This is a genomic window from Staphylococcus sp. GDY8P67P, assembly GCF_017892545.1.
GTDB lineage: Bacteria > Bacillota > Bacilli > Staphylococcales > Staphylococcaceae > Staphylococcus > Staphylococcus ureilyticus.
In genome coordinates this window covers 114411-171694 of sequence record NZ_JAESLH010000006.1, presented here as the reverse complement: position 1 = coordinate 171694, position 57284 = coordinate 114411, and the positions used below count along the sequence as shown (strand labels likewise).

The following is a 57284-nucleotide window of genomic DNA, read 5'->3' as shown; positions in this document are numbered from 1 at the left end:
TAAATGCGGCACCGTTCAGTTTTTTTAACGTGGTGAACAGTGCACCACCGATGATTATGATTTCTACAGGACGCTCAGAAGGTAAACGTAAAGACACTTCACTTAATATTGAAGAGACTGAAAATTTTGTAGTACATATCACTGATGAAACAAACGTAGAGCAAATTAACCGTACAGCTGCACCATTGGATCGTACTGAAAATGAATTAGAACGAACAGCGTTAACCCTTGTCGACTCAGAACTGATAACTGTACCTGGTATTGAACAGGCGAAAATACGTATGGAATGTAAATTAGAGCGGATTATATCATTAGGAGATACTGATGAGGGGTCAGATCTAATCATTGGAGAAGTCGTGATGTTTCATATTAATGAAAACGTGTATTTTGAAGACAGTAAGATTAATGCACAGGCACTAGAAGCCGTGTGCCGTTTAGCTGGAAATGATTATGCCACGATCGGTGATACATTTACGATTGTTCGGCCAACGGAATAACCTTTGAAGTAAAATATCATTTCATATTATGATTATATAATTGACGAAGTGGCGTGAATAGTGTACTGTTATAAAATAAATAAAATAGCTTATCTAGAGAAGTGGAGGGACTGGCCCATTGAAACTTCGGCAACATGGTAATGCGTGTGCCAATTCCAGTAGCATAAAGTGTGCTAGAAGATAAGATTAAAGATGTATCGATTTACTCTTTTCTTCTATGAGAAAAGAGTTTTTTATTTTTTATGGTAAGCAAAATGAATGATTGACTAAAAAAGTAATGATAAAGAAAGTTGGTTTTGTATGACGGAAAATAAAAAAGGTAACGCATGGGCGCTTGTGCCATTAATCATTTTTGTAGGTATATTTTTAGGTGTGGGCGTTATTACTGGTGACTTTTCAATAATGCCACTCAATGTTGCAATTATTATCGCATCAATTGTGGGTTTGTTGATAAATAAAAAAGAAACATTTTCTAAAAAAGTAGATGTATTTACTAAAGGCGCTGGACATTCAAATATTATTTTGATGATGTTAATATTTCTACTTGCGGGTGCATTTTCTCAAACTACAGAAGATATGGGGGGAGTCAAGTCGACGGTAAATTTAGGACTATCCTTTATTCCAGAAAACTTAATTATCGTCGGTTTATTTATCATTTGTATGTTTGTATCACTTTCAATGGGTACTTCAGTCGGTACAGTTGCAGCTATAGCGCCGGTTGGTTTTGGTTTGAGTCAGGCGACGGATGTATCTGCAGCGATAACAATGGCTACTGTCGTTGGTGGCGCAATGTTTGGTGATAATTTATCAATGATTTCGGATACTACAATTGCCGCTGTTCGTACTCAAAAGACTAAAATGAGCGATAAGTTTAAGGTGAACATAAAGATTGTATTACCAGGTGCGCTATTTACTGTTATAGTACTTTGGTTTTTAACGCATGGTGCTCAGATAGATACTACGAAATCATATGACTATAACTTTATTAAAGTTATTCCATACTTATTGGTACTGATTTTAGCGCTGGCAGGTATAAATGTAATTATAGTGTTGATTGGTGGTACCGTATTATCTGCGATTATTGGACTGGTTGATGGATCATTCAACTGGTCAGGCTTGCTTAGTTCAATCTCAAAAGGAATTGTTGGTATGGAGGATATTGCGATTATTGCACTATTAATTGGCGGACTTGTAGCATTGATACAACATAATGGTGGTATCACTTGGCTATTAAATTTTGTACGCAATAGGGTTAAATCAAAACGCGGTGCAGAATTAGGTATAGCTGGACTTGTGAGTGCTGCGGATATTTCGACTGCCAATAATACAATTTCTATATTAATGGCAGGCCCCTTAGCTAAAGATATTGCAGATGAATACGAGATTGATCCTAGGAAATCTGCAAGTGTTTTAGATATATTTGCGAGCTGTTTCCAAGGTTTATTACCTTATAGTCCGCAAGTTATAGCAGCAGCAGGCGTTGCGTCTATCTCACCAGTTTCATTAATGCCGTATTCAATTTATCCGATCATTCTAGGTGTTTGTGGCCTAATTGCAATTTTCTTTAGATTACCAAGATTAAAATAAAAAAGTTGATTAAAAGAAAGGGCAACAGTTTATATTATTTGATATAGACTGTTTGTCCTCTTTTTTAAGAAGTAAGATAGTATTAAAAAAGGGAAAATTTTGACGTTTACTGATTAATAACGATAGAATAAATAGGTTATCACTTTTAAAGGGGATATAAAGGAAAGTTGAATTTCATAGTATTATTGTTTAGAAGTCTAGTATAATGAGTTAGAATAGTTATAAGAGTGAAAGTAGGTGAACAATCATGGCTAGATATAATGTGGAAAATGAAAATGTAGAAATTCAGTTGGAAAGACTGTTTAAAGTTGAACCTGAATTAGTATATCAAGCTTGGACTGAGCAACGATTTCTTAAACAATGGTTTATGACAACTGAACGAACGAATAAATCAATAGAGATAGACGCTGTACAAAACGGAAGCTATGAAATTATTGATGTTCGTAAAGGGAAAGAAAATATAGTGAAGGGTTCTTACGTTACTTTGAACCCAAATGAATATATTGTAATGACGATAGGGATGCCTGAATTAAGTGACTCTGAAGATACAATTGAAGTAGAGATGTTTGAAAGAGAACCAGGCATAACCCAAATGATTTTTAATTATACAGCTTATGTACCTAGGGAACGCAGATTGACATCATTAGAGTATAAGCAAAAGAAAAAGGAATATCATGATTCTACTGCGCATGGTTTTGAAATGTTATTTGATAAGCTGCAAACAACACTAGAAGAATATGAAGAGGAACAATAAAAAATCATTACAACCTAACTCAATAAATTAAAAGTGGGACTCAGGCATATTTGGGCAGAAGCTCATGTATCAGTCCCACTTGTGTAATAAATTGAGATGTTGACTAAGAGGCTGAGACAATTAATTTGTCCAGCTTTCTTTTATTTGATATGTTAATTATTTTGTGTGAATTGACCGTATTGTATACGCTCATTAAATTTACGTAGTACCGTTTCAAAAAAAATATGGTAGCTGATAAAGCTGGAATAATCAATGCCGTTTGTTAAATAAAAAGTGTTACTTGATACGTAGATATTATAATTTGCCTTTTGAGCCAAGGTGTTGTCTTGAAGCGTAGTAATAGAAATGAAATACTTTTGACGCAGTTGCAGTAAATTCGTTATATCGGATAAGTGATCGGTCTCGCCGGATAAAGAAATAATAAAAAACAAATCATTATCAGAAGCTTTATTTAACACCATTTTAAATTCATGTACATCATGTAATACAATAATATTTTTATGTATGGTCAATAAAATTCTTTGAGCTTCTTGCGCAACATTCATTTGAGCTAAACCTGTGCCATATAAATATACCGTTTCGGCTTGATATATTTTTTCAGTAACTAGGTCGTAATCGATACGCTCCAAATAAGTGAAGGTATTTTCAATTTCTTGTTTAAAAGCGTTCATAGAGTCAGAAGGTAATTGATGGACTTGTTCAGATTCAAATTTTAAGTATGATTTAAAATCACTGTAGCCATCAAAGCCGAGCTTACGAGTAAAACGATGAATACTTGCATTTGATGCATGTGTATAAGCCGCTAAATCTTGGATTTTCATTGTTTTACAATCTGATATATGTGTGTTTATAAAATGGGCGATTTGTAGGTCATTTTCATTTAATTTATTAAAATTGTTATTTATGCGTTCATCTAAAAGCAACGTTATCACCTCAGAATTTTGAAAATATTTTCAAGTTTTGAAAATATAATCTTATTGTACAAAATTGTTCGTATTGGCGTCAAACTATTGTTCTGATGTAAGCGTTTACTATAAAATCGATGGTAAATTGATCCATAATCATTTGAATAGAGAGATATTCAATTATCATAAGTGAATTATTTTGGAAATTTAGAAAAGGGGAACTTTATATGGATGCTATAAAGCGATTTGGAAGTGCAATGATTGTACCTGTATTGATGTTTGCATTTTTTGGTATTGTACTCGGTTTAGCAACATTATTTAAAAATCCTTCAATAATGGGGAGTATTGCTGAAGAAGGTACAAATTGGTTCAAAATATGGTCAGTGATAGAGTCTGGTGGTTGGACAATATTTAATCACATGGAAGTGGTATTTGTTGTTGGCTTGCCATTATCTTTAGCTAAAAAAGCACCTGGACATGCAGCACTGTCAGCATTAATGGGATACTTAATGTTTAATACCTTTATCAATGCCATATTAACGCAATGGCCGCATACATTCGGAGCAAATTTAGAAAAGGGTGTAGAAAATGTAACGGGATTAAAAGCGATTGCTGGTATAGAAACATTAGACACGAATATCCTAGGCGGTATTATTATTTCAAGCATTGTCACATGGATACATAATAGATATTATAGTAAAAAATTACCTGAAATGCTTGGTGTATTTCAAGGTTTGACATTTGTAGTAACGATTTCATTTTTTGTCATGTTGCCAATTGCTTTAATTACTTGCATCATATGGCCAACGGTACAAAATGGTATTTCTTCACTGCAAGGATTTATTATTGGCTCGGGTTATATAGGTGTGTGGTTGTATCATTTTTTAGAAAGAGTATTGATACCAACTGGATTACATCACTTTATATATGCACCAATAGAAGTAGGTCCTGTTGTTGTGAATCATGGATTGAAAGCAGAATGGTTCGAACATGTAAATGAATTTGCTAAAAGTAAAGAACCATTAAAAGAATTATTCCCATATGGCTTTATGTTACAAGGTAACGGAAAAGTCTTTGGTTCAATTGGTATTGCATTAGCAATGTATGCAACGACGCCAAAAGAAAATAGAAAGAAAATTGCAGCATTACTAATTCCAGCAACATTGACAGCGATTGTTGTAGGCATCACTGAACCATTAGAGTTTACATTTTTATTTATTGCACCTTATTTATTCGTTTTACATGCAATTTTAGCAGCAACGATGGATACGTTAATGTATGGTTTCGGATTAGTAGGTAACTTTGGTGGAGGATTATTAGATTTCTTTGCTACGAATTGGATACCTTTAGCCCAAAATCACTGGTTAACTTATATTATTCAAATTGCAATAGGTTTCGGTTTTACAGCGATTTATTTCTTCTTGTTCAAGTTTTTAATTATAAAATTTAATATTCCACTTCCTGGACGTAAAAAAGACGATAAGGATATGAAATTATATAATAAAGATGACTATAAAAATAAAGACGGTAAAGCACAAGTTGCTAAAAAAACTGAGTCAGCAAACGAGTTTGAAGCTAAAGCAATCTATTATTTAGAAGGTCTAGGTGGCAAAGAAAATATTAAAGACGTTACAAATTGTACGACACGTTTAAGATTGACAGTGAATGATGTCAATAAAGTTGAGGATAGTGATTACTTTACGCATAAACAAATGGCACATGGCTTAGTGAAAAGTGGGAAAAATGTGCAAGTCGTAGTAGGTATGTCTGTACCTCAAGTCAGAGAAGCATTTGAAAATTTAGTATTTGAAGAAAAAAATAAATAATAACGAGATTGCATATAAAACTTATGCACAAAAAAGGACTAATCCATATGATAATCATTAATGGATTAGTCCAATTTTTTATCAATAACGCATCAATTAATTTTTGCATGCTTGTTAGTAGACATGGTATACACGGCGCGAAGATGGGTCTTACATTCTATTTTGTTTATAAGTGTCCATATAAAAAAACGTCATTTCTATACAATTACAATAAGAATAGACGTTTATGATTGGATGCTAGATTCTTGTATACATGATTTATGTTGATTAAATATCGTGAAATGGTAGCTAAATCAATTTTACTGTATATGTGAGTGATGTCGTACATTAATGTTTTTAAGAAATTCTCGTTTTATGCATTAAACGTGGTTGGTAGGTAGCACTGTAAACATCAATGTTGTGTGTTGCGATAGCGTGAATTAATTTAGAGAATACTGTAGGCGAACAAGAAACGTTGATGGTATTTCGATTGAAGGTATAAACAATTGTTTCAGTGTGATTGAGTAAATTCATAATGTCGATAACTTTGTCTTTAATAAATGCATCATGAAGGCCGTCAACAGCGATTTCGAAACGCTTAGATGATAATAGTAAATGATCCAAGTCTAGTAGGTCTTGTGCATGATTATTTTCTAAAATTTGATAGATTAAATAATTGTGGAAGCTAAGAAAACTAATCAAATATGGTAGTTGTTGCTTAGGTAAATTCACTTCTAAAGCATATAAATGATTTTTTTTGAAAATAGTAAATTTGAACGATTTACAAAAGTGGACTTGTTTCAAAAGTTTTAACAAATTTTTGCGGATATGACGTTTATTTAAACCACTGATGTTTAAAACAAACGTTTCAGTTTTATCTAAAAACATATTATACCTCCATATCTATATAAAGTGACATACGTATATTAAAATTAATATTTAGTGCCCTTAAAATTATACATGTTTTAAATTCTATTAAATTGTACCACTCTTTTTAAAAGAAGACACTAGGTCTTTAGAACGAAGTATAAAATTTTTGGAAATTCCTAGGGTTTTAAAGTCAAAATATTTAGAAAATTCTGTTGTTTAGATGTTCAAAATATGATACATTCTTCTTTATTAATACAGAGAGGGAAGTGTTTTAGATGTTATCAAAAGTAAGTAAGTTTGCAACGAATACGTTCTTAGTATGGATGCTTATTGCAGCTGTTATTGGTTTTATATTTCCAATGCAACTTTCTACTTTAAGTAATTGGGTACCTTATTTACTAGGAATTGTTATGCTAGGTATGGGATTAACCATAGACCCCAAAGATTTTAAAATCATATTTCAAGCACCTAGATCTGTAATCATTGGTGTGGTTTTGCAGTATACGATTATGCCTTTAAGTGCATTTTTAATTGTTAAACTGTTTCATTTGCCTCCAGAAATTGCAATTGGTGTGATTTTAGTTGGATGTTGTCCAGGTGGTACATCTAGTAACGTTATGAGTTACTTAGCAAATGCAAATGTTGCATTGTCAGTAGCTATCACAAGTGTTTCAACATTACTAGCACCATTTTTAACACCAGCTTTAATATATTTATTTGCGCATGAATGGTTACAAGTTTCATTTATCAGTATGTTTTGGTCAGTCGTTCAAGTGATTTTAATACCAATAATCATTGGGTTTGTACTGCAAAAACTGTTCAAGACATTTGCTGATAAGACTGCCACTGCATTACCAATCGTTTCCGTTGTAGCTATTTCATTAATACTTGCATCTGTAGTTGGTAGTAGTAAAGCACAAATTTTAGCCACAGGATTGCTTATTTTTGCGGTTGTCATTCTTCATAATTTGATTGGCTATATACTTGGTTATACATTTGCTAAAATCCTAAAATTAGACCGACCGGACAAAAAGGCAGTATCGATAGAGGTAGGTATGCAAAATTCAGGGCTAGCAGTTTCTTTAGCTACAGTACATTTTAACCCATTATCTGCAGTTCCGGGAGCCGTGTTCAGCTTAATACATAATATTACAGGTCCAATACTTGCAAAATACTGGAATAAAAGGTAAGTATCATTGATTTTGAGATAAAATTAATATGAAGTTCTAAACTAAGAGGAAAACATTAATTTTTTCGTGTTTTTCTCTTAGTTTATATTATCTCTGTCTTTGATAGGCTAGAGAAGTATAAAATATGATACACTGACAATAATTTGATTCAATTTTGTTAAATTATAGGAGGGGAAATGTATGTATCGTGCTGTGATATTTGATTTTGATGGTACAATTATAGATACAGAAAAGCACTTGTTTGAAATAATAAATAAACATTTAAATCATTATGGTTTGGAAGAAGTTAGTTTAGATTTTTATCGTCAATCTATTGGGGGATTGGCTTCAGATTTGCATCAGTATCTAGAAGACCAACTAGGACAAGAACGTAAAGAAAAAATATATCAAGAGCATAATGAAACGAGTATACATTTACCGATAGTTACACATATGAAACAACTTATGGATTATTGTAAAGTGCGCCATATACCCATGGCTATTGCGACAAGTAGTTTTAGAAACGATATTCAACCAACGTTTGATCAATTAGGATTAGATGCGTATATTGATGTTGTTGTTGGACGAGAGGATGTAGAAGAAATAAAGCCAAGTCCCGAACTATATTTAACAGCAGTTCAAAGATTAAACTATAATCCTGTTAATTGTTTAGCTATAGAAGACTCAGTCAATGGGGCAACTGCAGTGGTGAATGCTGGTTTAGATGTTATTGTAAATACGAATGATATGACGGAAAAACAAGATTTTAGTAACATACCCTATTTAGGTAAAGACTTATCTGGTACAGCTATCATTGAAAAATATTTTGAAAAAAGTAGAGGCTAACGTATGAATGGTTATTTAATTTTATTTTTTTTAGGAGGCCCTATTGTTTTAGCAATAGGAAATTTAGTTTTAGGACCTATTTTTAATAAAAAAGTCCCCTTAAAAATACAATTTCGGTCATTTATGGTCGGAAGTCTTATTTACTTATTGGGAGCTTTGGCCTTATATTATCTTATTTTACAAAATCAATTTTAATATAAAACCCCTTATTTTGACATTGGAAAATGCTTCAATAAGGGGTTTTATAATATCGAAATGAAAAATGATAGTCTATTTTAAAAATTGAAGTATTAGTGTCACAATAACTAATACGAGTAATATAGAATCAATACCTACCATAATTGCAAAACGTGGATTTTTTTCTCCAGCAGCTTTAGATTTTTTTACAGCTTTTAAATTAGGGATTAAACTTACACTTAGTAAAATGATAACAACAATACCAATGAAAATACTCATGATTTATCACCACCATTTTTATGAGTATCGATATATTCCCAGATATACCCTGCAATGATACCAATAATCAATCCGGTTATGATACCGATTTTTAAAGCAGAAAACATAGCGCTGATTATGATTGCAATTAGTAGTGAAATAGGTAATGTAATACCAAATTTATATTTTCGCTCTGGTGAATTTACAATAGTAAAAATTAAGTAATATAGTATCCCAAATACAACAATCGTTAGTAAACTTTTTAGCATTAAATTTCCGGCAGAAACATCACTATCGCTAAAATAATTGATTAGGAAAAATAATATACCAAATATAATTGAAACTGTGATTGTACGTTTCAATAGATGTTTATTCATATTGAACTCCTTTATAATAAAATCTATTGAGCATTATATCATATAAAATTAGGAACTATAACTTCATGAACGTTAGACTCTAGCTCATCATTACAATAACGCAAGTTGTAGTCATTGTACTTTACTTTTTTGATATTGCTTATGGTCGTTTAAATAAGCATAGAACAAGCCTATTACTAAACCGCCTCCGATATAATTGCCGATACCTGCCCCCAGCAAATTGATTAAAGCAGGCATGGCTGAAAGTACATCACTTTGGTAAACGACTCCACCTGCGAATAATACGGTATTATAAACAACGTGTTCGTAACCCATAAATGCGAAAATGGATACACCAAACATCATGACAAACATTTTTGCCAAAACATCATCAATTTGCATAGCTATGACAAGCGATATATTTATAAAGAAATTAGCAAAAATACCTTTTATAAGAATGGCAACAAAACCTGCCGTTAGTGTTTTATGATCAATTGTAGCTTCTAATTGTTGCATCATCTCAGGTGTCATAATGTCTGAGGAACGAATCAATAAGAAGAACACCAATCCACCTAAGGCATTACCAATAAAACAGAGTACAAATATTTTAAAAACGCGGATTGGCGAAATGACGCGATAATACAGTCCAACTGTAAAATACATAAAGTTACTCGTTAATAATTCGGAATTTGTAAAAAGTATTAACACTAAAGCAAAACTAAATGCAATTGCCCCGACTAAATTTGCAACGCCCATTGGAAGATCAGAGGCTAATGAAGCTTTAATGAGCAATACAAAAACTGTAATCACACCTAAAATAAAACCAGCCATTATGGCACGTAATAGATAACGTTTTAAATAAAAACTTTGTAAAATATCTTTGGCACGAATTGTCTCTACGACATGATGAACCCACGCTTTACCATAAAAAACTTTATCCCATTTAATATTTTTTTCGTTCAAAACTTTATCCTCACTTTCTATTAATTAAAAATAGTATACTATGTTACAGTGTTTTTGTGAAATAATTCACAAAATAATCATAATTAAATAGGACACTCAATTAACTAAATATAGTATTTAATTGCTCTCTATCATATTGAAATGAAAATTTACATTGCGTTTTCTCTAAAAGTAATCTAAAATAAAAACATATGTAAGGGCTTACATAAATGAAAAATAATTGTTTTAATTTTTAGAATTTATAGTATAATAGCGTCATAATAAGTGAATTATTTTCACTTATATTTGAATGAGATGGGGTTTGAATGATGAATGAGAATAACGAATTACAAAGGGGACTAGGTGCACGTCAAATGCGGATGATAGCACTTGGTGGAACGATTGGTGTCGGACTCTTTATGGGGGCGACAAGTACGATTAAATGGACAGGGCCTTCAGTAATATTTGCCTATTTAATAGCTGGGCTGTTTTTATTTTTAGTGATGAGAGCTATGGGGGAAATGGTATATTTACACCCGACTTCAGGTTCTTTTGCAAACTTTGCAAGTGATTACATAAATCCAGTTGCTGGTTATCTGACAGCATGGAGTAATATTTTCCAATGGGTTGTTGTAGGTATGAGTGAGGTTATCGCCGTTGGAGAATATATGAATTATTGGTTTCCTGATTTACCACAATGGATACCAGGTATTATAGTTGTATTATTGTTGGCTGGTGCTAACTTAGTATCAGTTAAAGCTTTTGGTGAATTTGAATTTTGGTTTGCAATGATAAAAGTAGTAACTATTATCTTGATGATTATTGCAGGGTTCGGTTTGATTTTCTTTGGACTTGGTAATGGTGGAGAGGCTATAGGTCTTTCTAATTTATGGTCACATGGTGGCTTTATGCCTAATGGTTGGATTGGTTTCTTCTTCGCACTTTCTATTGTAATTGGTTCTTATCAAGGTGTTGAATTAATCGGTATTACTGCTGGTGAAACGAAAGATCCACAAAAAAATATTAAAAGTGCGGTTAATGGTGTTATATGGCGTATATTAATTTTCTATATCGGAGCCATTTTCGTTATTGTAACTGTTTATCCTTGGGATGAATTAGGAAACATTGGCAGTCCATTTGTTGCAACATTTGCAAAAGTGGGTATTACATTTGCTGCTGGACTCATTAACTTTGTAGTTTTGACTGCAGCGATGTCAGGATGTAATTCTGGTATATTTAGCGCTAGTCGAATGACGTTGAACTTATCTCAAAAGGGCATGTTACCTAAATTTTTCCGTAAAGTTATGAAAAATGGTGTTCCTATTTGGACGGTTACTGCAATAGCAATTGGTATTTTAGTTGGTGCGTTATTAAATGTTATTTTGCCTTTATTTATTAAAGGGGCAGATAGTATTTTTGTTTACGTATACAGTGCCTCGATTTTACCAGGTATGGTACCGTGGTTTATGATATTAATTAGTCATTTAAGATTCAGAAAAAATCACAGCGAAGAACTCAAAAATCATCCTTTTAAAATGCCAGGCGGCGCAATAACAAATTATATTACAATGGCGTTCTTTATCATGGTGTTAATCGGCATGTTATTTAATAAAGAAACAGTTGTTTCAGTTGTTATTGGTATCGTGTTCTTAGGTTTTATGACATTGTTCTATTATCTAAAAGGCTATCATAAATTAAGTGATGATCAGCAACTTTAAAAAATATAATAACACATCAATTTGTCAGCAATATTAAGTAGTCATAAATGATACATTTTTTTGTATCATTTATGACTTTTTTGTATATCCGTCATTACGTTGGTACACTTACATAAATGCTTTTACAAAAATTTAACAATAGAAAAATACTCACTCAAAACTCGTGCTTTAGAATAAAGTTGAGGTCATAATACATATCTAAAGGAGTTATTATATGAAAATACTTAATAAACTAGCTACTGCTACGATTGCAGGAACAATCATTGCCGGTTCATCATTAGGGAGTGTACAAGGGACTTATGCTGCAGGGAAAAAAGATGAGTCTAAAGATTCAAATCAGAATGCTGATGTAGCTTATATGGGTAATACAAAAAATCCTAAAAACGTTATCTTTTTAGTCGGTGACGGTATGGGACCTTCGTATAATTCTGCTTATCGTTATTTTGCAGATAATCCAGATACTAAAGAAATGGATCAGACCGCTTTTGATAAATATCTAATAGGGAGTCAACGTACAAACCCTAATGATCCAAAAGAAAATGTTACTGATTCAGCAGCTGGTGCAACAGCATTTAGTTCAGGACAAAAAACGTATAATGGAGCTATAGGCGTCGATGCTAATAAAAATAATGTTAAAACAGTATTAGAACAAGCTAAAGAAAATGGTAAATCAACTGGTCTCGTATCTACGGCTGAAATTACAGATGCTACGCCTGCTGCATACGCATCACACGTTGATGATCGTGATAAAAAGGATGAAATTGCTAAACAATTTTACAATGATAAAATTAATGGCAAGCATAAAGTCGATGTACTACTAGGTGGTGGTGCTGAGTATTTTGGCAAAGACAATGGCAATTTAAAAAACAAATTTAAAAAAGATGGTTACGATGTGGTTACAAATAAAAATGAACTACAAAATTCCAAAAGTAAACAAGTATTAGGATTATTTGCAGATAATGATATGCCATTACAGATAGACGCACCAGACAAAAATCCAAAATTAGTGGATATGACTGATAGTGCCGTAAATAAATTAAAACAAAACGACAAAGGATTCTTTTTAATGGTTGAGGGCGCTTCTATAGATAAATCAGGGCATCCAAATGATGTAACTGGGGTAATGTCAGAAATGTCTGGATTTGAAAAATCATTTGAATATGCTATGAATTATGCAAAAGAAAATCCAGATACACTTGTGGTAGCTACTGCAGATCATTCTACAGGTGGTATGTCTATTGCGAAAGGTAAAGATTACGTTTGGAACCCAGATGCCATTCACCAAATGAAACATTCAGGTAAATATATGACTGAAGAAATTAGCAAAGGCAAAAATGTGGAGAAAGTCATTAAAGATGGTTACGGTTTTGAAGTTTCAGAAGATCAAATGAATAAAATAAAAGATGAAGCTAAAAAACTTAAAGATCTTAAAAAAGATGAAAAAGCATATGAAAGTCAATTACAAAAGGTTCAAGATGCTGTACAAAAACCAATTAATGACAAATCAAATACTGGTTGGACTACTAATGGTCATACAGGAGAAGATGTAAATACTTATGCATATGGCCCTGGTAGTGATAAATTTAAAGGAAATATTGATAATACTGATAATGCCAAAAATATTTTCGACTTTTTTCAAAACGATGTAAAGTAAGCAACTAGCAAATAAATAGTGTTAGCGATAGATTAAAAACGAGAACGACATAGAAATNNATTTCTATGTCGTTCTCGTTTATGATGTTATTTAAAAAGTGATGGCAGCAATGATTTAGTGTTTAAACTGGATTTTAGACAAATGTTTACGATAATTATCAAGTGCCATTTTAGACTGTGTGATTGAGTCTAATGAACGTTGATAATTTAAAGCAATAAATCGATAATAAAGAATATCTACCGTGAAAAGTTGTGCAAACAATGATGTTGTTGCGGCCATGCGTAGTTCATTCTCATCAGTTTGACCATAAATTAAAGTATAATCAGAAATTTTAGCTACAGGATTATTGTTCGAGCTTGAAATCGTGATGATAGGTATATTATAGTCAGTTGCAACTTTTGCCATAGATTGCATTTCACTATGACTACCTTGGTTGGTTACAAAAATAATACAATCTTGTTCATCATGAGTAGCCATGGTAGTCATTAATAAATGCGTTTCTTGTATTAAGCGCACATTTAAACCAATCCGAGATAATTTTTGATATAAATCTGTAACAATAACGAGTGATGCCCCATAACCAAATAAAAATATGGTACGCGCATGTTTTAATGTGTCACAGATGTCATCGATGTGATGTTGTTCAATTTGTGAAGCAACACAACTCATTGTATCTGTTGCTCGGGCTAACATTTTAGACTTGATAATATCGACGGATTCATTATCAATTAATTCCATATGATTATTGTTGATTGCATCTTCAGGCAAATAACGTGAAATTGTAATTTTAAGTTCTTGAAACCCTTTTTCTGTTATTTTCTTGCTAAAACGTACAATGGATGCTGTACTTGTATTAATTTCATTTGAAAGGTCTTGGACAGACATATTAATGATACGATGAGGTTCGTTTAAAATAAAATCAGCAATTTTTTTTTCACTTTTTGTAAAAGTTTCATATATATTATCAATTTTATAAAGTACGTTGGTCATAGTTTAACCACCTAAGTTATCAGATTCTCTCATTGATTTTGTTGTACCTAAAAAGAAGGTGAAGAGGAAACCACCGATGTAAGCAGCGATTAATCCTGCAATGTATCCTAAGTACATATGATCTGAAATCAAAGGTAACAATGAAATACCACTTGGTCCAATAGCGGTAGCACCGATGTGTCCAATACCACCAATCACTGCACCACCAATACCGCCACCAATACATGCGGTAAAGAATGGTCTACCAAGAGGTAACGTGACCCCATAAATCAAGGGCTCGCCAATACCAAGGAAACCGACAGGCAGTGCACCTTTAATTGCATTTCTCAAAGTAGTATTTTTCTTACATCTTACCCAAAGCGCTAATGCAGCACCAACTTGCCCTGCACCTGCCATAGCAGCAATTGGTAGTAAGTAAGTAGCACCAGATTGATTAATCATCTCAATATGAATAGGCGTAAATATATGATGTAATCCTAACATAACTAATGGTAGGAAGAAAGCACCAATAATAAAGCCACTAAAGACGCCACCAATATTAATAACACCATTCACTACGGATACTAAACCGTCAGAAACAAAACCAGCTAAAGGCATAATGATAAAGATTGTTGATAATCCGATAACAAACAAAGTAATCGTAGGTGTTACGATAATATCAATGGCATTTGGTACAATTTTATGTAATCTCTTTTCTACGAGACTCAATAACCAAACAGCAAAGATAACACCGATAATACCACCTTGTCCTGCTTGTAAAGGTTCGCCTGTAAAAATATTAGTGATCATATTTTCTTCTGTTAAACCTGTTAGTAATGTCGTTCCTCCAATAACACCACCTAAACCTGGTGTCGCACCAAATTCTTTAGCAGCATTGATACCAGTGAAAATGGCTAAATATGCTAACATACCATCTTTAATTACGTTAAAAACAGTAACAAGTTGCGTAATCCATGAGCCAGATATGACCTCTGCAGCTAGTAAGTTGCTTAAAACTGCAGCAATACCACCGATTAAACCTGCACCAATAAATGCTGGAATCAATGGGATGAATATATTAGCGATTGTTTTTAATAATTTATTGAATTTGCCACGTTTTTGTTTACTTTGAAAAGCGGCTTTGTTTTCTTTGGCTCTTGCTTCAGTTTCTGCTTTATAATCTTTAGTTTGGTGAGGGATGGTTTCACCTAAACGCACACCACTCATTTCAGATATATGAGCAGCTACCTTATTAACTGTGCCAGGTCCAACGACTACTTGTACACGGTCGTCTTTGACAACGCCCATTACACCTTCTGTCGATTTTAATTTATCATAGTTAACTTTATTTTCATCGTGCACCTTAATTCTTACACGCGTCATGCAATTTATAACATTTTCCATGTTCTCTAAACCGCCAACTGCATTTACAATACTTTCTGCAAGTTTTTGTTCTTTAGACATCATAAAACCCTCCTATATACATAAATTATTTTAAGTATTTGGTTTAATTTTTGATTGCTTGCTTAACGATGTGATTATTTTTTTCTAAACGCTGTTGTGCATCTGCTTTTGATGTATCACACATATGCATAACGATAGCAACTTTAAGGTTATGATCTGCAGCATGATATAGTTTTTCAGATTGTTGATAAGAAATGTCGCAGATATCTTGTATAATGCGTATGGAACGGTCAATTAATTTTTGATTTGTAGCTTTTACATCAACCATGAGGTTATCATAAACTTTACCGGCGCCAACCATTGTGATTGTTGAAATCATATTAAGCATTAGTTTCTGAGCTGTTCCAGATTTTAATCTTGTAGAACCTGTTAAGACTTCAGGACCTACATTAACTTCAATTGCATTTTTAGCTATGCTACTTATTTTAGTGTTTGAATTGCATGAAATTGAAACAGTATGTGCACCAATGTGATTCGCATACTTTAATCCGCCGATAACATAAGGTGTATTACCACTAGCAGCAATACCGATTAAAACGTCTTTTTCATTAAGGTGAATATGATGTAAATCTTCTTCAGCCAAGGAGGTACTATCTTCAGCACCTTCAACAGCAACAGTCATGGCTCTTTGTCCTCCTGCAATTAATCCAATGACTTCATCTGGAGACGTATTGAATGTGGGCACACATTCAGCAGCATCAAGCACCCCCAACCTTCCACTTGTTCCAGCACCGATATAAATAATTCGACCACCAGCTCTAAATTGTTTTGTAGTGATTTCTATGACTTTAGTCAAGTCTGGTATGACTTTTCTAATTTGTTGTGGGACTTTTTGATCTTCATCATTCATTGTTTTAAGAATTTCTGTTATAGACATCTCATCTAAATGCATTGTCGCTTTATTTCTAGATTCAGTAGTTAAATCACTCATAAATTTCTACTCCCTTGTTTTTATAATAAATTTAAATGTATCATTGGGCTTCATACAACGAATCAATCTGCGCTCAGCTTCACAAATTTCACCTATAACATTAACGTGAGGATGCGCTGGTAAGTCAGTTTTCAAAAGTTGTAATTCTCCTTGATAACGTCCGTTCAGTTTATTATCGATGGTAACTGTACCAGTGTTTCGAACTGTTGTATTATAAGCATTAATTTCACTTGTACAATAGTGTCTAGCTTCTTGTGAGCGAATTACATCTTGCGGGTTGTCTGGTCGTACAGTGTGAGGTTGCTGTAATATCTTAGTTGCTTGAATATCTAATAAATCAATTGTGAGTGTGAAAGTTCTATGGCATAGTACATTCATTAATTGTTCGTCTAGTGGTGCGCTAATTTTAGTATCACCAATCAAAATTTGTGTTGTCAGATGATCTAATAATAGCTGTGCACTTTCAATAGGGTGTTGTGCTCTCGTTGATTCTATGGTTGGTAAACCTTTAAAAAGGGGGCCACGTTTTGTAGTGCCTGGGATAAAACCGAAGATCGTTGCGTTTGGATTATACTTTAAAATTAGTGAGTTTTGAATATGAACAAATTCAGTTGTTAGACCTGTATCTGGCCGTGGATAATAGTTATGGCAATAGCATAAGTGTGTAAAATCATCTAGTTTTTCATAAAGCTGTTGAAGTAGTGATTCAGAAAGTATGCTGGCATTTAAGCAACAGTGAAAACCATGTTGGATAATGTCATTAATAATTTCTATAGAAGTACTGTGATCAATACGAATCATAAATTGCGCATGATGATATGATTGCAAGAATTCATAAAAAGATTGATCCAGCAATGAAGGATTGATATCAATCATATACGTAAGTTGTTCGTCTGATAAATAATTTAAAAGTTCTCCCAAATAGCGATATTTAGATGTTTCGTCTTCCTCTGGAATTTGTACAGATGTGAAAATGGTCGTATATCCCAAAGCAATCATTCGTCTAATATATGATTTATCAATGGGTTGTCCTAAATAAATAGAAAAGCCATGCATTGTTATCACTCCTATATTGCTGTAATCGATTTCATTTTACAACACATGAAAAAGTATTACAATTTTAATTTTAAAAAAATGTCATTTTGAAATATTATTACAAAAACGCTTGCAATAACTTTTGTGTTTCCAATAATTGATTTTGTAAGGTATCGAGGTACTTAATTGTATTTCCAATAGTGAGTTCTTCAATGGGGTTGGTGTCATGGGTTAAAAGGAATTGGTAATAATTATAATGGGGCAAAGAAAATCGTTGTAAGCTGATGTCTGAAAACACGATAAGTTCGTCTTTAATAAACTGTTGGATATCTTGTTTGTACTGTGCTTTCTTTTTATTTTGAGTAACGATAGCAAATTTATAAGTTTCAATTAAGTTTAATAGTTGGTTAATGCGTTGAGCGAGTTGATGAAATTCTAAATTATACATAAAATGCATCCTTTCTTAAAAAAATTTAAAATGATGAATATGATTTTCTGATTTTGTTAAGCATGGTAGGATATACACTATAAAATTAAAAATGAACTTAAAGGGGCTATTAAAAAATGGAAAAAACAAAATATCGTTTTAAAGATATTGTATGGAAAGACTTTTTCCTTATTGCGATTTTAATTGTAAGTATGATTGTTTTTACAGTGATTGGTATTTTATTTAGTTTTGTTTTTGTAGATCATTTAACAGAAAAAATAGTGATCAAAATAAGTGTGGTTGTACAACTGCTATCATACGTAGTTACTGTGTTTAGCTTTTATTTTTTACATACCAAGGATTTTAAAATAAATTTGAAGAGAAATATAGCATTTATAAAGCAGCATTATTTATTTCTTATCATTGTGACGATTGTTATGATGGTTTGTAGTGGAATTTATAACATGGTGATGCAAATGTTACCCAATGGTATTGGGTTTAATGAAACTCAAAATGAATTAGAACTAATGAATTTATTTGATCAGCCGTCATTTTTACCGTTTACATTTTTGTTAATTGTAATTGGTGCACCATTAGTGGAGGAAATATTTTTTAGACATTTACTGATAGGTGAATTAGGGAAAAAATTTAATGCTATTGTTATGGGGGTTATTTCAGCCATTCTATTTTCACTAATGCATGTGATGGGAGCGGAATCTCCATTAGAAATAGGAAGTTATTTAATTTTAGCGATTGCTATGGTCTATGCATACATCAAATCAGGTTTTAAACTCATTGCAAGTGTAAGTATTCATATGCTCAATAATTTAATCTCATTTGTTTTTACGCTAATTACGTTATATACATAATGGACAAGGTTGAAAAAATCCCACTGAGTTTTTTAGGACTCAGTGGGATTTAAAAATTGTTGATAGTTATTGATAGTAATATCTTGTGTTTTTATTTTTTTCTCAAATGAATATGAAATATCATGGATATCAACAATAGGTATTTCATTAGTTTTACCGAGACCAATTTCAAAAATAACTGCTTTCCATAATCCGTCTGTACATAATAAGCCTATAAAAATTACATTTTCAGTCATAATCTCATTATTTTTATTATACTCCATAGCCATCACATTTCTTTCGGTACAATAGATTAAGACTTCTGAAAAAATGGGCGGCAAGTCAACATGTGTTTGTTGATTGAATTTAATATATCGGTCTAGCTTTTTAAGCGCCCGTCTCATTTTCGTATATGGTAAATTTAAACATTTTTTAATAATTGCGTTTATCTCTTCTTTATATGGAAGTGTAGTATATGATTGACTTTCATTCAATACTAAGAATAAAGCGGTGAGTTGTTTATCAGTTAATTCGAGCTCATAACTATTTGGCGTCTCTTGGAGTTGATAACCACCTAATTTTCCATGTTTTGCTAGAATTTTTACTCCCTGATCTTCTAAATCTTGAATATCTCTTAAAATTGTACGTTTCGATACATTTAAGTCTGTCGCGAGTTCTGAAGCGGTAATTTGCTTATTTTGTTGTATGGCTTGTACCAATTTATTTTGCCTTTCGCGTTTATTCATTAGAAAGTCACCTCCCAAATGATTACATATTACATTCATTATAGCATAAAAGTGACAATGACGACATTTATAAAGTTTTAAAAAAAAGTTATAGAAAACGCTTACATTTTTTAGTTGTTTATGTTAGTATAATAATTAGTAACAAGGGGGTAGCGAAAAGATGACAAAGGGGTAGGCTATTACATATAGTTTTGTTAACATCTTTTTCGTACGAGTTACTAAGCAAACATCTTCAATATTTATTACTTACTTTCCTTTCTATAAGAGGCTGGGGCAATTAAATTGTCTCAGCCTCTTATCATTTTATTGAATATCATACTTATCGGTATAGAATAATGAAATCATTTATCGGACGATAGTGAATCGAATAGTTTGTTACCGTAATTATATTTATATGATAAAATAAAACAAATTATACATATGAAATAATTAAAATGAAAAAATTTAGTGATTCGCTTAAAGAGGAGGTCGCAAATGAATAAAGAAACATTATTAGATATAGATAATTTAGTTAGAGATTGGTTAACAACATTAGATGATATTATCCCACAATTAATAAAACAAATGGTTACTTCAACGAAAAAAAATCGATTTGATTTAGTGACTAATGTAGATAAATCTATTCAACAAAATTTTGAGCAATTTTTACAGCAACATTTTCCAAATCACCAACTTTTTGCGGAAGAAAAATCGAATGAAGGTATTCAAGCAAAAAAGGGTCATGTATGGGTCATGGATCCGATTGATGGTACTACAAATTTAGTTAAGCAACAGGAAGATTATTGCATTATATTAGGCTACTTTGTGGATGGTGAACCTACGTTGTCATACATTTATGATTATCCACACGGCAAGCTTTATAAAGCTATCAAGGGCCAAGGCGCATATATGAATGGTAAATTATTGCAACAGCCAGAAGATCTAAAATTAGAAGACGCGATTATTTCATTTAATACTTTGGTAATGAATGATGATACGATTCATGATTTAAATGATGCTTCATTTGGATATCGTTTCATTGGTTCATGTGGCTTAGATTCTGTGCGCGTAATTTTAGGACAATTTGGCGCACATGTAAATACAAATCCTAAACCATGGGATATCGCTGCACAGTTTTTATTCGCTGAAGAATTGGGATTGACAATGACGACGTTAAATAATTCAACTATAGATTTTGCGAAAGCGGGGCCATTTATTATAAGTAACAAAGCTTGTCATAAAGAAATGTTGACGATTCTAAATTCAGGATCTGGGTATCAAAAATAATTATTTTAAAATATTAATTATTTAACAATAGGTCTTAAGCACCATGTTCATTAAATAATTTTACTATATAATCTATAATTAATTGAAATAGAAAATCGAATATAGAATGGAGAATGAAAAAGGTGAATCGTTCTAACGAATATAATAAAAAGAAAATGGGGTTGCCCGCAAAAGTATTTTTGTGGTTTTTGGGTTTATTGTTAATTTTAGCAATTTTAGCCGTTGTGTATTTAGGTTTTAAAATATTTTCTGTCGGTGGTGCAATACATAATCCATTGGATAGGGATAAGTCATCTTTGAGGGAAAAAGAAGCCAACCTTAATAATGGAGATCCATTTACGATTGCTTTATTTGGTGTAGATTCAGATGCCAAAAGAGCTGCTAATGGCGGAGGACAGCGTAGTGATACGATTATGGTATTGTCTATCAACCCAGAGAAGAAATCTACTGAAATTGTGAGTATACCTAGAGATACTCAAGCAGATATCGTAGGTAAAGGTACAACTGAAAAAATAAATCATGCATACGCGTATGGTGGTCCTGACATGGCAGTGAAATCAGTAGAAAAACTATTGAATGTGCCGATAGATCACTATGCAACGATAGACATGGATGGAATGAAAGATATGATAGATACTGTTGGAGGTATTGATGTCACTAGTAACGCTACCTTCTCATATGATGGATTCCAATTTAATGAAGGACAAAAGTCTCGAATGGATGGAAAAGAAGCAATGGCGTTTATAAGAAGTCGTAAAGAAGAAGGTGCTGGTGGCGACTTTGGAAGACAAGAACGTCAACAATTAGTTATACAAGGTCTTGCCAACAAATTGACAAGTATCAGTTCAGTAACGCATTTTAACTCGTTGATGAATCACGTTGAAGATAATGTAAAAACTGATTTGACTTTAGGTGAGTTGAACAAAGTTAGAGGTAATTATAAAGATGCAAATGATAATGTTCACCGCCATCAATTAGAAGGTCAAGGTGGCATACAAGATGATGGTCTATATTATTTTGTACCTAGCCAAAGTTCATTATCTGAAATAGAAAGCGATATAAAAGATAATTTAGGTATCTAATTTAATAAATACACGCAACCACTGTATTGGTTGCGTGTATTTTATTTTTGTCACTAAAATAATAATTTTCAGAGAGAATATTTAACACTATAAATTAAAACTTATATTAAACAGTTAAAAATCAGTGGAAAGCCTTAACATTTTATTGATTTACATATACAATATAAATAACATTACCAAAAAGTGTGGGGCTTTTAAGATGGAATGTTGTCAGACATCTTTGATTCATAAACACGGGCTTTATAAAATTAATAGGGGTGAATAATATGCAAGAACATTTAATTATTACATTAGATGGCAAAGATTATCTTGTGGAACCCGGCACAAATTTACTACAATTTATTAAATCACAAGATACGTTTGTACCTTCTATATGTTATAACGAATCGCTTGGTCCAATTGAAACTTGTGATACGTGTACAGTAGAAATAGACGGTGTGATGCAACGTGCTTGTAGTACGACGATAGATAGACCAATGATTGTAAATACACAAAATGATAATGTACAAACAAGTCAAAAAGAAGCATTAGATCGTATTTTAGAAAAACACATGCTTTATTGTACAGTATGTGATTATAACAATGGTGATTGTGAGATTCATAATACAATGGATCAGTGGGGTCTCGAACATCAAACATATGAATATAAGGAAAAACCATATGAAAAAGACTATGGACCTTTCTATCGTTACGACCCAGACCAATGTATTCTTTGTGGAAGATGTGTGGAAGTGTGTCAAGACGTCCAAGTCAATGAAACTTTAACGATTGATTGGGAACGTCAACAACCACGCGTGATTTGGGATAATGATACAACAATTAACGATTCATCATGTGTTGGTTGTGGTCAATGTGCAACTGTATGTCCTTGTAACGCTATGTTAGAAGTAAACATGGAAGGAAACGCAGGCTATATGACAGATTTAGAGCCAGGTTCACTTGCTGCGATGATTGACTTAACTAAAAAAGCAGAACCAGGCTATGGCCCACTATTTGCAGTATCTGATTCTGAAGCGGCGATGCGTGAAGAACGCATCGAAAAAACTAAGACTGTATGTACATATTGCGGTGTTGGTTGTTCCTTTGACGTATGGACAAAAGGAAGAGAAGTATTGAAAGTTCAACCTCAACACGAATCTCCAGCCAACAAAATTGCAACTTGTGTGAAAGGTAAGTTTGGTTGGGATTACATTGATTCAGAGGAAAGATTAACTAAACCATTAGTACGTAAAAATAATCAATTCGAAGAAGTAGAGTGGGATGAAGCATTACAAGTAATTTCTGAAAACTTTAACAAAGTAAAAGCTTCTCACGGATCTGATGGTCTAGCATTTATTTCTTCTTCAAAAGCAACTAATGAAGAATCATATTTAATGCAAAAGCTTGCGAGACAAGTAATTGGTACGAATAATGTCGATAACTGTTCTCGTTACTGTCAAGCACCTGCGACAAAGGGATTATTTAGAACTGTAGGTCATGGTGGTGATTCAGGTTCAATCAACGATCTTGAAATTGCTGATATGGTTGTTTTAATAGGCACAAATACTGCTGAAGCACATCCAGTCATTGCTTCTCGCATTAAGCGTGGACATAAATTATATAACAACACATTAAATGTTTTTGATATTCGTAAACATGAAATGGCAGAAAGAGCTGACAACTTCTATCAACCTAAACCTGGTACTGACTTAGTTTGGTTATCAGCGGTGACAAAATATATTATAGATAATGACTTGCATGATAAAGCATTTGTAGATGAATGGGTAAATGGCTTCGATGAATATCATAAGTCTTTAGCACCATTTACGATGGAATTTGCCGAAGATACAACAGGTATTTCAAAAGAAGCACTCATAGATTTTGCACATCAAATGGTTAATGCTGAAACAGTGTCAATTGCGTGGGCTATGGGTGTCACACAACAAGATATTGGTAGTGACACGTCTACAGCAATTTCTAACTTATTATTAGCAACAGGCAATTATAGAAAACCAGGTACTGGTGCATATCCGCTTCGTGGTCACAACAACGTACAAGGATGTAGTGACATGGGTAGCATGCCTGATCAATTCCCTGGTTACCAAAAAGTAGCAGACGATGAAATTCGTGCAAAATTTGAAAGAGAATATGGTGAAACATTACCGAGTGTTCCTGGTAAAGATAATCACCAAATGATGGAAGGTATTCACGCAGGTGAAATTGACGCATTGTATTTATATGGTGAAGATACAGGTATTGTTGATTCAAATATCAACTATGTACAAGCTGCACTAGAAAAAGTTGGTTTTTTAGTCGTACAAGATGAGTTTTTCACTTTCACTGCTTCATATGCAGATGTAGTTTTACCAGCATGTCCTTCACTAGAGAAAACAGGTACATTTACGAATACTGAACGCCGTATCCAACGTTTATATCAAGCCCTTGAACCTAAAGGCGAATCTAAACCAGATTGGGTCATTATTCAAGATGTAGCTAGAACACTAGGTTATGATTGGAATTACACGCACCCAAGTCAAATTATGGACGAAATTGCTAAACTGACACCATCATATTCGGGCGTGAACTATGACAGATTAGATGGTTACAATAGTTTACAATGGCCTGTGGCTGAAGATGGCACGGATCAACCAACATTGTATTTAGATGGATTTAACTTTGAAGATGGTAAAGCGAATTTCTATCCTTTAACTTTCGATAATTTCTTTAAAGTGAATGAAAAATATGATTTACATGTAAATAACGGTCGTTTATTAGAGCATTTCCATGAAGGAAACATGACTTATAAAGTACCAGGTCTTGCATATAAAGTCCCTCAACCATTCGTAGAAGTATCTCCAGAACTAGCACAAGAAAGAGATATTCATGAAGGGGCAGAAGTTAAGTTGATTTCAGATAGTGGTGAAGCTGAACTAATTGCACATGTCACTGATAGAGTAAAAGGCAAAGAAATTTATATTCCACTTAATAACAATGCAATGATAAATGGTGATCAAGGTGCGATTAACTTATTGACGAACAGTGATGTGGATAAAGATACAGACACACCTTCTTATAAGCGTACAAGTTGTCGTATGGAAGTTAAAACACGTAGAGGAAAATCACCATTAAACCCTACAAACTTCCGAGTAGATAAACAAAGACAACCACAATATAGCGTACGTGTTGAAGACAAATGGAAACGTGATGATTACACTTTCCCAGGAAGTCAGGTGAATAAATAATGGCTGAGAGAATAACGAAAATTAAGCGCATGCAAAAGTCTGAAGAACAAATCAAACAAGAAAGTTTAGCAGAAGTAACAGATGCAATTGCAGCAAATAAAGATAGTATCATGAAAGCTATTAACATTATTAGCACGTTGGACGATGCTAAGATACTAGATGCAGTATCAGGTATGGTCAATAGTCGAGGTGTTATCGCTAATAAATTCGCAGTTGAATTAAACAAAGAACAATACACAGGATTGATTACAAATATGGCATCACTTGTTTTCCTTTTAGGTGATTTGAATGTCAATGACTTGAGCATTATGTTAAATAAAGTAAATAAAGGATTAAGTGTTGCAAATCAAGCTAGTCCAAACCAAAAAACATCTATCACTGGCTTAATGAGTGTACTGAGAGATGACGAAATGAATCGTAGTTTAACTTATATGTTAAATATGCTCAGAGGCATGTCTAGATCATAAAATGAAGTGTATATATTGATGAAAAAAGCCCTTATTGTGAATTTTTATTCACATGAGGGCTTTTTTGCTATGATAAATGACATATTGAAAATTAAGTAAATATGATACAATTTCAATAAACAGAATGATTTACTTAGAATATGATTACAAGGAGTGGAGTCTTATCAATCCGAAATTAATTAAAATCATGGCTATTATTTCAAATGTATTTTTAGTCATTGGTATTATATTTTTAATCACTTTAAATATTGCGATGGCGATTACAATGTTTGTTGTTTCATTGGCAATTAGCTTAGTGATTTTCAACACATTGTTTAGAAATCGAAAAGGCATGCGTATTGCAATTAATGTTTCCTTTATAATTGTACTTATTGCGATTATTTTTGCCTATTTCACATTGACTCAATAAAATGCAATGCAGGGAGATTTTAAAATATGAACGAGCGTGTTAAGCAACGTATACCGTTGATATTATTAATATTAATTATTGTTATATTTGCTATTTTATTAATAATAAATGAAACATCTTTATTTGAAAAACAAAGAACACATACCTTTAATGAAGCGGTAGATAAGCAAGTAAGTTCAGACGCATTAAATATGAAAGAACAGGAAGGTAAATTCATTAAAGCTACTACTACAGATGTGAAAAAAGCAATGGAGGTTAATAGTGATCAAGATGATTTAAACCATATGGATATTTCTGAAAAGGTATCTATGTCTGAAGCTGAAATAAATAAAATTTTAAAAAATAAAGGTGTATTAAAAGGGAAAGGTAAAACTTTTCTAGAAGCACAAGATAAGTATGAGGTTAATGTTTTATATTTAGTGAGTCATGCCTTAGTTGAAACAGGTAATGGTAAATCGGAATTAGCTAAAGGCATTAAAGATAAAGGTGAAAGGTATTATAATTTTTTTGGTATAGGTGCATTTGATGAAAATGCTGTACATACTGGTAGTAGTTTTGTAAAGAAACAATCGTGGACATCACCTGAAAAAGCAATTATGGGTGGGGCCCAATTTGTAAGAAAAAATTACTTTGATAATAAACAAATCTCACTTTATCAAATGAGATGGAATCCTAAGACACCAGGTGAACATCAATATGCAAGCGATGTGGATTGGGATGATAATATCGCTTGGTTTATGAAACATTTTTATAAAAATTTAGGCATTAAAAAAGATGACATTAACAAAGATTATTACTTGTAGTTGGATTATAGAGTATTGCAATCGCAATTTTTACAAGCTTTATTTAAGTTTTGTTATGTTATGATACAAATGTGAATATAATATTAAAAGATTAGGGAAAGTTGGAGTGAATAAAGATGAAAATAGCCATCGTTGGTGCAGGTATAGGTGGTTTAACTGCAGCAGCTTTATTAATAGAGCAAGGTCATGATGTAAGTGTATTTGAAAAAGAGGATACAGTATCTGAATTAGGTGCTGGTATTGGCATTGGTGGTAATGTCATTGAGAAATTGAATGGTCATGATTTGGCAAAAGGACTTAAAAACATTGGACAAGTCATCGATATGATGGAAGTTCGAGATGATAAAGACAAACTATTATCAAAACTTAAGTTGAAAAAAAATACAGTTAATTTAACGATGTCACGTCAAAGTTTATTAGAAGTGATTAAATCATATGTACCGGATAGTGCAATTTTCACCAATCATAATGTGACAGGAATTGAAAATGGGGATTTGAAAGTAACCTTACAATTTTCCGAGCAAACTTCACAATCATTTGATTTATGTATCAGCGCTGATGGTATCCATTCAAACATAAGGCAAGCAATAGTGCCAAATAGTAAGCCAATTTATCAAGGATACGCAGTATTCAGAGGCTTAGTTGATGATATTGATTTAAAAGATAACAATGTTGCTAAAGAGTTTTGGTCTACAAAAGGTAGAGTGGGCATTGTACCATTATTAAATAACCAAGCTTATTGGTTTATTTCAATTTCTGCCAAAGCCCATGATTCTAAGGTTCATGCTTTTGCGAAGCCACATTTACAGGCAAGATTTAATCATTTTCCTAATGAAGTCAGACAAATATTAGATAAGCAAAGTGAAACAGATATATTATTACATGATATGTATGATTTAAACCCATTGAAATCGTTTGTTTATCAACGTGTTGTACTTCTAGGTGATGCTGCACATGCAATGACGCCAAACATGGGGCAAGGTGCTGGCCAAGCGATGGAAGATGCTATTGTTTTAGCGAATTGTATGCAATCATATGATTTTGATTTAGCCTTAGAACGCTATAATAAATTGCGTGTAAAACATACAAAAAAAATAGTGAAACGTTCTAGAAAAATAGGAAAAACTGCTCAAAGAACAAATAAATTCGTCGTGAAAGCGAGAAATAAAATTGCTAAAATTTTACCTGATCGATTACTTTCAAATCAGACAAAATTTATTTATAAGTCGAAAGCAAAGTAAAACATATACATTGGCCAAAGCCTCAACATCACAAAACGTGTAAATGTAATTCGGAAAAATTATATTTACACGCTTTTTAATATCAAAATGTACTATTATTAGATAACTTTTCTAAGGTAATAATCTAGTTTGTTATTTTCAGTGATTCAATTATGTCAGCTAGAACGATCCGCTAACATAAAAATATTTTAAATTTTTATTGAATCATCAACTTTGCTAATAGAAAAAACACTTTCGTACTGTTCATTTTAAATGAATTCTACGAAAGTGTTTTTATTTTAATCCCATTGATATAGGGCAATTTATATTTGATTTAATAAAAATTGATGTTTAAACATGAGTTAAAAATAAGTGATGTCGCTGCATTGTTATTTTGTTAAATTATCAATGATTAATTAACGACAAATTTAGGTTCATCACCATTAAGTTTACTTATTGTGTCATTTGCTACAATTTTTGACATCATATCACGTGATTCAAACGTAGCATTACCAATGTGTGGCGTAATGACAACATTCTCTAATGATTTCAGTTCATCATTAATTTCAGGTTCAAATTCAAACACATCTAATGCTGCACCTTCGATGTCTTTATTTTTTAATGCTTCTACTAGAGAGGCTTCATTTACGATAGGGCCTCGAGCTGCATTAATAAGATAACTTGTTGGTTTCATTGACTTGAATTGTTCTGTGTCAAAGAGATGGTGTAAATCTGGATTATATGCAGCATTAATTGTAATGAAATCTGAGTGCTGTATGAGTGTGTCAAAATCAACATATTTAGCACCAATTTCACGTTCTTTATCAACTTTTTGATGAGGACCTGTGTATAGTACATTCATATCAAATGCTTTGGCACGTTTTGCCACTGCACTTCCAATTTCTCCTAAACCAATAATACCTATTGTTTTACCAGAAACTTCTCTACCACGGAAGAATAATGGTGCCCATCCGTCAAATCCAGTTGTACGACATAATTTATCGCCTTCAGGGATGCGTCTTGCAACTGCCAATACAAGTGCGAAAGTTAATTCGGCAGTAGAGTTTGTTGATGCTTTTGGTGTATTGGTTACATCAATTTGCTTTTGACGTGCATGTTTAATATCTACATTATTGAAACCAGCACCATAGTTTGTGATGATTTTTAAGTTTGAGCCTGCATCAATCACATCTTTATCAACATTAGTAGATAGAAGACTGATTAAAGCGTCGGCATCTTTAACACCTTGAATCAATGTTTCTTTATCAATAATTCCTTTACCTTCATACATATCAACTTCATAACCTTGTTCTTTTAGCAAGTTATACCCTACTTCTGGTATTGGGCCTGCAATAAATACTTTTACCATATATAATCACTTCCTTTACTTAAAGTATAGTAAATTTCATATAAGTAAACAAACTTTTACATTGCTCTCAATTCAAACAAAGTAAATATCACTTGTGATTATCATTGTAGCGTTATATAAGCTTTTTATTTTAGTAGATACTGTACTAAATTTAAAAATTACGTTAACCAACGATTTTTAAACCAACAATTGCTAAAACAATGACAACAATAAAGAAAATACGCTTGATATTTTTAGATTCATTATAGATAAGCATGCCTGCTAGTGTGCCTCCACCTGTACCTATACCGCTCCATACTGCATAAGCCGTTCCCATAGGTATGCCCATTGTCATTGCTAGTTTAAGTGTACTAAAACTACAAATAAAGGCAACTGCTAAAAGCACTACGAACAGTTTCTTTTTAGTACGAGCAATTTCATTTAGAATAATGACACCAACAACTTCTAGTAAACCTGCCATAAATAGTATCATCCATGCCATTATTGTTCAGCCTCCTCTGTAGTTAATTTAAGACCGATAATTCCTATAACAAGTAAGATAACTAATGCTATTTTCATAATGTTAAAATGATCACCGAAAAATATCATATCAACCAGTACTGTTCCAATAGCACCAATACCTACAAATACAGCATAAACAGTACCAACAGGTAATGACTTACAAGCTGAAATGACTAAATAGAAACTTAAAATTAAGATAATAATCGTACCGGTCCAACTCAAAAATGAATCAGCAGAGTTTAACCCAGTAACCCATAATATTTCTATAATCCCTGCCAAGATAACTTTAAACCACTGCATTTGCTTTAACCTCCTTTTTACATGAAACGCTACTATTTTCTCAAACTTTTAATTAGCCTGCAATATGTAAGCCTTAATTCAATATAAAAGGGTCTGGTATATACAGTACTTTGACAAGTGAAAAGTCAATTTTTATTGAAATCATATAGAAATTGCCTTTTTAAATATGGTTTTAGTTATAATTAGCTCATTGAGTCGCTACTTTTCTTTTATTAAATACCATTAATATAAAGAAATAATGATTATAATAGGACAATTGTTTTAGGATTTACTCTAAAATGATTTATTGGTTTATAAAAAGGCGGTTGATTTTGTGAGAGTCACATCATTCAGCTACGATCATTAAGCAATTTTTCTATTTTACGACTAGAGAATGATATTATGTGTACATATATATAGTGATTTTTAACCTCTTGTTAGTATGATATCGCACCACAAGATGTTTAAATGCATCGAATACATTTTCAGGGATTGTTTTATCGATTTCATTCATTAATATGTCGTGGCATATCATTTGTGAGAAAATGAACTGAAGTTTCCATTGGTAGTGTTTGTAGAGTCAAGTTATAATCTTATACATATATCGCTCGTTAATTTAATAGTGGCTATTAAATGATACGCATAAATCTTATTTTTTGAATGACAAAATATAAGTTGTATCGATTTTGTTATGTACTAACGCCCGTGGGAATCCGTATGAGTGAGAGACGACAGGCTCGCACAATCCCCCTAGTCAACTACGCACAGTCAAAATCGTAAAATTTTAAATATAAAGAGGACCAATCCATATTAAGGATTGGTCCTCTTATTTTAAGAATGGGGATTTATGTCCCAGACGCTTATATAAGTTACTACTTGTTATTAAAAACAGATTGTTATTGACATTTTTAATATAAATAACTGTATTTATCATACGCATAAAATCATGAAATAAGTATAAGACCTTATGTTTTGTATGACTCCCAATCGTGATGACTTAATGACAATATTAATTTAAGTGAATATAGTTATATGAACTAGCTTCACCAGCTGAAATTGTACGTTCACTTACTGAGAATGGTCCACCATTATAGTTCATTTCAGAAACATTAACCGAACCATCACTGTTTACATTTTCAACATATGCTACATGGCCCATGCTACCTTCACTAGATTGTAAGATAGAACCTGCTTCTGGAGAATTATTAACTGTATATCCTGCTGAAGATGCTGCAGATGCCCAATTATTTGCATTTCCCCATGTAGAGCCGATTTGACCACCTGTTTTATCAAATACATACCATGTACATTGTCCAGCAGTGTACAAGTTTGCACTTGATCCTGATGTAGCTTGAGTAGTGTTTTGGTTAGCTTGAGTAGATTGTTCAGCTGCGTTTGCTTCATTTCCGTGATCTAAACCTACAATTGCTGCGCCGATACCTGCTGTTAATGTTGTTGCTGTTACTATTTTTTTCATAATAAAAAAGTCCTCCCAAAATTTAATTCATCTATTATTTTAATAAAATTTATTTTTATAATTACTGCGTTAGTTTCAACGACAATTTATACAATAACAGAAGATTATCACTTTGTGTGGAATGTTACGTATTTGTAAAACAATTAAAAAGACCTCACATATTGTTGTAATAAACAACACGTGAGGTTACAAAAGCAAATATTGTTGTAATATAGTATAAATTGCACAAGTATAAGGTTTAACACGATTATCAACACATATACTAAATTTGTATATTACAGAAGGTGTAAAGAATCACAAAATTTTGATATAAATTATTTGAAAAATCTAATAGATAACGGAGGTAAATAATCTTCGCCATTATATGCTTTTACGGCTGCTACTATTGTAAAAATAAAATTTAAAATTGCGAAAATAGGAAATAAAATAAAGCCTATGAGAATAAACATCAAAATAGTTGAAACGGTTAGCCAGATAACATATGAAATTAGAAAATTAAAATAGTTTTTACCAGCTCTATCAACAAATGCAGAATCTTCACGTTTAATAAGCCAAATGACTAGTGGCGCTAAAAATGTAGTGAAAAAACTAAGTACATAAATTAATGTAGCCATCAATCTTGCATCACTATTAGGTTCTTGATTTAATACTTCACGATTTGCGTAATCTTCAGTCATTATTATTCCTCCTTTTAATTTACTATTACTATAACAAAACCCAAAATGAGTTGTACATTATTTGAAAAATTTTATAAAAAGCCTGTTTACCAAGTGGCGATATTGTTAAAATATAGAAATGCACTTAAGTACCTTTAAATTGAGAAAATTAGATAGGTTGTATACCAGTGTTTATCATTTTTCTTAATAGGTTATACATGAGAGTAATGTTTAATACGAAAAAATTCAATGTTTAAAGAAAGAAGGGTGTTTATGAAGATAGCTATTGTAGGATCAGGTAATGGTGCTGTTACTGCAGCACTTGATATGGTTAATAAAGGACATGAAGTCAAGTTATATTGTAGAAATCAGTCTATAGATAAATTTGACAAAGCCATTGAACAAGGTGGATTTACATTTAATAATGAAGGTGAAGAAACCTTCGTAAAATTTACTGACATAAGTGATGATATGGAATACGTGCTTGAAGGTGCTGATGTTATACAAGTTGTGATACCATCATCATTTATTGAACATTATGCGCACACAATGGCGCCATTTATCAAAGCGAATCAGTTAATTTTCTTTAATATTGCTGCTGCAATGGGATCAATACGTTTTATGAATGTGTTAGAAGATATGCATATTGATGTAATGCCTAAGTTTGCAGAAGTAAATACATTAACTTATGGTACGCGTGTCGATTTTGAAGCAGCACGTGTCGATTTATCTTTAAATGTTAGAAAAGTACATTTTTCAACATATGATAAAGAAGAGTTAAGTGATAGCTTTGATACAATTGAGCAGTTATATCCTCATATTGTAAAAGAAGAAAGCTTATGGAAAACAAATTTAGAAAATGGTAATCCTGAAGTTCATCCAGGACCAACATTATTAAATGTAGGAAGAATAGATTATGCTGATGAATTTGCGTTGTATGAAGAGGGAATCACAAAACATACTGTGCGTTTATTACATGCAGTAGAGTTAGAGAGACTAACACTAGGGCGAAAATTAGGATTTGAGTTATCTTCTGCAAAAGAAGCTCGAATTGAACGTGGTTATCTAGAAAGACAAGATGAAGATGAACCACTCAATCGTTTGTTTAATACGAGTCCTGTATTTTCTCAAATTAAAGGACCTAATCATGTAAAAAATCGTTATTTAACAGAAGATATTGCATATGGTTTAGTGCTTTGGTCAAGTTTAGGAAGAGAAATTGATGTGCCAACACCTAACATTGATGCGATTATCATTATTGCATCAACAATTTTAGAACGTGACTTCTTTGAAGAAGGATTAACGATAGATGAGTTAGGAAAAGATAAGTTAGGATTGTACTAATTATAATATTCATTCATATAAATAAGGGGAAATGTGTATGAAAAGACAACCAACTTTTTTAGAATCTATTTCAACAATCATTGTGATGATTATTATTGTAATAACTGGTTTTGTTGTGTTTGATATTCCAATTCAAGCATTACTTATTCTTTCTTCAGCTTATGCTGCAATTATTGCGAGACGCGTAGGTTTAAAATGGAAAGATTTAGAAGAAGGGATTACTAATCGTTTAGCGACTGCTATGCCAGCGATATATATTATATTATCTGTAGGTATTATTGTGGGTACTTGGATGTATTCGGGAACAGTGCCCGCACTGATTTATTATGGCTTAGAATTTTTAAATCCTAATTTGTTTTTAGTATCCGCATTTATTATTTGTGCAATTACATCAGTTGCTACTGGTACTGCGTGGGGGTCAGCATCTACAGCAGGCATAGCGCTGATGGCGATAAGTACACAATTAAATATTCCAGCTGGTATGGCAGCAGGTGCGATTATTGCAGGTGCAGTTTTTGGTGATAAGATGTCACCACTATCAGACACGACTAATTTAGCAGCACTAGTTACTAAGGTGAATATCTTCTCGCATATAAGAGCGATGATATGGACAACGGTTCCAGCGTCTATCATCGGATTAATTGTGTGGTATTTTGCCGGTTTACAATTTAAAGGTAATGCGAATACTTCACAAGTTAATGCGATGCTTAAGGAACTATCAACGATTTATAACATTAACTTTTTCGTATGGTTACCGTTAATCATTATTATTGTATGCTTGTTGTTTAAAATTTCAACAGTGCCATCGATGTTAATCTCTAGTGTCAGTGCGATTGTTATCGGTGCATTTAATAATGGTTTTAAAGTGACAGATGGCTTTAAAGCAACATTTGATGGTTTTAATAAAAGTATGGTACCAAATTTACATGGCTCATTATCCGAAAAAGCGATTAATTTAATAGAACAGGGCGGTATGATGAGTATGACAGAAATTGTAGTCACGATCTTTTGTGGCTATGCTTTTGCTGGTATTGTGGAAAAAGCAGGATGTTTAGATGTAATCTTGAAGAAAATATCTAGTAATATTAATTCTGTAGGGACTTTAATTCTTGCTACAGTTGTAGGTGGATTAATGATGGTGTTAGCTGCAGGCGTTGCTTCTGTAGTGATAATCATGGTTGGTGTATTAATGATGGATATGTATAATAAAATGGGCTTGGATCGCTCAAATCTATCTAGAACATTGGAAGATTCAGGTACAATGATTATACCATTGATACCTTGGGGAACATCTGGTATTTATTATACCCAACAATTAGGCGTTTCTGTCGATCAATTCTTTATTTGGGCTGTGCCGTGTTATTTATGTGTCTTCTTTGCAATATTTTATGGATTTAGTGGTATTGGCATCAAGAAAGCTAAAGTTAGCGAAGAATAAAAGTAACATAGTATCATTGTGATAATAAATTAAGAAAAAGTAGTAATGTATTCAAGTTGCAAACTTGTTTATATTACTACTTTTTTAGTTAGATTTAAGTGGAATTATTAATAATATGTTTATGAGATAGCTAATTCGGCTAAACAAAACTATGGATGAGGTGGTTCCGTATTGAATTTAGTAATTATTGTAGCGATATTACTTTATGTTATAGGAATACATCAATATTTCAATATAGGTAAAGATTTTAAATATCCTTCTATTATCTATTTTATAGTCGGTTTTATATTGTATATTGTAGCGATGGTACAGTATAAAGCCGATTTATGTTAACAATACACAAATGGTATATGTATAGTTATACTTGCATAAACCATAATTTAAATGGTTTTAATTCTCTAAATTAAATTAATCTATGATGGTAGTCATGTTATTTTTACAATGATACAAGTGAGTATTATATTGCTAATTTTAGATATAAGCTGATGCATCATTGAAGATTTATCACTTTAAAAGTGTACATAAAAGATGATTAGAATTGATAAAAGTACCAAATGGTGACCTAAGTTCCAGTCATCTAAGATGATATGAAACATACTAAGATCGCTTCAAAACTAATCTTAGTATGTTTTTTAATATTTTAAAGCGTATGTGTTGATGATCGTTGATGTAGCTGGATTGTGATAAAATACAGGTTTCCAACTTAGTAATTATACACACTATATAAATTTCATATAACTTCTAAGTCCGTATCACTTTGCAAAATCGCTAATATTGGTATGTATTAGAAAAAACAATACTAATTAAATATATCTAGAATAATTGTAAGTGATATTATCCAGTTAAAAGCTAAAAGTGAAATAAAAAAGCAGCAATTTCTATATCGTTTCAATAGAAATTGCTGCTTGATTATGTCTAGCTATTTTTATGTGCTAACATTTAGTGAATGTAGTTATAGCTTGAAGCTTGGCTAGCTGAAATTGTACGTGAAGTAACAACACCAGGACCTTGACCATAGTTCATTTCAGATACACGGATTGAACCGTCGCTGTTTACACTTTCAACATATGCTACGTGTCCCATAGCACCAGTTGAAGATTGTAAGATTGAACCTTGTGAAGGTGAATTGTTTACTGTGTAACCTGAAGCAGCTGCAGCGCTTGCCCAGTTGTTAGCGTTACCCCAAGTTGAACCGATTTTACCACCGACTTTATCAAATACATAATAAGTACATTGGCCAGAAGTATATAGGTTGTTAGAAGAACCTGAAGTGCTAGAAATAGAACTTGATGAACTTGATGGCGCGCTTGTTGTAGTTACTTTGATGTTACGGTCTGAAGTTGAATTTGAAGCAGCTCCACCGCCACCAGTTGTATTATTATTAGCTGTATATGATTGAGTAGCGTTACCATATGTAGAACCATAATTACTGCTTTGACTATTACTTGCATAGCCATTGTTATTTGAATGAGCTTGGTCTGCTTGGCTTGGATTCCAATTACCTTGCCAAGTGTAGTGGTAATTACCTTGTTGATCTATTGTATATGAATAGCTATAAGAAGTTGGGTCATTAGGGTTATAACCATTATTATTTTCAGCAGCATCTGCTTCGTTTTGTGCAAATGCGAAAGTAGCGATTCCTGCAGTAGCGATTGTAGCTGTAGCGATTTTTTTCATTGTAAAATATCCTCCTAATAATTATAAAGCATTTAATTTATTATCTCAGTCTCTAAATGACAATAGTTTAAAACATTTTTTTTCGTTGTTTTTTAACGACAAGCAATACTTTATCAGATAATGGTCGGTTTGTGTGCAATGTTATCATTTTGTAATTTAACTCTAATAATTAATCGTTAGATGTAACAAATAACATTAGTTTTATATAGTTCTCAGCGCCCATTGTTATCACATTTTAATGATTTCATGTGTAATCTTGCACTCTAATTTATTACAAATCTGTAAAATAACAGAAAATTACAAATGCTAACAAATGCTAAAATTTAGTTATTTAAATAATATATTATTTTCTAAAGTTAGAGATTATTTATTTTTTGAAAGAATTGAGAGTAATTTATACAAATACGGCTGTAATGTTCATGAGCAATGCTATTGACAGTTTATTTGAAAGGTTTTAAGATAATGAGTATAAAAAATATACTTGGTAAGCGAGGTGAATTAATGAAAATTGAGATTGGCTTAACATCATTTGCTGATAATAGTGAAATTTTCACCGATAAAGGTAAAACATCTGCAATTAGCAATGCTCAGAGAATAAGAAATATCATAGAAGAGATTGAAATTGCAGATGACTATGGTCTTGATGTTTATGGGTTAGGAGAGCATCATCGACCTGATTATGCCGTTTCTGATCCTGTTACAGTCTTAGCTGCAGCGTCTAGAAATACAAAGCAAATTAAATTGAGTAGTGCTGTAACTGTGCTATCCTCAGATGATCCTGTAAGAGTTTATGAAAGGTTCTCAACATTAAATGCAATTTCAAATGGTCGTGCCGAAATAATGGTAGGAAGAGGTTCATTTATAGAATCATTTCCACTATTTGGGTATAACTTAAATGATTATGAACAATTATTTAATGAAAAGATTGAATTATTAATGCAAATTAATCAAAATGAAATTGTAAATTGGACCGGTCAACTGAGACCCAATATACAAAATTTAGGTGTCTATCCTAGAGTTGAGCATGGTATTTTACCTATTTCTATAGCTACAGGTGGAACACCTGAATCTTCATTGAAAGCAGGAGCATTAGGATTACCCATCACTTATGCTATAATTGGCGGTGACCCCAAAAGATTCCGCAGAAATATTGATATGTATAAATCGATAGCCGAATCCTATGGTCATGATGTGAAAGAATTACCGATTGCTACGCATTCTTGGGGGTATATTGCTGAAACGGATGAACAAGCTTTTCGTGAATTTTTCCCTTCAGTAAAAGCAAGCCATGATGTATTAGCTAAGGAACGTGGCTGGCCACTATATGATGAAAATAGTTTCATTCGTGAAGCAGGCCCGAATGGTGCATTATATGTTGGAAGTCCGGAAACTGTGGCTAATAAAATTATTGAAACTGTTGAAACACTAGGTTTATCTCGCTTTATGTTGCATACACCTGTAGGTTCAATGCCACATGAGCATACAATAAACACCATTAAATTATTGGGTGAGCGGGTAAAACCTATTGTAGATAAATATTTTGAAAACAAATAGAAGGAGAGTAAAAATGATATTACGTTATTTAACAAATTTAAAATTAGCAAAAGAATTATATGGTGCAGCGAAACCAAAATTAAAAGGTGACAAATCTATGAAAGATACTTTTACTGAAGTATTTAATTTACCTGCAAATGCAGTACCTTTAGCTGGTGCTTTAGAATCATTAAGTGCAGTATTTTTCGTGCTAAGCTTTGCAAGTAAAAGATTATCACGTATTGCTTCGTTAATGACGATTACTGTGCTAGGTGTAGCAGCGTATAAACACTTTGAAGCTGGACATGGTAAAGCAGGTGCAAAACATGCACTTGATTTAACAGGATTAGCAGCGCTTAGCTTATTAGATACGTTAGATTGTAAAAAGAAATAATTATTTATTAAGGTATCGTCTAGATATCAATATGATAAAGTGTTTCTTTTTAAATAAAGAATAATAAGAAATGAAAATTAACACAACTTGGGACTTTAATAAATGTCTCAAGTTGTTTTTTTATACAGATTTTTTATGAGGAAATTACTTGTAAATAGTGATAATTGAAACATTTCGTTTTAAAAACGATATTACACTTTGAAAATGATAATTTGATATTTATGTGTTTATAATGAGAGAGTGCTACAACATAGCTCCATGACATTAGGCAGTTTGTTTGGTTAATATAGTTGTTTGGTTGACATATATAACAATGCTTATTATTAGATATGCCGAAGTATTTTTAGTTGGTTTTAGTGATCTTCAATTTATTAAATTAAAAGCAAATGCTAATAATTTTAAAAATTTATATAAGCTATTAGTGAATTTTTAGTAACAAAAAGGATATATGTAGCACTAAATTTTAATAATAAAAAGTGATATTAAAAAAATAGTAGTAAAACCTAATATTTTTCATAGTAAGCCATATTGAATTCAATAGCATAAATAGGATAAAATTATATTACATAAAGACAGGCACACATTGAAATATATTAACAACATGAAAAAACATAAGGAGTGGTTTTATGGAAAAATTAAAAGAATTAAGTGAACTAAACGAATTAATAACTTTGTATCAAAAAGGGAAACAGTTTTTCAAAGAAACTAAGAAATATCACAAATTAAATTATGAAGAAATATTTATTTTGAATTATATACATGAGTGTCAATCTTATGAGGTTACCGCAAAAGAAATTGCGCAATATTCAGAGTTAAAACCGTACTACTTAACGAAAGCATTGCAAAAATTAATTAAAATGGGTTATTTGAGTAAAAAGAGAAGTGATATTGACGAACGTACAGTTGTTGTATATATAAATGAAACACAACGTCAGAAAATTGAACATATGATAAAAACATTACAAGACTACCTAAAGTAACTCACTTTTGAAAATGAGTCGTGTTACATATATAAAAAAACGAATATTCTGAAAAGTGTAATTTTATTTTATTAATTATATATTGAACCAAAATATTATTTGAGTAAAACATTAAATGTGATATACTAATATTTGTTAAATGAAAGCGCATACAAATATTAGAAGGGTGTTTTTATGAATTTACTTTTAGGGGTTATATTTTTAGGTATTGTTTTATGTTTGTTTACACTTTTTACAAGTAAGGCACCAAATGGTGGAAAAGCAATGGGAGCGCTAGCAAATGCTGCAATTGCTTCTTTTTTAGTCGAAGCCTTTCATAAATATGTAGGTGGAGATTTAATGGGAATTCCATTTTTAGGCCAGTTAGGTGAAGCGGCAGGTGGCTTAGGCGGGGTTGCTGCTGCTGGTTTAGTTGCTTTAGCAATGGGCGTTTCTCCTGTATATGCATTTGTTATTGCCGTTGCATGCGGTAACATGGATTTACTACCAGGTTTTGTCGCAGGTTACATAGCCAGTTTTGGTATGAAATGGATAGAACAAAAATTTCCCGATGGTTTGGATTTAATAGGTTCAATTATTATCATTGCACCTATCACACGAATTATTGCAATTGGTGTAGCACCTGTTGTAGATGCGACATTATTGCAAATAGGTAATATCATTAAAGATTCGACAACTTCAAGCCCAGTACTAATGGGGATAGTGCTAGGGGGGATTATAACAGTTGTAGCAACTGCACCTTTAAGCTCAATGGCATTGACTGCGTTATTAGGACTTACAGGAACACCAATGGCAATTGGTGCATTGGCAGTTTTTGGATCATCGTTTATGAACTTTGTTTTGTTTAAACGAATGAAGTTCGGTGATCGTAAAACAACGATTTCTGTGGCTATTGAGCCGTTATCACAAGCAGATATCGTTACTGCCAATCCAATTCCTGTTTATGCTACAAATTTTGTAGGCGGTGCTGTATCGGGCGTTATTATTGCTATGTTTGGACTTGTTAATGAAGCAACAGGCACTGCAACGCCAATTGCAGGTTTAATGGTGATGTTTGGCTTTAATAATGCATTGACTGTGATTATCGTTGCATTATTATGTGCAATAGGAAGTGCTGTTTGTGGTTACTTAGGATCTATTGTGTTCAAAAATTATCCTATTATAACTAAAGATGAATTACAAAATGGTAGAATGCCTAAAAAGGTTAAGAATTATTATAAAAGAAAAAGACAGTATGCCGAAAGTTTAGCAATGTAGCTATTAAAGACAATGTTATAGGAATAAATGAAAACTTAAAAAGACTGGAACGTCCATATCAATATCAAGGCCCGTAACTACATTTTGAAATAATGTAGTTACGGGCCTTTTTGATACTCATATTTTATATTGAGTGCTGATTTTTTGTCACTGTGAGATTGAAAAGAAAACGCATCATAAATGTTCAGTACATACGACTAACTATTATATTAACTGTAAAAAATAAGTCGTTATGTATACATGTGTCAAGGTTAAAATTATAGATAAGCACATGGAGTTTTGGAAATCGATAAAACAGAAAATTTAAATAAGTGTCTATATGAAAATGATTTTGTTCTATTGTGATTTATGCTGTGGTTTTTGAAGTCATATATTGTGCTGAACGGTTTTCAACTTTAGAAAATAACAATTCTAGTACTATGGCAAGTAACCAATAAAATATTGCTGCTACACTATATACAGTTATAAAACAATAGCCTTCATTTGCAATAACATGACTAACTGCCATAATCTCAGTAACTTGTACTGCGAATGCTAGAGAAGTTCCTTTGATAAGCATTATAAATTGATTTTCAATATTGGGAAGCGCATAGCTGAATGCTTGCGGTAATATAATTTCTTTGTAAGTTCTAATTGTTGAAAGTCCTACAGTTTGAGCAGCTTCAATTTGATCGGTATCGACTGAAAGTAATCCCCCTTTAATAGATTCTGACAAATATGCAACAGCATGTAAGGAAAACACAATAAATGCAATAACTAATGGTGAGAAAATATCAGGATTAATTGTCAATGTAAATTGTGCATTACTCCAAATCACTAATTTTGGTATGCCATAATACATAATAAATAATTGGATAATAAGTGGTGTGCTTCTAAAAAAAGAATTATATATCACTATAATTTGAGAGAGAATTGGAACATTTTTAGTTTGAATAAAAGCAAATAGTGTGCCGATAATTAAACCTACGATCATTGCTACAATTGAAATAATAATTGTATTTGGTACACCCTTAAGCACTTCTGAAACAGTATAAAGTATAAATGACAAAGTATTACCTCCTTAGACACGATATGGTTTTTGGGCTCGTTTATTGATGAGTGCAAATATAGTTTGTATGATAAGAGCGATTATCCAGTAAATAATAGATATGACGACATAAACTTCTAACATACCTAGTCCATAGTTATTTCCAATAATTAATTTAACTTGTCCCATCATATCAATAATCCCAATTGTAAAAGCTAAAGATGTGTCTTTAATTAGTTCAATCACTTGTGTCGTCAAGTTTGGAATACTGTTGCGTAACGCTTGTGGAATTATAATATCTACTAAAATCCGTGGGTAAGATAAACCGACAGATAGTCCTGCTTCAATTTGGCTATAGTCTACTGATTGGTATCCTGCCCGTATAATCTCTGAAAGATAAGCACCCGTATGCAATGTGAACGCTAAAATCACAAAAAACAGTCTGCTAAAATGATTGATATCGATTTGGATGAATAATAATAATTGCGGCAAAGCAAAATATGCCAAAAAAAGTTGTAAAATTAAAGGTGTACTTCGAATAAAAGACAGATAAATACGGACGATAGGTGATAATACTTTTACTTTTTTGATACGGATGGTTGCTAATAAGCACCCAAGTATTAAGGCAAAAAAGAGTGACAATATAAAGATGAATAGTGTTATGGGTAATTGTTGTAAAACTTGGCCGAATAAATCACCCCAGTTAACAGAATTTGTCATGATTGTACCTCCAATTTATCTTTTTGCTTGTTTATTTCATCCAAATCATCAAATACATTGATATCAAAATATTTTTCAGAAAGTTTTTGTAATTCACCTTCATCTATCAGTTCTTGAGTAGCTTGATCAATATCGTCATGCAATTTTTGATGCTTTTTATTATAGACAATATGCAATGATTCTTTTTTTATAATTCCGCCAATTTTAACATCAGCATTGATTTGTTTTTGAATCGCATTGTAAGTGTTCCAGTTTAAAATCATGGCATCACGTCTGTTATTGCTAACCATTTTTAAATTGTCCCCGTTAGAAGGTTCTTGAATAGTATCGATATCAATTTTTGGAGAATGTGAATTATTATACTGAGATAATATAGAGTATAATCCGCCACTCGGTGCCATTGGTGTTAATTTTTTATCAGGTAAGTCATTGAGTGAATGTATATCAGAATTATTTTTATGAACAACAATTAAAGGCAATGCGTAACTATAAGGAACGTCTTGATAGAGAAATTGTTTTTCACGTTCAGGCGTTTTGAAAAACCAGTTAATTCCCATATCAAACTTTCCAGCACCAATACCTACAAGATTAGATTCTTCCTCGCCAACTTCATAGTTAAACTGATATTGCGGTAACTTTTTTTCTAATAGTTTTAGGTAGTCTATATCCAAACCGGCAAACTCATTTTGTTTATTTGTATACAAATAAGGCGGATTAACTTCTGCAGAAATTGCTACTTTGATTTCTTTTTTATTATTATGACTTGTGGATTCTTGTGTTTGACTACATCCACTAAATAACACCGTAATCAACAATGAAATGATTAAAATGCGTAACTTATTATTTTTCATAATAAGTCACGCTCCATTTCTACGGTGTTTAAAAAACGATTAATTCTTTTAGAATCAGAAGATTCTAAAACTGATTGTGGTGTACCTTGTTTCAATATTTTACCTTCATCTATAAATAGAATTTGATCTGCAATTGCTTTAGCAAATTGTATTTCATGAGTGACGATTACCATGGTCATGCCTTCTTGTGCAATAGATTTGATAAGTGACAATACGCCTTGAATTGATTCAGGATCTAACGCAGACGTAGGTTCATCTAATAGCAGTACTTCTGGATTAAGCGCTAAGGCACGTATGATTCCTATGCGTTGACTTTGACCACCAGATAGTTGTGAAGGATATTTATCTTTTTGGTTTAATAAATTAAAACGCTCTAAATAAGAAATGGCCATTTCATTTGCCTGTTTAGCAGGCATTTTTTTACCATGTATCAAGCCAACTGTAATGTTTTCAAGAATTGTTTTGTTTTTGAATAAATTATAGTTTTGAAACACCATCGCAGATTTCTTTCTTAACTGTGAAATATCTTTTTTTGAATGTTTATCGGCGACAAAATTTTGATTACCAATTTGAATTGTACCTGATTTTGGTATCGCTAACGCGTTCAATGTTCTAAGTAGCGTTGTTTTACCTGATCCACTTGGACCGATGATAGCAGTCACAGTTCCCTTATTTTGTGAAAAGCTAACGCCATTAAGAACAGTATGATTTTTATATTTATGTATTAAATGTTCAACTGTAATCATTTTAAACCCCCAGAATATCAATACGTACAAAGTATCACATTAATCCTTATCGGTAAAGTAAGATTTTGTAATCTAATAGCTTTTATTCGTTATAAGCGAGTGTTACACTAAGTTTAATAGAGAAAAGTCTAAAATGAGGTGGACACTGTGAATTATTCTGCATTAATACATACAGAGATACAAAAAAAGTGGATAGATAAATTTGATTCAATCAAAGCGCAGTTTAAAGAAAAAGCTGATTATAATGATAAACATTCAAGATTTCCATATGAAAATATTGATTGGTTGGTAAAAGAAGGTTATACGTTATTAACGTTACCTAAAGCATATGGTGGTGAGGGTGCGACTGTTGAAGATATGGTTGTACTACAGACATATTTAGGAGCAATAGATGGTGCGACTGCACTTTCAGTTGGCTGGCACCTTAGTGTTGTTGGGCAATTATATGAACAACATGCTTGGGAACAAGATATGCTAGAGCGCTTTGCAGTAGAAGTGAAAAAAGGTGCATTAGTTAACAGAGCTGTCAGTGAAGCCGAAACAGGTAGTCCTACTCGCGGCGCAAGACCTGCTACACATGCAATAAAAAAAGATAACGGTTTTGTGATTAATGGGGTCAAAACCTTTACTTCAATGAGTAAAAGATTAAGCCATTTTATTGTAAGTGCCTATTATGAAGAAATTGATACTGTTGGTTTTTTCTTGATATCTGAAGATACGCCTGGTGTGGAGATTGCAGACAATTGGAATATGGTAGGCATGCGTGCAACTGAAAGTCACGATTTGATTTTAAATGATGTTTTCATTCCAGAAGAAAATTTTGTAGAAATAAGAGGTGCGGGTGGCAAGCAACCTAATGGCTGGATACTACATATCCCTAGTACATATCTAGGTATTGCACAAGCGGCGAGAGATTATGCCGTAGATTTTGCAAAAAATTATAGTCCTGCAAGTATTGATGGTGTGATTGGCGATATTTCAACTGTACAGCAAAATGTTGGTAAAATGGAATCATTACTATTGTCTGCACGCCACTTTTTATGGAGTACTGCAGCGTTATACAACCAACAACAAGAGATACCGATTTGGAATGAAACTTCAGCAAGTAAAGTGTTGGTGATGAATCAAGGTTTAGAAGTAATAGATATTGCCATGCGTATTGTGGGCGCTAAGAGTCTAGAAATGGAACGACCATTGCAACGTTATTATAGAGATATGCGAGCTGGTCTGCATAATCCGCCGATGGAAGACATGGCTAATGCCAATATAGCCAAGTCAGTACTGGGTTTCTTCGATTAGAAAGTGTGTATTGATACCATTTTGATACCATTTTCATTTCAGTCATTAAAATATTTCATCGCATCATGTTTTTTACTCGTGTAAAAATGAGTGTACGTGTCTACAGTTTCTGTTATACTTGAATGGCGTAGTAAATCTCTTAACACATAAATGTCACACCCTTTATCAGCTAAGTAACTTGCGTAAGAATGACGCAATCCATGCGAAGTGATATTGGGGAAAACGGCTTTGACGATTCTTGAAAAGTGTGCGTAGTCGGGTGGGCGGTAACCACCGAATACAAACATTTCATCGTTGAAGCCTTTTATTTTTGTCTGACTTTCTTCATATTTTCTTTCTAACAATTCAACCAATACATTTGGCATAGGTAATAATGCAACAGATGAACTTGTTTTAGGATAATCGGCCATTTTACGTGCTGTAATATCCCAAGTCTTAGAAACAGACGCTTCTTTTTTTCGTAAATCTATGTCTGTCCACAACATGCCCATAGCTTCACCAATTCTTGTACCGGTATAGAACATGAACGTCAAAATATCTTTATAATTTGGATTTTCGATTTGTTTTAGTTTTTCGTGAAACTCCTCTCTACTCACGAAATTCACTTTTGTTTTCACTCTTGGTATTGCCTTAACACCTAAACACGGATTAGAAGCTAATTTATAATAAGTCATAGCATAAGTGATTACTGCTTTGAATGTGGTCCAAATTGTTCTAGCAGTATTGATTGATTTGCAGGTTTCAACTAAATATGTTCTAAATTCTAAACATTGAGATTGTGTTATTTTGCCAACGGTTTGATCACCAAAAAATGGTTTAATGTGGTTTTTATAATCGTATTTTTTTCTTCGGATTGTTCGTTCTCTTAAATCAATGTTTCTTAAATAATCATAAAAGACTTCTTCAAATGTTTTATTATCACTATATCCATCTTTAGCTTGTCGTATAAATTGACTTTCAGCTAACTTAGCGTCTTTTTTCTTCGCAAATCCTCTTTTCACTTTTCTTTTGTTCTTGCCGAAAGTATCTTTATAACGTACAGAAAAGTAATATTTGTTTGTTTTGTTATCTTTATACACTGGCATTGTTCCATTCCTCCTAAAAAAAGATAAAAATATATAGGGCAGTAGGGGCTGCCCTTAAAATTATTCTTTTAAATTGTCTACTGCATACTGTGCTTGTTCTTCTGTGAATTTGTCACCTGCATTAGATATTAACTGATCATAAATTGCGTCTTTAGACATACTTTGGTCTTCTTGATACGATTCGGCAGATTTTAATGCATTCTTTTTATAATCCACTTTTAAATGGTCAACAGCATATTGAGCATCTTCTTCTGAGAATTGGTCTCCTGCATCTGCAGTTAGTTGGTCGTAAATAGCATCTTTAGACATATGCATAGTGTCAGCATAAGTTTTAGCAGAATTCAATGCTGCATTTTGTTCATTAGATGCATTTTCATCTTGTTCAACTTCTGATGAACCTGTGCCTAATTCTTTGTCTACTTCTTTTACTGCAGTTGATGACACTGCGGCTATAATTGCAATTATAATTATAAAGAAAACTAGACAACCGCCGCATCCCCAAAACCATTTCTTTTTCTTACCTTTTTTCTCTTTTTCTTTGAACTCCTCGAACTGTTGTTGTTGTCTTGCTAACAACTCCTCATTCGTTAAATCTTTTAGTTCTTTTGACATAATGTAACTCTCCTTTGTAAAAAAATTATTTATATTAACAAACCTGCATTCGCACACACGTATGCAGATTGGTCATTCCCAATACTTATATTCAAACACTCGTAACGGCTCAAGTTGTATTAAATAACCATTATGAAGTGTGGATAATCCATATCTGACTTTATAATGCTCAATACACTGTTGCACAAAACCTTCAGAAACCTCAAAAAAATTAGACATTTCATATAAGTTATGGCAATTGTGCTTGAAGGCATCAATAATCCCTTGCAGCGAAACAATTTGTTCCATTGCATGTCGTCTTGCATATCTTTCAAATTTTCTGTTATTAAATTGTGTTTGGTCAGTGATATTCCCATATGTAAGTTTGTGATGTGCTAATTCTTCTGCTAATGTTTCTAACTTAACTGCGTTGGATCTATTACTGTTGATATAAATTTCGTTATTGTAATACATGCCCGATTGAAAACTAGGTAGCATATCAGTTTCTATGATTGTTAAATGGTTATATTTACTAATTAATGCTTCGTATTTCCCCATATAAACACCCTTTATTTACGTTTACTTTTTAGGTAGTTAATAAAATCTTGAACTTCTTGCTTTTCTTCATCAGTTAAATCTTCTTTATCAAAATGTGCTGCGATTGTATCTTGTTGTGTACTTTTATCTTCTGTTATATCAGAGGGCATAACACCAAAATAATCAGCAAGTAATTCAATTTTATCCCTTCGAGGATACTTAACTGCATTAACCCAGCTACTAACTGTTGATTCTTTTAAATTTAAATCTTTTGCCATGTCCGTTTGTGTTTTCCCTTTGCGTTCTAAAAGATTTTTTAAATTTTTCGAAAGAATATTTTTGGCCATTTGTACTACCTCTTTTCTTATTTAAGTGTTGCATTAAGTATATTAAAAAGTTTACAAAAAGTAAAGTATTTTTCGAAAAAAGTTTACTTAATGTGTTGACACTTTACTTTTAGTGTAGTAAATTGAGTACATACCTTACAGGGAGGTGACGAAATGACAGACACAATCGAAACTTTTTCTTTGAAAGGTGCGCGAAATGAATTCGACTATACTCAAGAGCAAATAGCTGATAAATTAGGCGTTTCAAGGGCGCAATACATTGCATGGGAAAAAGGGGAAGTGATTCCGAAAAGTATGGTTGTTTACGCTTTAGCATACATTTACGGTATCAATGCTGACTTGTTAAGAGTTAGCAAAAAAATTTAACACACACTTCACTTTTAGTGTAGTTAGGAGGAAGATAAATTGAATGAATTACAACTAAGCGATGATTTAACAACAATCGAAACAGAAATTAAAAGTTATCAAAACATTGCAGGTCAATCGATTTTCGAAATTGGTCGAAGATTAAAGCATGTAAAAGAGAACGACTTGGTACATGGAGAATTTAGAAATTGGCTTGAAAATATAGGAGTAGAAAAAACGTTTGCTGCTAAAGCTATGAAAATAACAAACGAGTTAAGTTCAAATGTTGAACAGGTGCAACATTTAGGAATTAGAGCGCTATCTCAAATAGCTACTATTCCCGAAGGTGAGCGAGAACAAAAACACGAAACTTCCTCTGGAGAAATGAAAACACCTTATGAAATGACTAATAAAGAACGTGAGGAATTTAAACGTCAACTCAAACAACGCGACGAAGAAAAATCACAACTTCAATCTCAAGTAGAACAAGCGCAACGTTCAGAAGAAATCGCACGTAAGCAACTAGAGGAGGCAGAGGATAGGGAGCCAGAAGTTATTGAGAAGTACATGGAGCCAGAGGATTATCAAAGCATTAAAAATATGAATGAACATTTGCAAAGTGAACGTGAGTATTACAAAAAGCAAGCTGATGATTTTAGAAATGAAGTTAAAAACATTATGCATCAGCCAAACAAAACTACCGAATTCACCCAAGAAGATGACAAAGAAGATTACACGCCAATATTAATTCAATTATTAAAACCGGCAGAAGAATTTATTAATTACTACAGTCATCATATCAGTAAAGAAAAGGCATTAAATGAAATAGAAAAAATTAAAAATATATTAAAGGAGCAATAAATTATGAAAAGAGTAGATATCAACGGAAAAGATTTTAATCAAAACGAAATGAAATTACCAGTAAATGAAGTATACAAAACGGATGACTTAGATATTTTTAAATTTACTAAGTTTAACAGAAATATTCTTTTCACAGATGAAATGTTGAAACAAGCAAAAGAAGGATTTATCAGTCCGATCATCGTTAACGAGTATATGGTTGTTATCGATGGTCAGCATAGATTAGAACACGCTAAAAAAGCAGGTGTTCCTATCGAATATATTATCAAGCCTGGTTTAGGAGAACACGATATCGTGAGAATGAACACAACACAAAGACCATGGAGCTTACTTAACTTTATCGAAAGTTACGCAAATCAAGGCTCTGAGCAATATGTTTCGTTACTCAATTTAATTAACAAGAAATATGCTGGTACATCGGTAGTTGTTGGGGTTGCTAGAGATACGACGTCAAACCAAACAGGTTTGAGTAAATTAGTTAAATCAGGTGATTTCGAGTTTGTGAACTTTGAGCAAACACTTAACTTCCTTAAATATTATGAAAAATTTAGAAAAGAGACAAATACACCTAAAAAGACAAAAGTAGCACTAGCTTTATATGCACTATATAGAATCGAAGGTTTTGATGAAGATAGATTGATTAAAAAAGTTTTACAAAAGAAATTCGATGACGATTTAAGAGTTAAAGGTTATGACCTTACTGAAGCATTAAAAGAATTTATTGATAAATACAACGATAAATTAACACAAGATAGCTCATTATTTATTGAATATTACGTGAAAAATAATGGTGAATTAATAATAGGTAATCCTAGAAAAGAATGGACACAAAAAAAGACTACCCGTAAAGGATAGCCAAAGAGTAAATATCAACAACCTAATTATACCACACGAGGTGGTTCATCGCCACCTCAATTAATACACAGTTTATGTGTAGAAATGTAAGGCTGTCCATAATGTGGACACCCTAAAAATTGAAAGGAGAAATACTTATGAAAAAACAATTCCTGAATTCCAAAGATGTGCAAATCATCTTAGGACGTTCAAAAGCAACAGCTAACCGTCGCATTAACCAAATGAACGCAGAATTAAAAGAACAAGGATACTACACTGAACGAGGATTAGTCCCGGTAACTGTATTTCAAGAGAAGTACAAAGGTGTAGAAATACCTGAAGAATTACTAGAAGTATTTTAAGGAGGTGATTACATGAGAACACTACTAACATTTTTAACACTACCATTCACAACATTAGCTATAGGGATTACAACAAATGATTTTTACATCGGTATGTTGTTATCGGTAATGGCAGGTTTCGGATTGTATTGGTTCTGGGATAAGTTTTTCGATGCAATAAAAAAGACTGAAAGCAACGGCAATTGCTAACAGTCAAACGATTTACAAAATATACAACTTAAATATACACGGAATAGAGGTGTTTCGTCAAATGGCAGAAGAATACGAAACAAAAGAAGTGTTCTATCTAATCAAAGAGCAAGATGGAAAGCATAGATATTTAATAAATAAACCAAATCATCCAGACGACGCAACTTACAACATTCAACGTAGAAATGCTAGACGCTTAACAGGATTAGAAGAAATAAATATTAAATGGAATGAACATCTCATAGAAACAGAAACTACAGTGATAAAAAAATATTATAAAACTTACAGTATAGATCAATTGAAGGAGGTACAAGATGACTAGCTTTATCGAAAAATTTAACGAACTTAATTCACGTAACGTAAACGAACACGTAGAACAAAAAAATGGTCTTAACTATTTATCTTGGGCATATGTTCAACAAGAATTAACTAAATTAGATGAAAATTTCCAACATAGATTCATAGAATTTCCTTACACAGACAGTGAACGTGACGACATTTTCGTGCCTTATTTAAAGACAGATGAAGGTTATATGGTTTGTGTAGAAATCACTTTATTTGGCGTTACTAAAAGAGAGTGGCTACCAGTATTGAATTACAAAAACCAAGCAATTCCTAAAGGATCAGCTACAACTTTCGACATAAACAAAAGTATGAAAAGAGTAATGGTAAAATGTGCAGCTCAATTTGGTCTAGGAAACTATTTATATTTGGGTGAGGATGCACCAGATGCTAGTGATAATGACAGAACAGAATTAGAAGATAAGATTAATCAATTTGTCAGTATCTCTCAAGAAAAAGGCCGTGACGCAACATTAGACAAGACAATGCGATGGTTAGGAATATCGGACATTAACAAAGTATCGCAAAAAGAAATAGCACAAGCACACGCGAAACTAGATGCAGGACTAAAACAATTAGATAAGGATGATGAATAATGATAAACAGAGTAACTTTAGTAGGCAGATTAACTAAGGACCCAAACTTTACAGAAAACCAAGTAGCAGTAGCGAATTTCACAATAGCAGTAAATAGAACATTCAAAAACAAGAATGGTGAACAAGAAGCTGATTTTATAAACGTTGTGACTTTCCGTAAACAAGCAGAGAACGTAAATAATTACCTATCTAAAGGTAGCTTGGTTGGTATTGATGGTCGTGTTCAAACACGTAACTACGAAAACAAAGAGGGCCAACGTATTTTTGTAACTGAAGTAGTCGCAGATAGTGTTCAATTCTTAGAACCTAAATCTCAACAAAGTAAAACACAGCAAACACAAGCTAAAGATAATCCATTTGCCAATGGTGGTGCAGATATTTCTGAAGATTCGTTACCGTTCTAAAAGGACTGATTAAATGGCTCAAATTAAATCGTACATCCAACAAGATGATGGCACAATAACTGCTGTCATTGAGGGTGTAACTTTAGAAAATAAAGACTTCTTACTGTTAGATAACGGACTTGAATTAGAATGCGACGTAATTGTGAGTGATCCTTACAAGATAACAGATAAGCAACGTAGGAAAGTGTTCGCTATGGTGCGAGATATATACAACCACTATGCGCAACCAATGGATTATTTGAGGTATATGTTCCAAAAACAATTGGAGTTCTTACACGGTTATGAACCTATCTCATTAAGTAACTGCAGTAGACGACAAGCCAGTGAATTAATCGAGTTGATACTTGATTTTATATTCGCAAATAATATACCTATCCACAAAGCCACTAGCGACCTTATGAGCAATGATAAGTATTTTATATATAAATCTACCATAAACAGAATATGTGTTGTATGTGGGGCTAAGAATGCCGATTTAGCACATTATCAAGCAGTAGGTAGAGGACGAAACAGAAACAAGATAGATCATTACGGAAACAAAGTATTAGCACTATGCAGGTTCCACCATAATCAACAGCACAACATGGGAATGGACAACTTTAATAAGCTACATCATTTAGAGAATGCGTGGGTGGATGTGGACGAGAAACTAAATAAGATGCTGAAAGGAGAAAAAACGAATGACTGAAGTGTCATGGATTAAGTTGAAAGTCGGAATGTTCGATGATAGCAAAATTAAGTATATCGAAGCTTTACCCGAAAGAGATACGATCATCACGATTTGGGTTAAGTTATTAACTTTGGCTGGCAAGTACAACGAACAAGGTTACATCATGTTATCGGAAAACTTACCTTACAACGAAGAAATGTTAGCGAATGAATTTAACAGACCACTTAACTCAATTAGATTAGCGTTACAAACATTTGAAACATTAGGAATGACAGAGATTGTTCAAGGCGTAATCAAAATATCTAACTGGGAAAAACACCAGAACATTGAAGGCTTAGAAAAAATTCGTGAACAAAATAGACTGCGTAAACAAAGGCAACGAGAAAAAGAAAGATTATTGCCAGATAGTCACGTGAAGTCACGTGACGGTCACGCAACAGAAGAAGAATTAGAAATAGAAGAAGAAAGAGAAGAAGAAAGAGATAAAACACCTCCCCTTCCTTACAAAAATATTATTGAACATCTTAATAATAAAGCTGATAAAAAATACAAACATACAACTGGTAAAACTCAAACGTTAATAAAAGCTAGATTTAACGAAGGATTTAATGAAGATGACTTCATAAATGTTATAGACAACATGGTTAAAGAATGGAAAGGCGATAACAAAATGGACAGATACCTTAGACCAGAAACATTATTTGGTACAAAGTTTGAAAGTTATTTAAACCAAACAACAACTATTACAAACAAGAGTGATGGAGATAGTTTCTTTAATCAACTTATCAATGGGGAGGATTAACTAAATGACTATGAACAAAAAAGAAGCTGCAACAATCATGAGTTTAGTTGATTCTGCTTACAATATGGATTTCGCTAAAGATGATTTAAAAGCTAGATTATGGGTTGAGCAACTTACTAAGTACGGTGATTACGACAGATCATTGCATAAGACTAAAAAATATATACGCGAACATAAATTTAAACCTACTGTATCTGAAATTATGGACAGTAAACCTAAACAGTCAAATGACATCGTAATACCAGAAGAAGAAACACACGAGTACAGAATGAAACATGATGCTGAATATGCCAAAAATCGTGAAGCGTTAAAAAATAAATGGCAACAAATGAAACAAGAATGGATGAATGAAGATGACTAATATAAATGTATTAAGCACCGAAGAAGCCATTGTTTCCAATCTTATGCGTAATCCAGACTTGTTAGGCAAACTGAAACTCAAACCGCAAATGTTCACAGACGATAAAATTCAAGAGTTTATCCAATATGTAATGGACAATGGAAAAGTTGATGTAAACCAAATTTATTACAAAAGTCGTGAAGATAAGAATTTTATATCTACAAAACGATTAGGTGATATATACAATTCAGATGGCACAGATAAAGTTTTCTTCATGCAGGACCAAATGAACCTATTAGAAAATTATGTGATAAGAGAAGCTGCGCAACAGACATCTGAATATCAATCAATGCCTAACCGTACAAACTTTAAGTATCTGATAGAACAGTTACAAGAATTGGATAACATGACCATCGATAAAGATAATCCTACTGATAATTACTTGATGGAAGTCATGGACAACATTTTATCAGACAAACCTAAAGACTTTATCAAAACAGGGATTAAGTCGATTGATAACAAGATTATGGGCTTTGAACGAGGACAACTCAATGTATTAGGCGCACGTCCTAGTTTAGGAAAAACCGCATTAGCGTTAAATATGCTATGGAACATTACGTTAGCTGGTTATCCTACGACATTCTTTAGCCTTGAAACAGGTGGTAATAACATCGTTGAGCGTTTGGTATCAAGCATTACCAATATACCTTTGTACAAGATAAAGCAAGCTGATGGATTAAGCGATGAAGATACAACGCAAGTGATGGATGCGATAAATCAAATTAAAAAGCATAGTAACTTACATATCGAGGACCAAGCACAAATGACACCTCAAGATGTAAGAGAAGTAGCTATGAAATCATCAGATAAACCCCATGTAATCTTTATCGACTATTTAACGTTAATGCAATCTGATATTCCACAGCGAGATAGACGATTAGAAGTTGAAAAGATTAGTCGTGATTTAAAAATAATAGCGAAAGAAACGGGATGTGTAATTATAGCATTATCTCAGCTAAGTCGTGGCGTTGAATCACGTAATGATAAAAGACCAATGATGAGTGATTTAAGAGAAGCTGGAGGTATTGAGCAAGATGCCAATATGATTTTCTTCCTATACCGAGAAGATTATTACGATAAAGAGATGCAAGATAATGAAACTGGAAAGTCGGATATTGAGTTTATTATCGCTAAGAATAAAGACGGTGAAACAGGTACAGCAGAACTTGAGTTTTATAAAAAATCACAGAGGTTTTACGGATGAAAATAGCAGAGTTCCAGCAATTGCTTGGACACCTATTCAGAACGACATACAAAGGCGATACAGACGTTCAATTGTGTTTACTTGAGTTAGGTTATGCAGTTAAGAGATTGCTCGAGAATGGACGTCTAACGCCCTTTGATAACTATGACGAAAATAAGCAAATGATATTTAACGAATATAGAGGTGTGAATATAGATGGGATTAATTGAAGGTAGCAAGAATAAATATTACTTATATCGAGATAACGATGAAAAAGTAGTATCTGTATTACCATTGTCGCCGAATGTGAATAATGTTGGCAACTTAACTGGTGCTTACTTCTCAGGTGCAGACAAGAATATGACAGATGACGAGTTAATGCATTTCAAAGCAGTACACAATTTATATTATGAACAAGAACTTGGAAGCCAAATGAATATATTTGATATGTAGGAGTGAACGAATGGAACTGAACAAAATTTACAACGAAGATTGCTTGACTGGCATGAAAAAAATTAAAGAAAATTCAATAGATTTAACAGTTACTTCGCCACCTTACGATAATTTGAGAGAGTACACTGGTTTCACTTTTAATTTTGAAGAAATAGCGAAAGAAATATACAGAATCACAAAAAAAGGCGGAGTTTTAGTGTGGGTAGTTAATGACTCAACTGTTAAAGGTTCAGAAACAGGAACATCATTTAAGCAAGCATTATATTTTAAAGATATTGGTTTCAGATTACATGACACAATGATATTTGCTAAAAATAATCCGTTGCCATTAACACATAACAGATATGAACAACAATTTGAGTATATGTTTGTTTTCTCGAAAGATAAACCTAAAACATTTAACCCTATTAAAAAGGATAATAAAAACTACGGAAAAATAAAAACTGGTACGCACAGAAAGAACAAGAAAGATTTAGTGAGCATGTCAGGTTCAAATAAAATCGTAAAAAAAGAGTCGATAAAAAATAACATTTGGTTCTACTCTGTGAATAGAGGAGCTATATCGAAAGATTTATCGGTTCATAGTCATCCTGCAACTTTCCCTGAACAATTAGCGATTGACCATATTAAAAGTTGGTCTAACGTAGGAGATTTAGTATTAGATCCATTTATAGGTAGTGGAACCACTGCAGTAGCTAGCATTGAAACTAAACGTAATTTCATAGGTTTCGATATAAGTAGAGAATACTGTGATTTAGCGAATGAACGTATAAAAAAACATGATAAACAAATCGAATTATTTACATTACAGGAGTGACGGAATGAGCAAATACAATGCTAAGAAAGTTGAGTACAAAGGAATTGTATTCGATAGCACAGTAGAGTGTGAATATTACCAATATTTAGAAAGTAGATTGCATGTAGATGGTTACGACTATATCGAATTGCAACCGAGATATGAGTTGATACCTAAGTTTGGTAAGCAGAGAAAGTCTGAATACATCGCAGATTTCGCATTATGGAATGATGGCAAATTAATCGAAGTCATAGACGTTAAAGGAATGGCCACAGAAACAGCTAAATTGAAAGCGAAGATATTCCGATACAAATACCAAGATGTGAAGCTAACGTGGATATGTAAAGCTCCTAAATACACAGGTAAGCAATGGATAACTTACGAAGATTTGATTAAAGCTAGACGAGAACGTAAGAAAGCGAAGTGATCTAAATGAATGAAGAAACGGCAACAATTCGATATAAAGTCTACGTTGAAAAGCAAGTGTATGTTAATCACGATGACGATGATAAT

The 57284-nt window shown here is 32.6% G+C and carries 67 protein-coding genes and 1 riboswitch (2 of these 68 cut by a window edge); of the genes, 42 read left to right on the top strand and 25 right to left on the bottom strand.

Annotated elements, in window-relative coordinates; all coding sequences use genetic code 11:
* The 3 genes from KA833_RS03350 to KA833_RS03340 all read left to right on the top strand — a co-directional run.
* A protein-coding gene (locus KA833_RS03350; protein WP_064209351.1) for a flavin reductase family protein crosses the window boundary here: on the top strand, positions 1–497 show its 3' portion. It extends 115 nt beyond the left edge of the window; 497 of the gene's 612 nt are visible here — the last part of the coding sequence; its start codon lies beyond the left edge, outside the window; it ends in the stop codon at positions 495–497.
* 86 nt (positions 498–583) lie between these two features.
* Positions 584–684: riboswitch (SAM riboswitch) on the top strand.
* A gap of 113 nt (positions 685–797) precedes the next feature.
* Complete coding sequence (locus KA833_RS03345) at positions 798–2084, top strand: Na+/H+ antiporter NhaC family protein (RefSeq protein WP_064209352.1); 1287 nt, start codon at positions 798–800, stop codon at positions 2082–2084.
* A 247-nt stretch (positions 2085–2331) separates the two neighbouring features.
* Positions 2332–2838 carry an SRPBCC family protein gene (locus tag KA833_RS03340; RefSeq protein ID WP_046208499.1) on the top strand — a complete coding sequence of 169 codons (507 nt, stop codon included), beginning with the start codon at positions 2332–2334 and terminating at the stop codon, positions 2836–2838.
* A gap of 152 nt (positions 2839–2990) precedes the next feature.
* On the opposite strand, the gene KA833_RS03335 is transcribed toward KA833_RS03340, so the two are convergent.
* Positions 2991–3761, bottom strand: coding sequence for a MurR/RpiR family transcriptional regulator (locus KA833_RS03335; protein ID WP_210128008.1), 771 nt, complete (start codon positions 3759–3761; stop codon positions 2991–2993).
* 209 nt (positions 3762–3970) lie between these two features.
* On the opposite strand from KA833_RS03335, the gene KA833_RS03330 reads away from it, so the two are divergent.
* Positions 3971–5569, top strand: coding sequence for an alpha-glucoside-specific PTS transporter subunit IIBC (locus tag KA833_RS03330; protein ID WP_210128010.1), 1599 nt, complete (start codon positions 3971–3973; stop codon positions 5567–5569).
* A gap of 336 nt (positions 5570–5905) precedes the next feature.
* Here KA833_RS03330 and KA833_RS03325 read toward each other — a convergent pair whose 3' ends face one another.
* A complete protein-coding gene (locus KA833_RS03325) occupies positions 5906–6436 on the bottom strand; it encodes a hypothetical protein (protein ID WP_046208496.1) in 531 nt (176 codons plus the stop codon).
* A 257-nt stretch (positions 6437–6693) separates the two neighbouring features.
* On the opposite strand from KA833_RS03325, the gene KA833_RS03320 reads away from it, so the two are divergent.
* The 3 genes from KA833_RS03320 (at position 6694) to KA833_RS13840 (ending at position 8628) form a co-directional block, all read left to right on the top strand.
* Positions 6694–7608, top strand: a complete 915-nt coding sequence (locus KA833_RS03320) for a bile acid:sodium symporter family protein (RefSeq protein WP_046208495.1) — start codon at positions 6694–6696, stop codon at positions 7606–7608.
* 180 nt (positions 7609–7788) lie between these two features.
* A complete protein-coding gene (locus tag KA833_RS03315) occupies positions 7789–8433 on the top strand; it encodes an HAD family hydrolase (protein WP_210128012.1) in 645 nt (214 codons plus the stop codon).
* Positions 8434–8436: 3 nt separating this feature from the next.
* A complete protein-coding gene (locus KA833_RS13840; protein WP_046208493.1) occupies positions 8437–8628 on the top strand; it encodes a hypothetical protein in 192 nt (63 codons plus the stop codon).
* A gap of 75 nt (positions 8629–8703) precedes the next feature.
* On the opposite strand, the gene KA833_RS03310 is transcribed toward KA833_RS13840, so the two are convergent.
* The 3 genes from KA833_RS03310 to KA833_RS03300 form a co-directional block, all read right to left on the bottom strand.
* A complete protein-coding gene (locus tag KA833_RS03310; RefSeq protein WP_046208492.1) occupies positions 8704–8889 on the bottom strand; it encodes a hypothetical protein in 186 nt (61 codons plus the stop codon).
* Positions 8886–9245: an SND2/TMEM208 family protein gene (locus KA833_RS03305; RefSeq protein ID WP_046208491.1), complete on the bottom strand. Its 360-nt coding sequence runs from the start codon at positions 9243–9245 to the stop codon at positions 8886–8888. The genes KA833_RS03310 and KA833_RS03305 overlap by 4 nt, the downstream gene beginning before the upstream one ends.
* Positions 9246–9356: 111 nt before the next feature.
* Positions 9357–10187, bottom strand: a complete 831-nt coding sequence (locus tag KA833_RS03300) for a formate/nitrite transporter family protein (protein ID WP_210128014.1) — start codon at positions 10185–10187, stop codon at positions 9357–9359.
* Between the two features lie 308 nt (positions 10188–10495).
* On the opposite strand from KA833_RS03300, the gene KA833_RS03295 reads away from it, so the two are divergent.
* Positions 10496–11884 carry an amino acid permease gene (locus KA833_RS03295; protein ID WP_046208490.1) on the top strand — a complete coding sequence of 463 codons (1389 nt, stop codon included), beginning with the start codon at positions 10496–10498 and terminating at the stop codon, positions 11882–11884.
* Positions 11885–12098: 214 nt separating this feature from the next.
* Complete coding sequence (locus tag KA833_RS03290; RefSeq protein ID WP_046208489.1) at positions 12099–13538, top strand: alkaline phosphatase; 1440 nt, start codon at positions 12099–12101, stop codon at positions 13536–13538.
* A 114-nt stretch (positions 13539–13652) separates the two neighbouring features.
* Here the strand turns inward: KA833_RS03290 and KA833_RS03285 are convergent, their stop codons facing one another.
* From KA833_RS03285 to KA833_RS03265, 5 genes are all read right to left on the bottom strand, one after another.
* Entirely contained in the window at positions 13653–14528 is an 876-nt protein-coding gene (locus KA833_RS03285; protein ID WP_046208488.1) for a MurR/RpiR family transcriptional regulator, read from the bottom strand.
* 3 nt (positions 14529–14531) lie between these two features.
* A complete protein-coding gene (locus tag KA833_RS03280) occupies positions 14532–15971 on the bottom strand; it encodes a PTS transporter subunit EIIC (protein ID WP_070657915.1) in 1440 nt (479 codons plus the stop codon).
* Positions 15972–16014: 43 nt separating this feature from the next.
* Positions 16015–16902, bottom strand: coding sequence for an N-acetylmuramic acid 6-phosphate etherase (gene murQ, locus KA833_RS03275; RefSeq protein ID WP_046208486.1), 888 nt, complete (start codon positions 16900–16902; stop codon positions 16015–16017).
* A gap of 6 nt (positions 16903–16908) precedes the next feature.
* Positions 16909–17958, bottom strand: a complete 1050-nt coding sequence (locus tag KA833_RS03270) for a MupG family TIM beta-alpha barrel fold protein (RefSeq protein ID WP_064209357.1) — start codon at positions 17956–17958, stop codon at positions 16909–16911.
* Between the two features lie 97 nt (positions 17959–18055).
* A complete protein-coding gene (locus tag KA833_RS03265; RefSeq protein WP_046208484.1) occupies positions 18056–18385 on the bottom strand; it encodes a hypothetical protein in 330 nt (109 codons plus the stop codon).
* A gap of 116 nt (positions 18386–18501) precedes the next feature.
* Here KA833_RS03265 and KA833_RS03260 point away from each other — a divergent pair, with 116 nt between their 5' ends.
* Positions 18502–19233: a CPBP family intramembrane glutamic endopeptidase gene (locus tag KA833_RS03260; RefSeq protein ID WP_210128016.1), complete on the top strand. Its 732-nt coding sequence runs from the start codon at positions 18502–18504 to the stop codon at positions 19231–19233.
* A 32-nt stretch (positions 19234–19265) separates the two neighbouring features.
* Here KA833_RS03260 and KA833_RS03255 read toward each other — a convergent pair whose 3' ends face one another.
* Positions 19266–19958: a helix-turn-helix transcriptional regulator gene (locus KA833_RS03255; protein ID WP_046208482.1), complete on the bottom strand. Its 693-nt coding sequence runs from the start codon at positions 19956–19958 to the stop codon at positions 19266–19268.
* A gap of 474 nt (positions 19959–20432) precedes the next feature.
* Between KA833_RS03255 and KA833_RS03250 the strand changes: the two genes are divergently transcribed.
* From KA833_RS03250 to KA833_RS03220, 7 genes are all read left to right on the top strand, one after another.
* The gene (locus KA833_RS03250; protein WP_046208481.1) at positions 20433–21224 is read left to right on the top strand and encodes an inositol monophosphatase family protein; all 792 of its coding nucleotides are present in this window, start codon (positions 20433–20435) and stop codon (positions 21222–21224) included.
* A gap of 155 nt (positions 21225–21379) precedes the next feature.
* The gene (locus KA833_RS03245; protein WP_169926881.1) at positions 21380–22306 is read left to right on the top strand and encodes an LCP family glycopolymer transferase; all 927 of its coding nucleotides are present in this window, start codon (positions 21380–21382) and stop codon (positions 22304–22306) included.
* 266 nt (positions 22307–22572) lie between these two features.
* The gene (fdhF, locus tag KA833_RS03240) at positions 22573–25527 is read left to right on the top strand and encodes a formate dehydrogenase subunit alpha (RefSeq protein WP_075100115.1); all 2955 of its coding nucleotides are present in this window, start codon (positions 22573–22575) and stop codon (positions 25525–25527) included.
* Positions 25527–25994, top strand: a complete 468-nt coding sequence (locus tag KA833_RS03235) for a helical membrane plugin domain-containing protein (RefSeq protein ID WP_019468329.1) — start codon at positions 25527–25529, stop codon at positions 25992–25994. The genes fdhF and KA833_RS03235 overlap by 1 nt, the downstream gene beginning before the upstream one ends.
* Before the next feature lie 124 nt (positions 25995–26118).
* The gene (locus KA833_RS03230) at positions 26119–26403 is read left to right on the top strand and encodes a hypothetical protein (RefSeq protein ID WP_071560236.1); all 285 of its coding nucleotides are present in this window, start codon (positions 26119–26121) and stop codon (positions 26401–26403) included.
* A gap of 26 nt (positions 26404–26429) precedes the next feature.
* Positions 26430–27206, top strand: a complete 777-nt coding sequence (locus KA833_RS03225) for an N-acetylglucosaminidase (protein ID WP_210139523.1) — start codon at positions 26430–26432, stop codon at positions 27204–27206.
* 116 nt (positions 27207–27322) lie between these two features.
* On the top strand, positions 27323–28447 hold the full coding sequence (locus KA833_RS03220; protein WP_046208477.1) for an FAD-dependent monooxygenase: 1125 nt from the start codon (positions 27323–27325) through the stop codon (positions 28445–28447).
* Positions 28448–28838: 391 nt separating this feature from the next.
* Here KA833_RS03220 and KA833_RS03215 read toward each other — a convergent pair whose 3' ends face one another.
* The 5 genes from KA833_RS03215 to KA833_RS03195 all read right to left on the bottom strand — a co-directional run bounded on the left by KA833_RS03215 (position 28839) and on the right by KA833_RS03195 (position 32729).
* Positions 28839–29795, bottom strand: coding sequence for a 2-hydroxyacid dehydrogenase family protein (locus KA833_RS03215; protein WP_046208476.1), 957 nt, complete (start codon positions 29793–29795; stop codon positions 28839–28841).
* A gap of 163 nt (positions 29796–29958) precedes the next feature.
* A complete protein-coding gene (locus KA833_RS03210; RefSeq protein ID WP_046208475.1) occupies positions 29959–30276 on the bottom strand; it encodes a DMT family transporter in 318 nt (105 codons plus the stop codon).
* The gene (locus tag KA833_RS03205; protein ID WP_107365489.1) at positions 30276–30596 is read right to left on the bottom strand and encodes a DMT family transporter; all 321 of its coding nucleotides are present in this window, start codon (positions 30594–30596) and stop codon (positions 30276–30278) included. Before KA833_RS03205 ends, KA833_RS03210 begins: the two co-directional genes overlap by 1 nt.
* Before the next feature lie 988 nt (positions 30597–31584).
* On the bottom strand, positions 31585–32052 hold the full coding sequence (locus tag KA833_RS03200) for a CHAP domain-containing protein (protein WP_046208473.1): 468 nt from the start codon (positions 32050–32052) through the stop codon (positions 31585–31587).
* Positions 32053–32366: 314 nt separating this feature from the next.
* A complete protein-coding gene (locus KA833_RS03195; protein ID WP_046208472.1) occupies positions 32367–32729 on the bottom strand; it encodes a DUF4870 domain-containing protein in 363 nt (120 codons plus the stop codon).
* A 252-nt stretch (positions 32730–32981) separates the two neighbouring features.
* On the opposite strand from KA833_RS03195, the gene KA833_RS03190 reads away from it, so the two are divergent.
* The 3 genes from KA833_RS03190 to KA833_RS03180 all read left to right on the top strand — a co-directional run bounded on the left by KA833_RS03190 (position 32982) and on the right by KA833_RS03180 (position 35823).
* A complete protein-coding gene (locus tag KA833_RS03190) occupies positions 32982–34052 on the top strand; it encodes an NAD/NADP-dependent octopine/nopaline dehydrogenase family protein (RefSeq protein ID WP_064209363.1) in 1071 nt (356 codons plus the stop codon).
* A 37-nt stretch (positions 34053–34089) separates the two neighbouring features.
* Positions 34090–35490 (top strand): Na+/H+ antiporter NhaC, encoded by a 1401-nt coding sequence (gene nhaC / locus KA833_RS03185; protein ID WP_210128020.1) that lies wholly within the window; start codon positions 34090–34092, stop codon positions 35488–35490.
* A 171-nt stretch (positions 35491–35661) separates the two neighbouring features.
* Positions 35662–35823 carry a hypothetical protein gene (locus tag KA833_RS03180; protein ID WP_155390677.1) on the top strand — a complete coding sequence of 54 codons (162 nt, stop codon included), beginning with the start codon at positions 35662–35664 and terminating at the stop codon, positions 35821–35823.
* A gap of 606 nt (positions 35824–36429) precedes the next feature.
* On the opposite strand, the gene KA833_RS03175 is transcribed toward KA833_RS03180, so the two are convergent.
* Entirely contained in the window at positions 36430–37167 is a 738-nt protein-coding gene (locus KA833_RS03175) for a CHAP domain-containing protein (protein ID WP_070657898.1), read from the bottom strand.
* Positions 37168–37668: 501 nt separating this feature from the next.
* Here KA833_RS03175 and KA833_RS03170 point away from each other — a divergent pair.
* The 4 genes from KA833_RS03170 (at position 37669) to KA833_RS03155 (ending at position 41331) form a co-directional block, all read left to right on the top strand.
* The gene (locus tag KA833_RS03170) at positions 37669–38721 is read left to right on the top strand and encodes an LLM class flavin-dependent oxidoreductase (protein WP_046208726.1); all 1053 of its coding nucleotides are present in this window, start codon (positions 37669–37671) and stop codon (positions 38719–38721) included.
* A gap of 13 nt (positions 38722–38734) precedes the next feature.
* A complete protein-coding gene (locus KA833_RS03165; RefSeq protein WP_046208468.1) occupies positions 38735–39094 on the top strand; it encodes a DoxX family protein in 360 nt (119 codons plus the stop codon).
* A 626-nt stretch (positions 39095–39720) separates the two neighbouring features.
* The gene (locus KA833_RS03160; protein WP_046208467.1) at positions 39721–40074 is read left to right on the top strand and encodes a transcriptional regulator, SarA/Rot family; all 354 of its coding nucleotides are present in this window, start codon (positions 39721–39723) and stop codon (positions 40072–40074) included.
* Between the two features lie 174 nt (positions 40075–40248).
* A complete protein-coding gene (locus tag KA833_RS03155) occupies positions 40249–41331 on the top strand; it encodes a PTS sugar transporter subunit IIC (protein WP_046208466.1) in 1083 nt (360 codons plus the stop codon).
* Positions 41332–41677: 346 nt separating this feature from the next.
* On the opposite strand, the gene KA833_RS03150 is transcribed toward KA833_RS03155, so the two are convergent.
* Genes KA833_RS03150 through KA833_RS03135 form a run of 4 tightly spaced genes read right to left on the bottom strand, consistent with a single transcriptional unit; the run spans position 41678 to position 44675 of the window.
* Complete coding sequence (locus tag KA833_RS03150; RefSeq protein ID WP_210139521.1) at positions 41678–42379, bottom strand: amino acid ABC transporter permease; 702 nt, start codon at positions 42377–42379, stop codon at positions 41678–41680.
* Between the two features lie 12 nt (positions 42380–42391).
* Positions 42392–43078: an amino acid ABC transporter permease gene (locus tag KA833_RS03145; RefSeq protein WP_046208464.1), complete on the bottom strand. Its 687-nt coding sequence runs from the start codon at positions 43076–43078 to the stop codon at positions 42392–42394.
* The gene (locus KA833_RS03140; protein ID WP_107525429.1) at positions 43075–43929 is read right to left on the bottom strand and encodes an amino acid ABC transporter substrate-binding protein; all 855 of its coding nucleotides are present in this window, start codon (positions 43927–43929) and stop codon (positions 43075–43077) included. Before KA833_RS03140 ends, KA833_RS03145 begins: the two co-directional genes overlap by 4 nt.
* A complete protein-coding gene (locus KA833_RS03135) occupies positions 43926–44675 on the bottom strand; it encodes an amino acid ABC transporter ATP-binding protein (RefSeq protein WP_046208462.1) in 750 nt (249 codons plus the stop codon). The genes KA833_RS03140 and KA833_RS03135 overlap by 4 nt, the downstream gene beginning before the upstream one ends.
* 147 nt (positions 44676–44822) lie before the next feature.
* Between KA833_RS03135 and KA833_RS03130 the strand changes: the two genes are divergently transcribed.
* The gene (locus tag KA833_RS03130) at positions 44823–45974 is read left to right on the top strand and encodes an acyl-CoA dehydrogenase family protein (protein ID WP_210139519.1); all 1152 of its coding nucleotides are present in this window, start codon (positions 44823–44825) and stop codon (positions 45972–45974) included.
* A gap of 38 nt (positions 45975–46012) precedes the next feature.
* On the opposite strand, the gene KA833_RS03125 is transcribed toward KA833_RS03130, so the two are convergent.
* From KA833_RS03125 to KA833_RS03110, 4 genes are all read right to left on the bottom strand, one after another.
* Entirely contained in the window at positions 46013–47059 is a 1047-nt protein-coding gene (locus KA833_RS03125; protein WP_210139517.1) for a site-specific integrase, read from the bottom strand.
* 60 nt (positions 47060–47119) lie between these two features.
* Positions 47120–47671, bottom strand: a complete 552-nt coding sequence (locus tag KA833_RS03120) for an Ltp family lipoprotein (RefSeq protein ID WP_128088398.1) — start codon at positions 47669–47671, stop codon at positions 47120–47122.
* Positions 47672–47743: 72 nt separating this feature from the next.
* A complete protein-coding gene (locus KA833_RS03115) occupies positions 47744–48208 on the bottom strand; it encodes an ImmA/IrrE family metallo-endopeptidase (protein WP_128088399.1) in 465 nt (154 codons plus the stop codon).
* An 11-nt stretch (positions 48209–48219) separates the two neighbouring features.
* Positions 48220–48534 (bottom strand): helix-turn-helix domain-containing protein, encoded by a 315-nt coding sequence (locus KA833_RS03110; protein WP_128088400.1) that lies wholly within the window; start codon positions 48532–48534, stop codon positions 48220–48222.
* Between the two features lie 153 nt (positions 48535–48687).
* Between KA833_RS03110 and KA833_RS03105 the strand changes: the two genes are divergently transcribed.
* From KA833_RS03105 to KA833_RS03025, 17 genes are all read left to right on the top strand, one after another.
* Entirely contained in the window at positions 48688–48900 is a 213-nt protein-coding gene (locus KA833_RS03105; protein WP_129303075.1) for a helix-turn-helix transcriptional regulator, read from the top strand.
* A gap of 39 nt (positions 48901–48939) precedes the next feature.
* Positions 48940–49740, top strand: coding sequence for a DUF3102 domain-containing protein (locus tag KA833_RS03100; protein ID WP_128088402.1), 801 nt, complete (start codon positions 48940–48942; stop codon positions 49738–49740).
* 3 nt (positions 49741–49743) lie between these two features.
* Positions 49744–50595: a ParB N-terminal domain-containing protein gene (locus tag KA833_RS03095; RefSeq protein ID WP_128088403.1), complete on the top strand. Its 852-nt coding sequence runs from the start codon at positions 49744–49746 to the stop codon at positions 50593–50595.
* Positions 50596–50732: 137 nt separating this feature from the next.
* On the top strand, positions 50733–50936 hold the full coding sequence (locus KA833_RS03090) for a hypothetical protein (RefSeq protein WP_124225764.1): 204 nt from the start codon (positions 50733–50735) through the stop codon (positions 50934–50936).
* 12 nt (positions 50937–50948) lie between these two features.
* Positions 50949–51125: a hypothetical protein gene (locus KA833_RS03085; RefSeq protein ID WP_210131556.1), complete on the top strand. Its 177-nt coding sequence runs from the start codon at positions 50949–50951 to the stop codon at positions 51123–51125.
* Positions 51126–51186: 61 nt separating this feature from the next.
* Positions 51187–51447, top strand: coding sequence for a DUF2483 family protein (locus tag KA833_RS03080; protein WP_203265263.1), 261 nt, complete (start codon positions 51187–51189; stop codon positions 51445–51447).
* Positions 51440–52063, top strand: a complete 624-nt coding sequence (locus tag KA833_RS03075; RefSeq protein WP_210139515.1) for a Sak single strand annealing protein — start codon at positions 51440–51442, stop codon at positions 52061–52063. Before KA833_RS03080 ends, KA833_RS03075 begins: the two co-directional genes overlap by 8 nt.
* The gene (gene ssb / locus KA833_RS03070; protein WP_210139513.1) at positions 52063–52467 is read left to right on the top strand and encodes a single-stranded DNA-binding protein; all 405 of its coding nucleotides are present in this window, start codon (positions 52063–52065) and stop codon (positions 52465–52467) included. The genes KA833_RS03075 and ssb overlap by 1 nt, the downstream gene beginning before the upstream one ends.
* 13 nt (positions 52468–52480) lie before the next feature.
* The gene (locus tag KA833_RS03065) at positions 52481–53155 is read left to right on the top strand and encodes a putative HNHc nuclease (protein ID WP_210139511.1); all 675 of its coding nucleotides are present in this window, start codon (positions 52481–52483) and stop codon (positions 53153–53155) included.
* The gene (locus KA833_RS03060) at positions 53148–53939 is read left to right on the top strand and encodes a phage replisome organizer N-terminal domain-containing protein (protein ID WP_210123464.1); all 792 of its coding nucleotides are present in this window, start codon (positions 53148–53150) and stop codon (positions 53937–53939) included. Before KA833_RS03065 ends, KA833_RS03060 begins: the two co-directional genes overlap by 8 nt.
* A gap of 4 nt (positions 53940–53943) precedes the next feature.
* Complete coding sequence (locus KA833_RS03055) at positions 53944–54300, top strand: replicative helicase loader/inhibitor (RefSeq protein WP_210139509.1); 357 nt, start codon at positions 53944–53946, stop codon at positions 54298–54300.
* Positions 54293–55543 (top strand): replicative DNA helicase, encoded by a 1251-nt coding sequence (locus KA833_RS03050; protein WP_210139507.1) that lies wholly within the window; start codon positions 54293–54295, stop codon positions 55541–55543. The genes KA833_RS03055 and KA833_RS03050 overlap by 8 nt, the downstream gene beginning before the upstream one ends.
* Positions 55540–55752: a hypothetical protein gene (locus tag KA833_RS03045; RefSeq protein ID WP_210139505.1), complete on the top strand. Its 213-nt coding sequence runs from the start codon at positions 55540–55542 to the stop codon at positions 55750–55752. The genes KA833_RS03050 and KA833_RS03045 overlap by 4 nt, the downstream gene beginning before the upstream one ends.
* On the top strand, positions 55739–55975 hold the full coding sequence (locus tag KA833_RS03040; RefSeq protein ID WP_210139503.1) for a DUF3269 family protein: 237 nt from the start codon (positions 55739–55741) through the stop codon (positions 55973–55975). Before KA833_RS03045 ends, KA833_RS03040 begins: the two co-directional genes overlap by 14 nt.
* Before the next feature lie 10 nt (positions 55976–55985).
* Positions 55986–56792, top strand: a complete 807-nt coding sequence (locus KA833_RS03035) for a DNA-methyltransferase (RefSeq protein WP_210139502.1) — start codon at positions 55986–55988, stop codon at positions 56790–56792.
* A gap of 4 nt (positions 56793–56796) precedes the next feature.
* Positions 56797–57198 carry a DUF1064 domain-containing protein gene (locus KA833_RS03030; RefSeq protein WP_204189976.1) on the top strand — a complete coding sequence of 134 codons (402 nt, stop codon included), beginning with the start codon at positions 56797–56799 and terminating at the stop codon, positions 57196–57198.
* Positions 57199–57203: 5 nt separating this feature from the next.
* A protein-coding gene (locus tag KA833_RS03025; RefSeq protein WP_210139501.1) for a hypothetical protein crosses the window boundary here: on the top strand, positions 57204–57284 show its 5' end (the start). The gene runs 108 nt beyond the window's last position; 81 of the gene's 189 nt are visible here — the first part of the coding sequence; the start codon lies at positions 57204–57206; the stop codon falls past the right edge of the window.

What these genes read in the sequence shown, in the direction of transcription:
- KA833_RS03345 (WP_064209352.1), top strand. Translation starts at nt 798, where the DNA reads ATGACGGAAAATAAAAAAGGTAACGCATGGGCGCTTGTGCCATTAATC.
- KA833_RS03340 (WP_046208499.1), top strand. Translation starts at nt 2,332, where the DNA reads ATGGCTAGATATAATGTGGAAAATGAAAATGTAGAAATTCAGTTGGAA.
- KA833_RS03330 (WP_210128010.1), top strand. Translation starts at nt 3,971, where the DNA reads ATGGATGCTATAAAGCGATTTGGAAGTGCAATGATTGTACCTGTATTG.
- KA833_RS03325 (WP_046208496.1), bottom strand. Translation starts at nt 6,436, where the DNA reads ATGTTTTTAGATAAAACTGAAACGTTTGTTTTAAACATCAGTGGTTTA.
- KA833_RS03320 (WP_046208495.1), top strand. Translation starts at nt 6,694, where the DNA reads ATGTTATCAAAAGTAAGTAAGTTTGCAACGAATACGTTCTTAGTATGG.
- KA833_RS03315 (WP_210128012.1), top strand. Translation starts at nt 7,789, where the DNA reads ATGTATCGTGCTGTGATATTTGATTTTGATGGTACAATTATAGATACA.
- KA833_RS13840 (WP_046208493.1), top strand. Translation starts at nt 8,437, where the DNA reads ATGAATGGTTATTTAATTTTATTTTTTTTAGGAGGCCCTATTGTTTTA.
- KA833_RS03310 (WP_046208492.1), bottom strand. Translation starts at nt 8,889, where the DNA reads ATGAGTATTTTCATTGGTATTGTTGTTATCATTTTACTAAGTGTAAGT.
- KA833_RS03305 (WP_046208491.1), bottom strand. Translation starts at nt 9,245, where the DNA reads ATGAATAAACATCTATTGAAACGTACAATCACAGTTTCAATTATATTT.
- KA833_RS03295 (WP_046208490.1), top strand. Translation starts at nt 10,496, where the DNA reads ATGAATGAGAATAACGAATTACAAAGGGGACTAGGTGCACGTCAAATG.
- KA833_RS03290 (WP_046208489.1), top strand. Translation starts at nt 12,099, where the DNA reads ATGAAAATACTTAATAAACTAGCTACTGCTACGATTGCAGGAACAATC.
- KA833_RS03285 (WP_046208488.1), bottom strand. Translation starts at nt 14,528, where the DNA reads ATGACCAACGTACTTTATAAAATTGATAATATATATGAAACTTTTACA.
- KA833_RS03280 (WP_070657915.1), bottom strand. Translation starts at nt 15,971, where the DNA reads ATGTCTAAAGAACAAAAACTTGCAGAAAGTATTGTAAATGCAGTTGGC.
- murQ (WP_046208486.1), bottom strand. Translation starts at nt 16,902, where the DNA reads ATGAGTGATTTAACTACTGAATCTAGAAATAAAGCGACAATGCATTTA.
- KA833_RS03270 (WP_064209357.1), bottom strand. Translation starts at nt 17,958, where the DNA reads ATGCATGGCTTTTCTATTTATTTAGGACAACCCATTGATAAATCATAT.
- KA833_RS03265 (WP_046208484.1), bottom strand. Translation starts at nt 18,385, where the DNA reads ATGTATAATTTAGAATTTCATCAACTCGCTCAACGCATTAACCAACTA.
- KA833_RS03260 (WP_210128016.1), top strand. Translation starts at nt 18,502, where the DNA reads ATGGAAAAAACAAAATATCGTTTTAAAGATATTGTATGGAAAGACTTT.
- KA833_RS03255 (WP_046208482.1), bottom strand. Translation starts at nt 19,958, where the DNA reads ATGAATAAACGCGAAAGGCAAAATAAATTGGTACAAGCCATACAACAA.
- KA833_RS03250 (WP_046208481.1), top strand. Translation starts at nt 20,433, where the DNA reads ATGAATAAAGAAACATTATTAGATATAGATAATTTAGTTAGAGATTGG.
- KA833_RS03245 (WP_169926881.1), top strand. Translation starts at nt 21,380, where the DNA reads ATGGGGTTGCCCGCAAAAGTATTTTTGTGGTTTTTGGGTTTATTGTTA.
- fdhF (WP_075100115.1), top strand. Translation starts at nt 22,573, where the DNA reads ATGCAAGAACATTTAATTATTACATTAGATGGCAAAGATTATCTTGTG.
- KA833_RS03235 (WP_019468329.1), top strand. Translation starts at nt 25,527, where the DNA reads ATGGCTGAGAGAATAACGAAAATTAAGCGCATGCAAAAGTCTGAAGAA.
- KA833_RS03230 (WP_071560236.1), top strand. Translation starts at nt 26,119, where the DNA reads ATGATTTACTTAGAATATGATTACAAGGAGTGGAGTCTTATCAATCCG.
- KA833_RS03225 (WP_210139523.1), top strand. Translation starts at nt 26,430, where the DNA reads ATGAACGAGCGTGTTAAGCAACGTATACCGTTGATATTATTAATATTA.
- KA833_RS03220 (WP_046208477.1), top strand. Translation starts at nt 27,323, where the DNA reads ATGAAAATAGCCATCGTTGGTGCAGGTATAGGTGGTTTAACTGCAGCA.
- KA833_RS03215 (WP_046208476.1), bottom strand. Translation starts at nt 29,795, where the DNA reads ATGGTAAAAGTATTTATTGCAGGCCCAATACCAGAAGTAGGGTATAAC.
- KA833_RS03210 (WP_046208475.1), bottom strand. Translation starts at nt 30,276, where the DNA reads ATGGCATGGATGATACTATTTATGGCAGGTTTACTAGAAGTTGTTGGT.
- KA833_RS03205 (WP_107365489.1), bottom strand. Translation starts at nt 30,596, where the DNA reads ATGCAGTGGTTTAAAGTTATCTTGGCAGGGATTATAGAAATATTATGG.
- KA833_RS03200 (WP_046208473.1), bottom strand. Translation starts at nt 32,052, where the DNA reads ATGAAAAAAATAGTAACAGCAACAACATTAACAGCAGGTATCGGCGCA.
- KA833_RS03195 (WP_046208472.1), bottom strand. Translation starts at nt 32,729, where the DNA reads ATGACTGAAGATTACGCAAATCGTGAAGTATTAAATCAAGAACCTAAT.
- KA833_RS03190 (WP_064209363.1), top strand. Translation starts at nt 32,982, where the DNA reads ATGAAGATAGCTATTGTAGGATCAGGTAATGGTGCTGTTACTGCAGCA.
- nhaC (WP_210128020.1), top strand. Translation starts at nt 34,090, where the DNA reads ATGAAAAGACAACCAACTTTTTTAGAATCTATTTCAACAATCATTGTG.
- KA833_RS03175 (WP_070657898.1), bottom strand. Translation starts at nt 37,167, where the DNA reads ATGAAAAAAATCGCTACAGCTACAATCGCTACTGCAGGAATCGCTACT.
- KA833_RS03170 (WP_046208726.1), top strand. Translation starts at nt 37,669, where the DNA reads ATGAAAATTGAGATTGGCTTAACATCATTTGCTGATAATAGTGAAATT.
- KA833_RS03165 (WP_046208468.1), top strand. Translation starts at nt 38,735, where the DNA reads ATGATATTACGTTATTTAACAAATTTAAAATTAGCAAAAGAATTATAT.
- KA833_RS03160 (WP_046208467.1), top strand. Translation starts at nt 39,721, where the DNA reads ATGGAAAAATTAAAAGAATTAAGTGAACTAAACGAATTAATAACTTTG.
- KA833_RS03155 (WP_046208466.1), top strand. Translation starts at nt 40,249, where the DNA reads ATGAATTTACTTTTAGGGGTTATATTTTTAGGTATTGTTTTATGTTTG.
- KA833_RS03145 (WP_046208464.1), bottom strand. Translation starts at nt 43,078, where the DNA reads ATGACAAATTCTGTTAACTGGGGTGATTTATTCGGCCAAGTTTTACAA.
- KA833_RS03140 (WP_107525429.1), bottom strand. Translation starts at nt 43,929, where the DNA reads ATGAAAAATAATAAGTTACGCATTTTAATCATTTCATTGTTGATTACG.
- KA833_RS03135 (WP_046208462.1), bottom strand. Translation starts at nt 44,675, where the DNA reads ATGATTACAGTTGAACATTTAATACATAAATATAAAAATCATACTGTT.
- KA833_RS03125 (WP_210139517.1), bottom strand. Translation starts at nt 47,059, where the DNA reads ATGCCAGTGTATAAAGATAACAAAACAAACAAATATTACTTTTCTGTA.
- KA833_RS03120 (WP_128088398.1), bottom strand. Translation starts at nt 47,671, where the DNA reads ATGTCAAAAGAACTAAAAGATTTAACGAATGAGGAGTTGTTAGCAAGA.
- KA833_RS03115 (WP_128088399.1), bottom strand. Translation starts at nt 48,208, where the DNA reads ATGGGGAAATACGAAGCATTAATTAGTAAATATAACCATTTAACAATC.
- KA833_RS03110 (WP_128088400.1), bottom strand. Translation starts at nt 48,534, where the DNA reads ATGGCCAAAAATATTCTTTCGAAAAATTTAAAAAATCTTTTAGAACGC.
- KA833_RS03105 (WP_129303075.1), top strand. Translation starts at nt 48,688, where the DNA reads ATGACAGACACAATCGAAACTTTTTCTTTGAAAGGTGCGCGAAATGAA.
- KA833_RS03095 (WP_128088403.1), top strand. Translation starts at nt 49,744, where the DNA reads ATGAAAAGAGTAGATATCAACGGAAAAGATTTTAATCAAAACGAAATG.
- KA833_RS03090 (WP_124225764.1), top strand. Translation starts at nt 50,733, where the DNA reads ATGAAAAAACAATTCCTGAATTCCAAAGATGTGCAAATCATCTTAGGA.
- KA833_RS03085 (WP_210131556.1), top strand. Translation starts at nt 50,949, where the DNA reads ATGAGAACACTACTAACATTTTTAACACTACCATTCACAACATTAGCT.
- KA833_RS03080 (WP_203265263.1), top strand. Translation starts at nt 51,187, where the DNA reads ATGGCAGAAGAATACGAAACAAAAGAAGTGTTCTATCTAATCAAAGAG.
- KA833_RS03075 (WP_210139515.1), top strand. Translation starts at nt 51,440, where the DNA reads ATGACTAGCTTTATCGAAAAATTTAACGAACTTAATTCACGTAACGTA.
- ssb (WP_210139513.1), top strand. Translation starts at nt 52,063, where the DNA reads ATGATAAACAGAGTAACTTTAGTAGGCAGATTAACTAAGGACCCAAAC.
- KA833_RS03065 (WP_210139511.1), top strand. Translation starts at nt 52,481, where the DNA reads ATGGCTCAAATTAAATCGTACATCCAACAAGATGATGGCACAATAACT.
- KA833_RS03060 (WP_210123464.1), top strand. Translation starts at nt 53,148, where the DNA reads ATGACTGAAGTGTCATGGATTAAGTTGAAAGTCGGAATGTTCGATGAT.
- KA833_RS03055 (WP_210139509.1), top strand. Translation starts at nt 53,944, where the DNA reads ATGACTATGAACAAAAAAGAAGCTGCAACAATCATGAGTTTAGTTGAT.
- KA833_RS03050 (WP_210139507.1), top strand. Translation starts at nt 54,293, where the DNA reads ATGACTAATATAAATGTATTAAGCACCGAAGAAGCCATTGTTTCCAAT.
- KA833_RS03045 (WP_210139505.1), top strand. Translation starts at nt 55,540, where the DNA reads ATGAAAATAGCAGAGTTCCAGCAATTGCTTGGACACCTATTCAGAACG.
- KA833_RS03040 (WP_210139503.1), top strand. Translation starts at nt 55,739, where the DNA reads ATGGGATTAATTGAAGGTAGCAAGAATAAATATTACTTATATCGAGAT.
- KA833_RS03035 (WP_210139502.1), top strand. Translation starts at nt 55,986, where the DNA reads ATGGAACTGAACAAAATTTACAACGAAGATTGCTTGACTGGCATGAAA.
- KA833_RS03030 (WP_204189976.1), top strand. Translation starts at nt 56,797, where the DNA reads ATGAGCAAATACAATGCTAAGAAAGTTGAGTACAAAGGAATTGTATTC.